Origin of the sequence: Dongia sp. (assembly GCF_041910485.1) — a bacterium.
Taxonomy (GTDB): domain Bacteria; phylum Pseudomonadota; class Alphaproteobacteria; order Dongiales; family Dongiaceae; genus Dongia.
This window is the reverse complement of sequence record NZ_JAYRQR010000003.1, coordinates 1-53,969: the sequence shown is the minus strand read 5'-3', so window position 1 is coordinate 53,969 and position 53,969 is coordinate 1. Positions and strand designations below refer to the sequence as shown.

The following is a 53,969-nucleotide window of genomic DNA, read 5'->3' as shown; positions in this document are numbered from 1 at the left end:
GCGCCATTTCCGTCTGGAAATCCTGGTGCGGGATACCGCGCTCAACAACAACGTCGCCTTGTGGACCAAGCAGGACGAGATGTTCGACAGCGTCGCGCCGCACCAGCACCAGCCGGTGCCGCGGGCCGATCGGCGTGGTTTCGAGAACTTGGAGCCGACGACGGCTGTTCGCCCGCACCATCCCGCCGAAGCCAAAGCGGCGCAGCACCCAGGCAAGGATGGCAATCAGGCCCAGCACCAGCAGCAGTGCCAGGATAAATCGGAGATAGGTGTCGAACTCCATCAGCGGATCCAGGTCGAATCGGTCATTGGGCGAAGGCGACGCACACTATTTCCTGTCCTTGGGTGTCGCGCCATAAGCCAGTTGCGCGCGAAGGCGCCGGTCGGCTTGCTGCAGATCCAGGGACAGGTCGACATTGCGTCGGCGCAGGGAATAGTCGAGATGGTCGAGTTCGCTCATCAGGGTCTGCAGCGCAGGCCGGAGTGGGCGGGACCGATCGAGCGGCAGGGACGCGATCGCATCGCATAGGACCGCGATACGCATGGCCAGAAGGTCGAGTTCCACCAACTGCCCGCCTTCTGCCATCACCTTGGTGTCGTTGATCATCGCTGCCAGTTCAGCAATCGATGTGGCGAGATCTTCCGGCTCGGGCATAGGGATGTTCATGGCGTTTCGTCCGTGGCACGGGCATTGGCGCGGTAGATGTAGCTGAGGATTTCAGCGACCGCCGCAATGGCATCGATCGGAATTTCGGCTTCCAATTCGACTGCTGCAAGAAGCTCGACGAGATCCGGGTCCTCGCGCACTGGGACACCCTTGGCGAAGGCGATCTCCAGAATCTGCTCAGCCACATTGCCACGACCGGTCGCCACGACGCGAGGTGCATTCCGGCCTTGGCTGGTCTGGGGCGCGCCGTCGGCACCGGTGCCCATACGCGGTTTGTGGTCGAGGGCTACGGCAATCGGGGTGCGCTCTTTGGGCTTTTGCCAGCGCGGGCGGCGTGGGCCGACTTCGTCCTCTTCATTGGCGCCCATAGCATGCTCCACAGGAGTCGAGTCCCAGGTTTTGGCGGCCCGGATCCGGACGAACACCTCCTTATACTATGCGGCGTCCACCTTAACGAGGTCTTAACGGTGTCACAATATGATGAAAAATCAAGGTGTTCTGTCCTGCTTACCATATGGTGTGTAAGTTGAGCCGAATTTGCCGAGATTTTTCATAGCATTTTATATAATTTAACGGGATCTTAAGGGCCGGGGATAAAACTGGCCCAATTGCGTAGTGGGGCCGAGGCCGTTTGGCGTCTGCCGGGAGCGAAGCGGATGGATTTCACCAACATCCCGTTGTTTGAACGGCTGACGGAGCGGATGAGCTGGCTGAGCGAACGCACGCGCGTGCTGTCGCAGAACATCGCCAATGCCGACACGCCGAGCTATCAGCCCAAGGATCTGAAGCCGATCGACTTCGAAGCCGAGATGCGCAAGTTGGAGCCCGTGGCCCCTTTGCGCACCGACAAGAAGCATATGACCGGCACCACGCCGCCGGCCGCCGATTTCGATGCGAAGAAGGTGAAGAAGACCTATGAAACCGCCCCGGTCGGGAATGCGGTCGTGGTCGAAGAGCAGATGATGAAGGTTTCCGAGACCCAGATGAACTACAACATGGTCGTGAACCTTTACCGCAAGCATATTGATCTCTTTAAAACCGCCATCGGCCGTGGCGGCGCCTGATCCGGATAAGGTAGGAGCGAAACATGGAGCTGTTCGATACGCTGTTCATTTCCGCCTCCGGCATGCGGGTGCAGGGCGAGCGGCTGCGCGTCATCGCAGAAAACCTTGCCAACGTGGATTCGACGGCGGAAACGCCCGGCGATGACCCTTACCGCCGCAAGACAATCACCTTCCGTAATGCGCTCAACCGAGAGATGGGCGTCGACATGGTGAAAGTCGCCAAGGTAGGCACGGACCCCAGTGATTTCCGCAAGAAGTATGATCCGGGCAACCCGGCGGCGGACAAGGACGGTTATGTCAGCCTGCCCAACGTCAACGCCCTGGTCGAAATGACCGACATGCGCGAGGCGCAGCGGTCATACGAAGCCAATCTCAAAGTGATCGAGGCGTCGCGCAGCATGCTGTCGCGCACGATCGACGTCCTCCGTTGAGCGTCGAGGGTTAAGTCATGGCTGATCCCATCATTTCGAATGCCGTCAATGCCTACAACGCCGCAAACAAGGCGCTGGGCAGCAACGGCATGGATGCGCGCGAGAATGCCGGTCCGAGCTTCAGCGAGCTGTTGCAGAACATCAAGGACGACGCCATCCAGACCGGCAAGGGTGACGAGAAGCAGACGATGCTGGCGGCGGCCGGCCAGGCGAATGTTACTGACGTCGTGACCGCGGTTTCCGCTGCGGAAGTGACCCTGCAGGCCGTTACCGCCGTTCGTGACCGCGTCATCTCCGCCTATCAGGAAATCATGCGCATGCCGATCTGAGCCCTGCAGGGGCGGGTCGATTGTGCTAGAATTCCCTGATGGATGAGGCAGCTCTTCTTGAGATCGCGCGCGACGCGGTCATCGTGACGCTGAAGGTCGGCGCCCCGATCATGTTGATTTCGCTGGCGGTTGGCCTGCTGATCTCCCTGTTCCAGGCACTGACGCAGATCCAGGAAGCGACCCTGACCTTCGTGCCGAAGGTGGTTATCGTCTTCATTTCTCTGCTGCTGCTGGGGCCGTTCATGCTCCATGCGCTCAATGACTTTTTCGAGCAGGTCATGTCCCGGGCCGCCGGTTGAAGCATGGATTGAGGCGTGGGACCCATGTCGATCGAAGCCTTCCTCACCACCTCCATCTTCCAGTTTCTGCTGATTTTCGCCCGCATCGGTGCGGCGATATCGCTGGTGCCGGGTTTCGGCGAAGTCTATGTGGCGCTGCGGTCGCGCCTCTCATTTGCGCTGCTTCTTTCCTTCGTGCTGTTGCCGATGGTCAAGGACATGATACCGGTCCTGCCACCGGAGCCGGCGGCCATGGCCTTGTTGGTGACGGGTGAGATCGTCATCGGCCTCTTCTTCGGGCTTATCTGCCGCATCATTCTGATGGCGACCCTGGAGGCCGGTATGGTGATCGCGCTGCAGATCGGTATCGCCAACGCCTTGTCCAGCGACCCGACCACCGCGCAGCAAGGTGCCGTCACCGGCAACTTCCTGGTCGCCGTCGCCATCGTGCTTATTTTTGCGACGGACCTTGATCATCTGACGCTGCGTGCCCTGGTGGGGACCTATGGTGTTTTTCCACCCGGCGAATTGCCGCCCTTGCAGGATGTCGCCAACACCATCGCGCGCGTGAGTGCCGATTCCTTCAATCTGGCTCTGCAGATGTCTGCGCCGTTTCTGGTCTATGGCGTCGTCCTGGTCGTTGGCATGGGCCTGCTGGCACGGCTGATGCCGACCCTGCAGGTCTTTTTCGTCGTCATGCCGCTGCAATTGCTGGTCGGGTTCGGTCTGATGGCTGTGACAATCTCGGCGGCGATGATCTGGTTTCTGGACGTCTATCGCGACCATCTGATCAGCTTCACGGAATAGCGGGGTCCTTCCGTGTCTGACGACAGCGATGACTCACAAAAAACGGAAGACCCAACTTCCAAGCGCCTTGAAGAGGCGCGCAATGAAGGTCGAGTTCCCCGGTCGCAGGAATTCAACCATCTTCTGATGATCCTGGCCTTCACCTTGGCGGTCTTGATGTTTGGCCGCTATCTCGCGCAGCAGATCAGTGCCATGGCTTTGCCTTTCTTCGAGGCGCCAGACCAGATTCCGACGGATCTCAATCATCTTATCGACATTGCTTGGCGCATGCTGGGGCAGTTGCTGCTGGCGGGTGCCGCACCTCTGGTGCTGGCGTTCATTGCCGCTTTCGGGGCGTCCTATCTGCAGTTCGGCCTGCTGTGGTCGGCCGAGAATCTGATGCCAAGCCTCGATAAGATTTCGCCGCTTTCCGGCTTCAAGCGCATCTTCTCGCTGCGCTCAGTAACCGAATTGCTGAAGGGCATGTTGAAGATCGCCGTTGTTGCCACCGTCGTCGGCGCCTTCGTATTACCCAGCGTCGGCGATATCCACCGGCTGATCGGCATGGATATGATCCAGCTTATGGCCGTGATCAACGACAAGGTTCACATCGTCCTCATTGGTGTTTTCGCCGTGATGGGCGTCATTGCCGTGGCGGATATTCTCTATCAGCGCTTCGAATATATGAAGGGACTGCGCATGTCGCGCCAGGAACTGCGCGACGAGTTCAAGCAGACGGAAGGCGATCCGCTGGTGAAGGGGCGCCTGCGGCAGCTGCGCATGGAGCGGGCCAGGCGGCGCATGATGGGCGAAGTTCCCAATGCCGACGTCGTCGTGACGAACCCAACCCACTATGCCGTGGCTTTGAAATACGACCAGTCCGCCATGTCTGCCCCAAAGGTCGTGGCGAAGGGAACGGACAAAGTTGCCGAGCGCATCCGCGAAGTCGCCAAGGATGCGGACGTTCCGATTGTCGAAAATCCGCCGCTGGCGCGTGGTCTCTATGCTGCCGTGGATATCGACCAGGAAATTCCGCCGGAATATTACAAGGCTGTCGCCGAGGTCATCTCCTATATCTTCAAGCTGAAAAAGCGGCGTCCCTAGCGCTGGATTTGCTTGCCGGATCGGCTAAACTTGGGCCGGTTCTAGGGCAGGGGGCGTCAAAAGTGCTGCGTTCGATCGACTTGGCTTGGGTCGTGGGGATGGTGCTGCTGGTACCCGGCCCAGCATTTGCTCAATCGGAGGCGGCGGCCGAACCGGTGTTGATTGGGGCCGCCCTCATCATCCTGCTCCTCGTCGTTGTGCTCGCAGCGATCTTGGTCCAGTGGCGCCGGGCCTCGGCGCGGCAGAATTTGCTGATGGGTAGTCTCAACGCCACGAGCCGGGCCCGCCAATTGCTGGATCCAAATGGCCGCGTGGTACTTGCCAACGATGCTTTCGCGCGGCTGTTCAACAATTCGGTTGCCGCCCTGCCGCAACTGCTCCTCGAACGGGTGGCGTCAGGTTCCGACGCTGCCCAAATCCTGCAGCAATTAATCCGGACAGTGGGCGAGGGCGGCCGCGGGCGGACGGAAATCGAGGTTCCGCTCGAGGACGGGCAAACGGACTGGTTCGACGTTTCCGGGCGCAATATTGCGGGTTTCCCTGGCTATGTCCTTTGGGGCGCCGAGAAAGTGACCGCCCAGCGCCAGATCGAAGATTTCATCCGTTCCGATCACGAGACTTTTGCCGATCTGATCGAGCATGCGCCCATCGGGTTCTATTCTGTCGATGAGAACGGCAAGTTCCTGTTCGTCAATTCGACCTTGGCGAGCTGGCTGGGCCTCTTGCCTGACAATGAAGGCGGCTACCGTCAGTCACTACATGATCTGGTTGCCGATCCGCTGCCAACCGATACGCCTCTCTACAGCCCGTTCCGTGATGCACAGGCTCGGAGCGGAGAAGTTGCCATGCGCGGTCCCAACCAGCGCGTTTTCCAGGCCTTTGTCAGGCACGATGTCGCCAATGTGCAATCGCCCAATGGAAAGGGAATGAAACTGCGCACACGCTCCGTCGTGCACGATCTCAGCCGTGAGCGTGAACTGGAAAGTGCGCTGCAGGTATCGGAGCAATATTTCCAGCGCTTCTTCGAAGAAGCGCCGGCCAGCATCGTTCTTCTCGATGGCGCGGGGCGTATAGAACAGGCCAATCCGGCGTTCCAGCACCTTCTGGTCGGCGCGGAATGGGTTCAAGCGAAGTTCATCGATTTGGTCCAAGCGGAAGAGCGCGCTGCTGCCGAGGTGCATCTGGGGCAGGTCATGGCCGAAGGCAAGTCGGGCGCGCCCTTGACCGTCCGGTTGATTGGCGACAAGCAGCGCTCGGTGACGATCTACGCTTCCCGGCGGGAAGACCGGGGGCGAGCGATCGGCCTCATCGTTCATCTCATCGACGCAACCGAGCAGAAGCGGCTTGAAGCACAGTTCGCGCAATCGCAGAAGATGCAGGCCGTGGGTCTGTTGGCCGGCGGCATTGCACATGATTTCAACAATCTGCTGACCGCGATGATCGGCTTTTGCGATCTCCTTCTGTTGCGGCATAAGGCCGGCGATCAGTCCTTTGCCGACATCATGCAGATCAAGCAGAACGCCAACCGTGCCGCCAATCTGGTACGCCAGCTGCTGGCCTTCTCGCGCCAGCAGACGTTGCAGCCCCGTGTTCTCGATATTACCGATGTGCTGGCCGAGCTCTCGCATCTGCTGCGCCGATTGATCGGCGAGAATATCGAGCTGATGATGGAACATGGCCGCGACCTGAAGTTTGTCCGTGTCGATGCGGGCCAGCTGGAGCAGGTGATCATCAATCTGGCGGTCAATGCACGTGACGCCATGCTGGAAGGCGGGCGCCTGCTGATCCGTACCCGCAATGTGACGACCACGGAACCGATCAGCCGGGGCGTCGAAGTCATGCCGCCGGGCGCCTATGTGCTCATTGAGATCGCCGACACCGGTTCGGGGATTCCGGCCGACATTCTCGACCGCATTTTCGAACCCTTCTTTTCGACCAAGGCGGTCGGATCCGGGACCGGTCTTGGCCTTTCCACCGTCTACGGTATCGTGCGGCAGACGGGTGGCTTCGTCTTCGTCGACAGTACGTTGGGGAAGGGGACGAATTTCCGCATCTACCTGCCGCAGCATGCCGCCGCCGGGGATGCTGCGACGCGTGCCGACAGCGCGGACGACCAGCCGCGCGATCTCACCGGCATCGGCACGGTCCTGTTGGTGGAGGATGAGGATGCAGTTCGCCTGTTCTCGGCGCGGGCTCTGCGCAACAAGGGCTACAAAGTGCTGGAGGCGCGCAGCGGCGAGGCCGCCCTTGAGCTGATCAACGAGCAGCTCAATGAGATCGATCTCATCATCAGCGATGTGGTGATGCCGCGCATGGACGGGCCGACCTTGATCAAGGAAGTGCGCCAGCGCCGGGCGGATGTGAAGGTGATTTTCATCTCGGGCTATGCCGAGGATGACTTCCGTCGCAAGATCGACGCCGGCGAGGAAGCGCACTTCCTGATGAAGCCGTTCACGCTGAAGCAGCTGGCGACCAAGGTGAAGGAAGTGCTGGACTGACAGGCGCGGGATGCCGCTATTCTCGCTCAAACGAGAACGCCGCGCCCCAAGGGGCGCGGCGTTGTCGCAAGCCTTTAGAAACTTGTCAGGAAACGATTAGATCGAGTCCTTCAATTCCTTGGCGGCGCGGAAAGCGACCTTCTTGCTCGCCTTGATCTTGATGGCTTCGCCGGTCGCCGGATTGCGGCCCATGCGCGCCGGGCGCTTGCGAACCTGCAGGATGCCGAGAGCCGGAATACGGATCTTGTCGCCCTTCTTCAGGTGCTTGCCGATCAGCGCCACGAGGTCAGTGAGAACTTCGTTGGTCTGCTTCTTCGACAATTCATGCTTCTCGGCCAGATCGGTGCCAAGCTGCTTCAAGGTGATGGTCTTCTGTGGTGCGGTTGCCATGGTAAGCCCCTCTGTCGCGGATGATTCCCAAGGGCGGAGAATAACGACGGCCCGAATGAGTCGCAAACAAAGAAAGCGGCCAGAAGGTGAGAGAAATACGCTTGACGCGGGGCTTTCTGCAGCGCAAAGCCCATGTGCGAGCCGCCCGAAAAGGACGCGAAACGGTGAATCCTGGCGATTCGCCGGGACTCAATCGGTCATCAAATCGCCCGTTGCAGTTTCCGTGGGCTTTGATAAAAGGGCTGGAAATGCTTGATTTTGCGGGATCGGGGTGTAGCTCAGCCTGGTAGAGTACCTGCTTTGGGAGCAGGGTGTCGGAGGTTCGAATCCTCTCACCCCGACCATCTCGCAAGATCCTGTTAACGAGATTTTTGCCGGCGGGCCGGCAAGCTGGCGACAATCGGGTTTCGTTCCGGATTGCAAGAAATGGCCGCCGAATCGGTCTCGGCGCATAGGAAGGAAAAGAAGAGGCACCATATGTCCGCGCGCATTTATCAGCCCGCCAAATCCGCGATGCAGTCGGGCCGGTCCGGCCGGTCCAGTGTCTGGATCCTCGAGTTTCCCCAGCAGACTCAGCGTCAGGCCGATCCGCTGATGGGCTGGACGTCAACCAACGATACGCGCCGTCAGGTACGCCTTACCTTCGCCACGCAGGAAGAGGCTGTCGCCTATGCCACGCGCGAAGGAATTGCTTTCGAGATCGAGCAGCCGAAGCAGCGCAGCGTCGCCGCCAAAGCCTATGCCGACAATTTCCGCTTCGATCGCGTCGGCCGTTGGACGCACTGACAAAGGATCGGACCCCATAGCTCAGTTGGATAGAGCAGCTGCCTTCTAAGCAGCAGGTCGCAAGTTCGAATCTTGCTGGGGTCGCCAGATTGAATGAAAAAGGGCGGCTGTGCGCTATGCACAGCCGCCCTTTGTTTGCGAACGCGTGATCTTAGGCGCGAGCTGCCTGCGGCGCCTTGCCGAAGACGCTTTCCAGCGCGAAGGCACCGTTGCCGAGCAGTGCGACGACGCCGGAGATGGCGATCAGGAACAGCGGGTATTCCCAGCCGCCATTGGCAGCGCTGAAGACCCAGCCATTGCCGCTGTGCACCCAGAAGGCGCCCAGGAGAACCGGGAGGAGAGCGATCGAGACAATGCGCGACTTGAAACCGAGGACGAGGGCGAGGCCGCCCAGCGCTTCGGCGGCAAAAGTCAGGTAGGCGAGGGCCGCCGGAAGACCCAGCGATTCGAAGAACTGGGCGGTGCCGGCGAGGGTGAAGGTCAGGTACTTCAGGATAATGGAATGAGCGAGGTACATAACGCCCAGCGACACGCGCAGGGCGAAGGCCGCAATCTGGGCATTCTTCTGGTCGATCATGATTTGGCTTCCTTTAGCTGGAGGGGGCGGTGTGAAACCAATATCGGATGTTGAATTATGGATATAAATTGCGAATAATTCGTTATCCTTGATTGCAAATTCGCACATACATGCAAACTAACACACTGGAATGGAACGATTATAGAGTTCTGTTGGCGATCCATCGGACCGGTGGATTGGCACCGGCGGCGCGCTCGCTCGGTGTCAATCACGCGACCGTCTTCCGACAGGTGAATGCGATGGAGGCCCGGCTAGGCGCCAGATTGTTCGACCGCCATCGCAGTGGCTATGGCCTGACGGCGATCGGCGAAGTGGCGCTCACGGCGGCCGAGGCGATGGAGACACAGGTGCTGGCGGCCGAGCGACGCATGGCCGGCGGCGATCTCAATCTGACCGGCACCATCCGCGTAACGGCTCCGGATGACATGGTGCAAAGACTGCTGCTGCCGATCTTCGCGGATTTCCGCGAGCGTTATCAGAAGATCGAGCTGGAGGTCATCGTCGAGAACCGCTTTCTGAACCTGTCACGGCGTGAGGCGGATGTCGCTTTGCGTCCGACGGTCGCGGCGCCCGAGGCGATGACCGGCATCAACATCGGCGATCTTGCCACGACACTTTATGCGGCACCTGCCCTGGCCGACCGTGTCGAGGCCGGCGAGGCCTTGGATGGATTGCCTTGGGTGGGGTGGGAGGAGGGGGCGGAAACGCTGAGATTTGGCGGCTTCTATCGCAATCGGAAGCTAAACCCGCGCTTTGCCTATCGCTCGAACTCGCTGCTGGCGCAGGTTGCTGCCGCGGAGGCCGGCTTCGGTATCGCCTTGCTGCCTTGCTTCACGGGCGATACGAGCCGCCAGTTGCGGCGCCTGGAGGCGCCGGATCCTGCCTATGCCACGCATCTGTGGATATTGACGCATCCCGATCTGAAGCGGGCGGCGCGTATCAAGGCTTTCATCGATTTCATGGCTGCCGCCTTACGACGCAAGCGCGCGCTCTTGGCTGGCGGCTAGACCTATCGCTCGCCGCAGCTGCCCAGCGCTTGGATCGGGCAATCCGGCCATTCCGGCGAATCGACCGGCGTACTGAGATAGATGATGAAAAGCGCGCAGGCAGCGAGCACCACCCCCAGCAGCCCCAGGCCGCCGCGGCTTTCTTCTTCCTCTAGCTTTGGCTCCGGCCGCAACAAGCCTTCGCTGGCCGCGTCCTTGGGTAAGTAATCCGTTTTCAAGTCTCTCATTCCGTCCAATGAGATTGATGATTCACTATATCTATGTTCGATCGGCTAAATTGAAGGCGACATTCGGTCGTACATCAGCGGTTGTAGTTTGGCTGATCAGACTCGTATTACGCCAGGCGGCGCATTTAGTTGCCATTCAGGGGCCGTTCGGGCAGTTTTCGTGCAACACAGAACATGCAGCCAGGGGGATGATTGCGATGGCCGGCTCCTTCGTCACAATTAACGCAAAAGATGGTGGCCAGTTCCGCGCCTATATGGCGGTCCCGAAGTCGGGAAAAGGGCCGGGTATTGTCCTCTGCCAAGAGATCTTCGGGGTAAACGCCTATGTGCGCGAAACCGCCGATTATTATGCTGAGGAAGGTTACGTCGTCCTTGCGCCCGACCTTTTCTGGCGCCTCGAGCCCAATGTCGACATGGGCTATTCGCCAGAAGAATGGCAGCGCGCCTTCGGCTATTTCCAGAATTTCAATGTGGACAAGGGCATCGACGACATTGCCGCCACCGTCAGCGCCCTGCGCGGGCGTGCCGAATGCACGGGAAAGGTCGGCGTCCTTGGCCATTGTCTGGGCGGCAAGCTCGCTTATCTCACCGCCTGCCGCGTCGATGTCGATGCGGCGGTCGGCTATTACGGCGTCGGCATTGAGGCGCACCTCAATGAGGGGGGCAAGATCAAATGCCCGACGGTTCTGCATTTTGCCGAACTCGATCAATATTGCGGCAAGGAAGCGCGCGATCAGATCATCGACACCTTCAAGGACCGGCCGGACGTCGAGACCTATGTCTATCCTGGTGTCGATCATGCATTTGCGCGCACGATGGGCGACCATTATGACAAGCCATCGAGCATCATGGCGCATTCGCGCTCGATCGCCGTCTTCCGCAAGGCGATGGGGCCGCGCTACGACCTGTCATCCCTGTGGGATGCGCATTGCTATCATGAGTTTGCGACGCGCGACGTTGCCGCGACAATGAAGACGATGGTGGACCAGCCTTACGTCAACCACATCCCGACAATGACTGGCGGCGTGGGACAGAAGGAACTGGCGCGTTTCTATCAACACCATTTCGTCAACAACAACCCGGCCGATACTAAGCTTATCCCGATCTCGCGCACCATCGGCGCTGACCGAGTCGTTGACGAGATGCTGTTTTGCTTCACGCATGATCGGGAGATCGATTGGATGCTGCCCGGCATCAAGCCGACCGGCAAATATGTCGAGATCCCGCTGGTGGCGATCGTGTGCTTCCGCGGCGACAAGCTCTACAACGAGCATATCTATTGGGATCAGGCATCTGTGCTGGTGCAGATCGGCCTGCTGAACCCGAAGGATCTGCCGACGGCGGGTGTCGAAACGGCAAAGAAGCTGCTCGATGAAAAACTTCCCTCGAACACGCTGATGAAGCGCTGGTCGGAAAGCGCTGGCAAGTAAATGACGAATCCTCTCAAAGACAAGCTCGCGGCAGGCGGCTGCATCACCTGCCACTGGGCTACGCTCGGCTCGCCGTCGGCTGCCGAACTGATGGCCGAATCCGGACCGGATTGCATTGTCTTCGACATGCAGCACGGTCTGTGGGACCGATTGAGCCTCGAATATGCGATCGGCCTGGTGCGTCACAAGACAATCCCAACGGTACGAAGCGTCGACGCCAGCGACCATGCCATCGGCATGGTCCTTGATGCCGGTGCTCGTGCGCTGATCGTTCCGATGGTGGACACGGCCGATCAAGCCCGCGCCGTCGTGAGGGCCGCGAAATATCCGCCGCTGGGTGGCCGGTCAGGCGGTGGGACGCGCCCGATGCTGGATTACAAATCCTATATGGCGAGCGCCAATGAGGACTTGGTCGTTGCCGTCATGATCGAGACGGCGACAGCCGTCGCCAATGCGGCGGAGATCGCCGCCGTGCCCGGGATCGATATGCTCTTCATCGGCCCGTTCGATCTGGCGATGTCGATTGGCACCTTCCCGGATTTCGGACCCAAGCATGAAGCCGCGGTACAGTCCGTGCTGGCGGCGGCCAAGGCCGCTGGCAAGAGCTGCGGCATCTTCACGCCATATGCGAGCTTTGCCGCAGATCGCCGCGCGCAGGGTTTCCAATGGGTGGTTCTGGCCTATGACCAAGCATTGATCCAGGAGCCGGCCAAGGGCGCTGTCCGGCATGCTCGGACCGGCACCGGCCCCGATCTCGTCAAGAACAGCGTTGCCCTGGTGACGGGGGCCAGCGGCGGCATCGGCGGCGAAATTACCCGCGCCTTGCTGCGCTCCGGTGCTACCAAGATTTATTGCGGTGCCCGCCAAATCGACAGCCTGCGTACTCTCACATCTGTAGCACCTGACCGTCTGCTACCCGTGCAGATTGACGTTACCGATCCCGACAGTATCGCCAAGGCGGCGAAGGCGTGTCCGGATGTCACCCTTCTGATCAACAATGCCGGTTGGAATTCCAACGAAGGGCTGTTCGCGGCCGGCGCGCTCGATAATGCGCGGCGTGAGATGGAGACAAACTATCTCGGGACGCTGGCGGTTTCGCGTGCATTCCAGCCGATCCTTGCCAAGAATGGCGGCGGAGCGCTGGTCAATCTGATCTCGGTTGTCGCACACAGCAACGTGCCATTGATGGCGACCTATGCTGCTTCGAAGGCGGCGCTTCTTTCGTTGACGCAAGCCTTGCGCGCTGAATTGCGCCAGCAGGGAACCCATGTCATGGGCGTCCTGCCTGGCGCCGTGGATACGCCAATGACTCCAGGTTTCGAAGGAATGAAGATGCGGCCGCAGCAAGTGGCAGAAGCGCTCATCCAGGGACTCCATATGCGGATGGAAGACATCTATCCCGGTGGGATGGCTTCTGGCGTATTCAGCGGCATTGCGCTTGATGCAAAGGCGATCGAGCACGATTTTGCCAACTATCTGCCTTCCGATTCCGCAGTTCGTCGCAATGGGTGAGGCCAGCCAGCCACGTCTATGATCGTCGTCGACAATCTTGTGAAGCGGTTTGGTGGCGTTCGCGCTGTTGACGGCTGCTCGCTGAGAGTTGCCAAAGGTTCGATTACAGGCCTGATCGGTCCCAACGGCGCTGGAAAATCCACCTTGTTCAATATCATCGCCGGTGCATTAGCACCGGATGCGGGAACGATAACGCTCGGCAACGTTGATGTGACCGGCTGGCCCGCGCACAAGCTCTTTGCCGAAGGGCTGGCACGAACCTTCCAAATTGCGCATGAGTTCGCGCGCATGACCGTTCTGGAAAATCTGATGGTCGTGCCGGCCGGGCAGAGCGGCGAGCGGCTACTGCAATCTTGGCTGCGTGGCGCGAATGTGCGCCAAGACGAAGCCCGGATAAGAACCCGGGCTGAGGAAGTACTCAATCAACTGCATCTTGATCATGTGAAGCACGAGCTTGCTGGCAACCTGTCCGGTGGGCAGAAGAAGCTGGTCGAACTGGCGCGGACGATGATGTGGCAGCCCAAGATCGTCCTGCTCGACGAGATTGGGGCGGGCGTCAATCGCACTCTTTTGGGCGAGATCGCGGGTGAAATCGAACGGCTGAACCGGGATCACGGGTATACGTTTTTTGTGATCGAGCACGATATGGACCTGATAGCGCGGCTTTGTTCGCCCGTCATCGTCATGGCCGAGGGCAGGGTGCTGACGCAGGGGTCTATGGAAGAAATCCGGAACAATACCGACGTCATCGACGCCTATCTCGGCGGCCGGGGAGCGCGCGCGCATGCCCCTTCTTGAAGCACGCGGCATGGTTGGCGGCTATGGCGGGATGGATATCCTGAATGGCGTCGACATTGCCGTGGAAACGCACGAGATCGTCGTCATGATCGGTGCCAATGGTGCTGGTAAATCGACGGCGATGAAGGCCTTGTTCGGACTGGTTCATCTTCGGTCAGGTTCAGTCCAGCTTGAAGGTGTGGATATCATCAATGCCGCCCCCAACCACTTGGTCGAAGCCGGTATGGGGTTTGTGCCGCAGGAACGGAACGTTTTTCGCACCATGACGGTGCGCGAGAATCTGGAAATGGGGGCTTTCCTGAAGCCGGGTTCCCAGACGCGTGTCATGGAGATGGTGTTCGATTTGTTTCCGGTTCTGAAGGAGAAGGCTAATCAGCCGGCCGGCGAACTGTCGGGCGGCCAGCGACAGATGGTGGCGGTAGGGCGCGCCCTGATGACGGAACCAAAGTTGCTGCTTCTGGATGAACCCACTGCTGGGTTGTCACCGCTGGTCATGGAACAGATCTTTGAGCGTATTGTCGCCGTCAATCAGGCAGGGATCGGTGTACTGCTGGTCGAGCAGAATGCGCGGCAGGCCCTGGCGATCGCGCATCGTGGCTATGTTTTGGCGACCGGGCGCAACAGATTTACGGGGACCGCAAAGTCGTTGCTCGACAATCCCGAAATCGGCCAGACCTTTTTGGGTGGTTGAGATGGGTGCTTTCGCCGATTTCATGAATCTCTATTTTCTGCCCGGCGTTGCTGTGGGGTGCATCTATGCGCTGGGGGCGGTCGGGATATCGTTGATCTTCGCCATCCTGCGTTTTGCTCATTTCGCCCACGGCGATGTCATGACGCTTGGTGCCTATATCGCCTACAGCCTGGTGGCGGGCCTTGGCTGGTCCGTTTATCTGGCCCTGCCAATCGCCATCCTGGGTGCAGCCTTGGCCAGCGTCGCCATCGATCGTTTGGCCTATCGTCCCTTCCGCCAATCGCCGGGGATCATCGTCGTCATCGCGTCGTTCGGGGTGATGCTGGTGGTCCGCTCGCTCATCCAGCTGTTCTGGGGTGTCGACGTCCTTAACTATGAGACCGGCATCCGCAAGCCGATTGAACTCTTCGCGGGCGTCCGTATGGCGCAGAAACATATCATCATCATTGTCGTCTCGATCGGCATCGCGGCGGCATTGCATTGGTTCCTGAGCCGCAGCCGGATGGGTAAGGCGATGCGCGCGATGAGCGATGATGCGGCGCTTGCCCGTGTTTCTGGCATCGATACCGAACGCGTCGTGCGCTGGACTTGGCTCATCGGTGGTGGATTGGCGGCTGCTGCCGGTGTCTTTGCAGGGATCAATTCCAAGCTTCATCCAAGTGTGGGCTGGGACTTGTTGCTGCCTTTGTTCGCGGCTGCGATCCTTGGTGGCATCGGAAAGCCCTACGGTGCCATCTTGGGTGGGTTGGCCATAGGTGTGGCCCAAGAAGTGGCAACCTACCCCTGGCTTTCTGATCTGCCGTTGGTACCCCCCGCATATAAGAATGCGGTCGCCTTTTTCGTCATGGTCTGCATGCTGATCTGGCGCCCGACCGGCTTGTTCAAGGGGCGGGTGCTGTAATGAATGCGTCGCTCTTCGGCCTGCTGATGTATGCCGTGTCGCTGGCAACGATGTTCGGAATATATGGCGTCCTGTGCATCGGGCTTAACGTCCAATGGGGGTTCGCCGGTCTCTTCAACGCAGGTATCGCCGGCTTCTTTGCTGTCGGGGCATATGCCACGGCCATTCTTACGTCACCGGAGAGCGCCGACTATCTGGGCGGCTTCGGGTGGCCGCCGGTCCTGGCGCTACCTGTCGCAATGCTGTTTTCCGGGCTCATTGCCTGGCCCGTCGGGCGCATCTGTCTGCGGTTGCAAGGTGATTACCTCGCCATGGCCACGATCGGCATTTCAGAGATCATCCGCCTGGTGCTGAAGAACGAGGATTGGCTCGCCAACGGCACGATGGGAATTTCAACAGTACCGCGGCCCTTCGAAAGCCTAGGCCAGCCCTATGGTAATCTCCTTTTCCTGGCCTTTGTTCTTGGTGTGCTTGTGCTTCTTTATGTTGCGGCCGAGCGGGCCTGGTTGTCGCCGTGGGGCCGCGTGCTGCGCGCGATCCGCGACAATGAAATGGCGGCGGCGGCGATCGGTAAAGATGTCGTTTCCTTTCGCCTGCAGGCCTTTGTGCTCGGTGCGATGGTGATGGGGCTCGGCGGCGCCCTGTCCGGCATGTACTTCAAGTTTATCGGTTCGAGCGCCACGGAGCCATTGCTGACGACATTCCTCGTCTGGGTGATGCTCATCATCGGGGGGAGCGGCAACAATCGCGGTGCACTCCTTGGTGCCGCGATTGTGTGGTTCATCTGGTCGGCGACGGAGCTCCTGACCAATCGGCTGCCTGCAGAGTGGATCACCCGTTCATCCTATCTTCGGGCGTTGCTGATCGGGGTCTTGCTTATTATCGTCCTGCAGCGTTTTGCCCGAGGTATTCTGCCGGAAAGGCCGCCACGAGATCGTGCTTGATCAAAGCTGGCCCGATAGTTCTCCGAGCGACGAGATGATCGTGGCCTGGGTCGCCAGATCGTACTCGATCGGACCATTTTGACGGCGCAGCCAGAAGACGCGAAAGCCGAAGCTGGCGGCGCCCATTGCGTCCCAGGCATTTGATGAGACGAATCCGATCTGGGCTGGCGGCAGGTCAAGATGCTTGGCGGCCATCGCATAGACTTGCGGATCGGGCTTGTAGATGCGCAATGAGTCGACCGAAAGCAGCGGGTTCAGCAAATCGTCGAGTTCATGCTTGGCAAAGGCGGCATTCAGCATATCGCTGGTACCGTTGGAAAGCACGCCGAGCCGTAGACCGCGCCGGCTGAGTTGATCGAGCGCTGCTCCGACGTCGGCAAAAGGCGACAGGTGCCTGTACGCCCCGAGGAGGTCGCGACGCAGATCCTTATCCTCGATGCGGAATTGCCCCAAGGCATAGTCGAGGGCCGCCGCCGTCAACTGGTCGAAAGGGCGGTAGCGCCGCGCCAGCGTCCCGGTCCAGGTATATTCGAGCTGCTTCTGGCGCCAGAGTGCCGAGATTGCGGCCACATGGCCACCCAGGCGAGATTCATGGCGGGCAATCGCGGAGTGGATATCAAGCAAAGTTCCATAGGCGTCAAAGAGAATGGCTTTGATGCTCATGATGCGTCCTCAAAACGAAAGAGCCCGCCGATTGACGACAATCGACAGGCTCCATTCACGATAGGCGACAAGCGTCAGGGATTGACGAGGCCGACCTGCTTGTAGCCGTTGCCATCGACAACAAAGTGACCGATCACACCGGGAATGTCACCGTTGGCATCGAACTCCATTTCACCCGTGGCACCGGAATAGTCGACGTCCTTGCCGGCATCGATCAGTTCCTTGGCCTTCTTCCACTCACCGGGGAGGATCTTTTCGCCCGGCGCGTTGGCAACTTCGCGCAGTGCATCGCGCACCTTGGCGCGGTCGGTCGAGCCGGCCTTTTCGACCGCCATCGCCGCCAGCATGACGGAGTCATAGGTTTGGCCGATGAAGATCTTATCCTTCGTGCTCTGATAGGCGGCGGTATAGAGCTCGTCGAATTTCTTCGCCGCATCGCTGTCAGGCGCTGACGGCGAGGTGAAGAACGAGGTCTTCAGATTGTCCGCGCCAATCGTTTCGATCAACTTGTTGTCACGCAGACCGTCGGTGCCGATGAAGCGGTTGAAGAGCCCGTTCTCCAATGCTTCCTTGACGATCGTGGTGCCGGAATCGCCAGCATAGGCGATCACGACCAACGCTTCCGGCTTGTCCTTGGCGAGGGTGCCGAGCTCGGCTGCATAGCTTTGCTGCTTTTCTTCATGCTTCACCTCTGCAGCGATCGTTCCACCGCCCTTCTTGTAGGCGTCGGCAAAGCCGGTCGCCAAGGGGGTCGCATAGTCATTGTTTGCATAGGTAAGGGCCACGGTCTTGATACCCTGATCGAGCACCAGCCTCGCCAGGACAACGCCTTGATAGGCGTCGGACGGGACGATGCGGAAGACGTAATCATTGTCTTTCAGCGATGTGAAGTCCGGCGACGTCGCGGTCGGTGAAATTTGGAGGACGCCGGTGGGGATCGTCACGGCATTGGCCGCGGCCAACGTCGTGCCTGACATCAAGGCGCCGACAACCACCGGGACGTTCTCAACGTTGACGAGCTTGGTGGCTGCGTCGACGGCGCCCTGCGTGGAGCCGGTCGTGTCGCCAATGACTGTGACCATTTTGCCGTTCAGCAATCCACCGCCATCGTTGATCTCCTTCTCGGCCAACTTCACCGAATCCATCATGGGCGGAATGAAGTTGGCGATGGGGCCGGTCACGTCGAAGAGGATGCCGACCTTGGTGTCACCGGCAGGCGCGGGCGCCGGGGTCGCGGCGGCCTGTTCCGTCGTCGCCTGGTTACCGGCTGCGGCTTGATCTTCCTTCTTCTCTTCGCCGCAAGCGGTCAGGATGAGGCCCGACGCCAGAATGGCGGCAATACTTGTCCGCCTCATGAGTGAGATCTTGATGGACATCTATCTTCCCTGACTTTCTTGGATCTAGGTGAATGCGTTGAACGTGATGATGGTGAGTGTGTCTTTCACATGCGGCAAAGTCTGCAGTTCCGACGTCACAAAACGACCGACATCCACGTCGGTCGGCAGATAGCATTTGACGAGCAAGTCGTACTGCCCCGAGATCGAATAGAGTTCGGCGATCTGCTCCACCGAATCGAGCGCCTTTTCCGCAACTTCATAGGATTTGCCCGGCTCACATTTGACCATGACGAAAATGGGCCGCATGAGGTTTACACTCCCTCGGATTGAATAAATCGGTTGGCATGTTGCCTCGTCGCGTGGGCAAAATCCAGCCCCGCACCGCCGAATTCAGGTGACCGCCGCCCGTCGGCTATAGGCCGGGTTCCGCCATTCTTCGTTTGTAAGTACCTGCCGCAAGATGGCGACGGCGTCCCATATGTCTTGGTAACGGACGTAAAGGGGGGTGAAGCCGAAGCGCATCAGATCCGGGGCCCGAAAATCGCCAATGACCCCATGCGCAATAAGGGCCTGCATCACGGCATAGCCGGAGGGGTGGGCGTAACTGACTTGGCTGCCGCGACCCGCGCCGTTGCTCGGGCTGGCAAGGGCCAAGCCGAAGTCGGGGCATTCCTGTTCGACCAGCCGGATCATCAGGTCGCCGAGGGCCAGGGACTTTTCCCGCACCTGCCGCATGTCGACGCCGTCGAACGTATCCAGGCCACAGCCAAGGGCGGCCAAGCTGAGGACCGGTGGCGTGCCGACCAGGAACCGCTCGATCCCCGTCTTGGGTCGGTACCCGGTCTCAAAGGCGAAGGGCGTCATGTGGCCGAACCAGCCGTAAAGCGGCTGCTGGGTGGCGTCCAGCCAACGCTTGGCGACGAACAGAAAAGCCGGCGCTCCGGGGCCACCGTTGAGGTATTTGTAGCCGCAGCCGACAGCGAAATCGACGCCGCATCCATTGAGGTCGACCGGCATTGCACCAGCCGAATGGGCCAGGTCCCAGATGGTGAGGGCACCCGCTGCCTTTGCCTTGGCCGAGATCGCGGCCATGTCGTGGCGGCGGCCCGAGCGATAGTCGACCTCGGTCAGCATGACTGCGGCGATATCGTCGCGGATGCGGTTGGAGACTTCCTCCGGGGCCACGATTTCCAATCGATGATCGCGCCCCAGCAATTGGGCAAGGCCCTGCGCCATGTAGAGATCGGTCGGAAAATTGCCGCTGTCCGAAAGAATGATGCGACGTTCCGGTCGCAGGGCGATGGCGGCACTCAGCACCTTGAAGACATTAAGCGATGTGGAATCGCAGACGACAACTTCATCAGTATCGGCACCGATGAGGCGCGCGATCCTTGCGCCGAGGTGAAGGGGGAGGTTGACCCAGCCATGCTTGTTCCAGCCCGTGATGAGCGATTGTCCCCATTCCTCTCGGATCAGATTTTCCAGGCGCGCTCCGGTCGCGCGCGGCAGGACGCCCAGCGAATTGCCATCAAGATAGATGATGCCGTCTGGCAAGGCGAAGCGTTCGCGAAGTGACGCCAACTGATCGTCCTGATCAAAGGCCACGCAATCGGCGCGAGTCAGTTCGGTCATTCCTAAAGGCTCCGCAAGATTGCGCGAACAGGGCTCGAATCCGCCCCTTCTATCCTAAGCGGCAGGGCTATCAGTTCATAGATACCGAATGGTACCGTGTCGAGAACGAGCCCCTCCAGAATGGCAAGGTCGTGTTTTGCGACGGCGCGATGGGCATCCATCGATTTCGAATTCTCGGGGTCGAGGGATGGCGTGTCGATGCCGATGAGGCGCACACCGCGCGCCGCCAGCGCGTCGATCAGCGCCGGATCAACCGCCCTGAAGTCGGAGTCCCATACCGCACTGGGGTGCCTGTCATAGGTGCGAATGAGGACCCTGGTCGTTCCGGCAGCAAGCTGCGGCAGGATGATATCGGAACCAACGGGTCCCTCGAAGCCCCGGGCGTCCACGACCTGTGCCGGCCCCAAATAAGTGCTGAGGTCGACAAGATCGATGGTCTTGCCTTCCGCATCGTAATGGAAGGGCGCATCGGCGTGGGCGCCGCTGTGCGTGGATAAGGTGAGGGCCGAGACGTTGACTGGAACGCCTGCATCCATGGACCAAGTCCGGTCGACGCGGAAGGCGGTGTCCCCGGGCCAAACCGGCAGACCGTTTCGCAATGTTTGGGAGATGTCGTAGATCATGATTGGCCCGGCATGGAAAAGTCCGCCGGAGCCTAGGGGAGAGCTGCGCTAGCAGCAAGAGTCGCTATTTGGGTGCAAGGAGGAAGAAATAGGCCGCCGCCAGCCCACCGCCAACCAGCACCAAAACCCAAAGGAGGATGCCAACGAGTTCTAGGCCGCCGAGGCCGCCTTTGGCAGGCTTGGCTTCGGGAGCAGCATCTCCACGACCGGCAACGATATCGAGGGCACGTTGCTCGTCTTTCTCCCGACTGCTCATCAAGTCCTCGTGCGCAGATTCAAACCCCCGTTTCGTCTACGGCCAGAAGGGTTAACAAGGTGTTCACAACGGATCGTCAAAGTCATTTTTGATAGAGTTTTTCTGGCGAAATCAGCACGTCGGCGATGATCTTGGGACTATCGTCCCGCAGCGCGGTATAAAAGCATGAGCGCCGACCAGTGTGGCAAGCCGGTCCGATCTGGTCGACCAAAAGCAAGAGGCAGTCCTGATCGCAATCGGCGCGGAGTTCGACAAGCCTCTGGATCTGGCCGGAACTGTCGCCCTTGCGCCAGAGCGATTGGCGGGAGCGGGACCAATAGACGACCCGGCCACCTTCCAGTGTCGCTTGGATACTGGCGCGATTCATCCACGCCATCATCAAGACTTCGCCAGTGTCATGTTGCTGCGCGATGGCCGGTATCAGTCCATTTTCGTCATAGCGAAGACCGTCGATGAAGGTGGCTGTTGCTGACATGGGGCGGTTCCTCACCAGATGGAAAGGGGCTGTTTGACGTCGCCTTCGGCAAACCGGCTCAAGCGGAAGGCGCGAAGGTTGAAGCCGGTCTCCTTGCCTTGCGCAAGAGCGTGCATGGTCTTGCCGATGACCGGGCCCAAGGCGAAGCCGTGACCGCAAAATCCTGTGGCGACCAGCAATCCGGGAAGGTTGCTTGGCGCATCGATGACGGGGATGCCGTCGGGCAGCGTGTCGATGTTGCCGGCCCATTGTTCGGCAAGGCCGATGCGCCCTGCGGTCGGAAAGGCGCGCTCCAACAACTTGACTGCGTCACGCAGGCGCTGCTGCGCCGGCAGGATGTCCGGTTCGCGATCGCCGATGGCGGGAAACTGCGCCCCATCCTGCCAGGGAAGGCGCTTGGCAAAATCGCGCAGCAGAGGACCGCCGACATGAAGTGTGAGACCCTTCGCGCTGTCGCGATAGGCGCTCCAATACCAACGCGTGAGGCGGATATGGTCCAACGTCACATCGACATCGCCATGCATGCTGGAGGCGATGTTGAGCGACCCGTCGCTCCGCCGGCGGAAGGCAATGCCATCGCCGACGAAGGCAGCATCGGTGATGGGCGGCAGAATGTTCGTGCGGGCGACGGAGGCCCTGACGAACGATTGCGGCAACAGGATGCCAAGAGGCTGAAGCAGGCGCCAGGAGGTGGCGCCGGCACACAGCAGGACCAAGCCCGTTTTGACATCGCCCCATTCGGTCACGACATGGCTGATCCGGCCCGCAGTTCGTTCAATCGATAAGGCACCACAGCCTTCCAGGATCGTCGCACCGAGATCGCGGGCCCGGGCAGCGAATGCTGGTGCTGCCTTGCGCGGCTCGGCATGTCCGTCACTCTTGGTATAGAGCCCGCCGACTATCGGGCTGGCGAGATTTGGAAGCAGCGATTTCACCTCGGCAACGCTGAGGAGGCGCGTATCGAGATCAAAGCTCTTTGCGCTCTCGAACCATTTCTCCCGGTATGCCGCGATACTCTGGGAGCCACTGGCATAGAGCGCCCCACCTTCGTTCCATTCGAGGTCGGCATTGAGTTCTGCCTCAAGCCCACGCCAAATCCTCTTGCCTTCTTCCATCAGCGGAATTTCATCGGGATCGCGCATCTGCACACGGACGAAGCCCCAGGCCCTGGAACTCTGCTGGCCCGCGACCCGCGACTTGTCCAGCAGCACGACCTTCATGCCTGCCTTGGCCATGTAGTAGGCGCTGGCGCAGCCTTGGATACCGGCACCGATAATGACGATATCCGCTTGTGCGGGTAGGGCGTTGGGCAAAGTCAAGATTGGTATCCTCATTGCAGCATTTGAGCGCGACTGTCCTGCCTCAGCGGCGCCCTGTCAATCTGGCGGGATGACGCTGGCGGGTATGATGGTGAAGCATCGTCGTCATGCAGGCGGGGATGATTGACGGCCCGTTCTCCAATCTGGGAGAGTGCCGCCGCCCTGATTGGGCCGCAAAAGGGGATTCGGGGCATGGTGGGGCGTTGGGCTGGCGTTGGAGGATTGCTTCTCGCGGCTCTTTTTTGGGGCGGTATGATCCCGCTCACCAAATATCAGCTGATCCGGTGGGATCCCTATTTTCTCGTAGCCGCCCGATCATTTGGGGCCGTGCCACTGCTGTGGCTCCTGATGGTGATTGTCGAACGTGGTAGGCCGAAGGGAAAAGCCGTACCCGCCTGGAAACAATGGACCTTCGGTGTATTGGGGAACGGCGGATTTGCCGTCTTCTACACGGTCGGCGTGCAGTTCAGCGACCCGGTTCTGGCGGCAATCGTCGTCGCGACCGGGCCGGCTGTCGCCGCCCTGACGGACCGCTTCTTTTTCGGTCTGCCGTTCAACCGGTTGATGGTGCCGGGTTTGATCGCCAGTGCGGTCGGCTGCGCCTTGGCCTCGATTGATCCGGACTCCGGCAGCGGGGGCATATCTTTCGGTGGTGGCGAGGCGCTCATTCTGCTGTCGGTTATTTGCTGGGCTTGGTATTCGACCGTCGTGCAGCGGTGGTGCTCCGATTGGTCCCAGGCGCGGATAACCTTTGTGACGATGGCGACATCCGGCCTCGCCGCGACGATGCTTTACTTCATCCTTTCCGCTCTTGGCGTCGCCGTTTTCCCTCCGGCATTGCCACAAGCGCCGATCGAGGCATTCAGCCTAATCTGGTACATCGTGACCGTGATGGTGCTGGGCGTGGTCCTATGGAATGCCGGCGTGCGTGCCGTCGGGTTGGTAACGGCTTCGCTCTACAATAACCTCACGCCGCTGGTGACAATCGTCATCCTGGTCATTCTGCAGGGGATCGTCCCGACGCCGATGCAGCTTGCGGGTGGTGCACTCGTGCTGCTTGGCATTGTCTATTCGGAATGGCGCATCCTGCGGGCGGGACAGCCCGCAGGATGCGCCGGTATCCTAAGTTAAGCTTTTCCGTTGGCCTTGCGCTGCGCAAAGAGGCAGATCAGGTCGCAGGCGATATGCGCCGCTGCCAACGCCGTGATCTGGCTTTGATCGTAGGCTGGCGCTACTTCGACAACATCCATCCCAACCAGGTTGAGCTCGGTAAAGCCGCGCACGATCGCCAAGCCTTGCGCGGCCGACAACCCGCCTGAAACGGGCGTTCCCGTGCCGGGCGCGAAAGCCGGGTCAAGGCAGTCGATGTCGAAGGTGAAGTAGGCCGGGCGGTCGCCGACGATGCGGTTCACTTCAGCGACAACGGCGTCGGTGCCATGCCGATGGACCCAAGGTGCATCCAGAATATTGATTCCCATGAAATCGTCATTCCAGGTTCGAATGCCGATCTGGACCGAATGGGCGGGGTCGATCAGCCCGTCCTTGACCGCCTTGTAGAACATCGATCCATGATTTAGCGATTTCGGTTCGTCATCTGCCCAGGTATCGCAATGGGCATCGAAATGGATGAGCGAAAGCGGCTTGCCGAATTTCTCGACATGCGCCTGCAGCAGCGGGTAGGTGACATAGTGATCGCCGCCGAAGGTCAGCATGCGCGCGCCGGATTTCAAGATGTGGCGGGCGTGATCGACGATCGCATCGTGGATTGTCATCGGGTTGTGCACGTCCAGATAACAGTCGCCGTAGTCGATCACCGCCAGCTTTTCGAAGGGATCGAAGCCCCAGGGATAGGGCTTCAGGCTGGCGACTTCCGCAGATGCGAGCCGGATCGCTTGCGGCCCCAGGCGAGCGCCGGGGCGATGGGTGACGGCGAGATCCAGCGGCACACCGCTGATGACGAGATCGGCGCCTTTCAGGTTCTTGCTGTAGTTGCGGCGCATGAAAGAAAGCACGCCGGCAAAAGTGGGTTCGAGGGCAAGGCCATAGGGGCTCTTGCGGGAAATAGCGCCATCGATCTTGATGTTGGCGTCGTGATCAGCATCGTCTTCATGCATGGAAATGACTCTTCCTGGGTTTCTTCACTTAGGGGTCTCCCCTAATGGTCACCTGGGATCGATTGCAGGCTCGATTTCAGATTGCCTCAATTTCGATTTTCTGGGGGTCTCCCCCAGTGGTCGCGCCACTTGCGCTGCCGTCGTTCCGGGTCACAAGCGTGACGACCTTAAGCAAGCTTTGACAGAGTGTCGAGGCATCATTTTGATAGCGCTTTCCGCCAACGACTCGGGTTAGTACCAAATCATGGCCAAATGGATCGGCTATTTCGGCCTCCTGCTGCTGGCTCTTCTCTGGGGCACGATGGTGCCCACCGTCGCCCATCTCCTGCAGCGCTGGGATCCTTATTTCCTGGCGGCGTTTCGGTACATCGGCGCTTTGCCGGTCATGTGGGCAGCACTTGCGTTGTTGGAGAGTCAGCGCCAGGCCGCACCACCGAGCGGTCCGGGCGGAGATTGGCGAATTTGGCCTCTCGGCATCATCGGTATTGGCTGCTACGCCGCCCTCTATACGACCGGCGTCTATCATTGCAATCCCATTACGGCTGCCATTCTCAGTGCCACGTCGCCGGCCATCGCGGCCATCGTTGATCGCATCGTCTTCAAGGTGCCGGTGGATCGTCGCATGCTGCCGGCCATCGCCCTGGCCATTGTCGGCAGCGCATTCGCAACGGTGCATTTTGATGGCGGCGACATGTTCGATTTCCGGGGCGGCGAGATTCTGATGGTGATCGCTTTTGCCTGCTGGTCTTGGTACTCGACCGCGGCGCAGAAATGGTGCCGTGGCTGGTCTCAGCTGCGCATCACGACTGTTACGATGACGACTGGGGGCGTGGGGCTTGCCGTGATCTTCGCCGCCGCGGTCCTGTTGGGGGCTGCACAATTTCCACCCGCCATGCCAGACAATGGCGTCGACTGGCTGGTCTTCGGGTGGATGACGATCGTGCTGGTTGCTATTGGCGTCTATCTTTGGAATTTCGGCGTCAAACGCACTGGCGTCGTGGTGGCCAGTCTCTATCTCAATCTTGTTCCGGTCGTATCCATCAGCATATTTGCCCTTTCGGGAACGAAGCCGACGGTCATGCAGATTATCGGCGGCGTCCTGGTGATTGCCGGCATTCTGATGTCGGAGTTGCAGATGCTGAAGGCAAAGAAGGCCGATCCCGCGCTAGAATCCGCGCATCTCAGTTGAATGGAGGCATAGATGGCTGACGTAAAACACTACAAGCGCTCGGATATGAAGTTTGAGACGTACGGGGGGCCGCCGGGTACGGCGGAGATCAGCCGTCTTGTCGGCCCGGACATGTCCAGCACGATGGGCGTGGGGATCGCGAAATTCGACGGCTGCTCGATCGATTGGACTGTGCTCTATGACGAGATGATCATCGTCATTGAAGGTTGGTTCCGCCTGAAGCACCCGGGTGGCGTCATTGAGGCCGGCCCGGGCGACGTTATTTGGCTGCCCGACAAAACTCCGATCACCTATGAAGGTGAAAAGGCGATTGTCTGCTATGCGCTCTATCCGGTCGACTGGCGCAAGAAGCACAATCTCTAATCGAGATCCCTAGGAAGATACCCGGGCAGTGAGGCGTTCGAGGAACGCCTCACATTGCGCGATTTGCTCGATCATCACCCATTCATTCGGCTTATGCGCCTGCTCGATCGAGCCCGGCCCGCAGATCACGGTCGGAATATCGATCTGCTGAATAAGGCCGCCCTCAGTGCCGAAGGCGATCTTGATCGTATCGTTAGCCTTGGTAAGGGCCTTGGCGATGACGGTAATCTCGGCGTCCTCGGCCGTATCGAGGCCGGGGAAGGCTGAGATCGGCTCCCATGAGAAGCCGGTTTCGCCATTGATGGCGCGCATTTCCGCCGCCAGTTCTCCCTCGGCGAAGCGTTTCACTTCGGCGACGAGCTCGTCCGGATTTTGCACCGGCAGATAGCGAAACTCGAAATCGAAGCTGCAATCCTTCGGCACGATGTTGAGGGCGGTGCCGCCACGGACGACACCTGTATGGACGGTGGTGTGCGGCACGTCGTAATCGTGATCGTAAGGACCCTGGGCGGCAAAGCGGCGGCCCATGCGCTTCAAGTAACCGATGACTTCGGCGGCATACTCCACCGCGTTGACACCTTTGGGTGCCAGCGAAGAATGGCATTCGAGGCCGTGCACATGGCAACGAAGGCTCTTTTTGCCTTTGTGCGCGATGGCGACTTTCATCGAAGTCGGTTCGCCGATGACGCACCCCTTCGGTTTCACGGGCAGGTCCTTGATGACTTCGAGGGCGCGGCGCACCCCAAGGCAGCCGACTTCCTCATCATAGGAGAAGAGGAGGTGAACCGGCGTGGTCAGCTTGCGCTTGGTCAATTCAGGTACTGCGTTGAGGACGACACCCAGGAAGCCCTTCATGTCGCTGGTCCCACGGCCGAAAAGCTTGTCGTCGGCTTCCTTGACCGTCCACGGATCGCTCGACCAATCCTGGCCGTCGACCGGCACCACGTCGGTGTGGCCCGACAGCGCATAACCGGCCCGGTCGTCGGGCCCGATCGTGGCGTAAAGATTGGCCTTCTTGCCGGTCACATCGTGGATAAGCTCGCTCTTGATACCGAAGCCGTCCAAATAGTTGCGTAGGAAGTCGATCAATTCCAGGTTGGAATTGCGGCTGGTGGTGTCGAAGCTGATCAGACGTCGAATGAGATCGAGGCTTTGCGGGCGTGGCGCCAAGATGAAACTCCGTTAGCAAACGCATACTATTGACGGGCTATTCGGGAAAGCATACCGGGGTGCGGAGGAATGGCAAGGTTGACGAATGGCAGGGTAGAGGAATGGCTGAAGCGGCCCGCATGCAGCGCAAGACCTATCTACCGGGCGTTTTGGTCCATTACGAGCCGGCGCCGGATGTTGGCCTGGTGCCAGTGGTCTTCGATTCACCCCACAGTGGCTATGAGTATCCGGGGGATTTCGACCATGTCGTTCCGCGGGATATGTTGCGGCGCGCCGAGGACGCCTTCGTCGACGACCTCTATGCCGATGCGCCCGCCGCCGGTGCGGCCTTCCTGAAAGCTCTGTTCCCGCGCGCCTATATCGACCCCAACCGGCATGAGGATGAGGTCGATCTGGAGATGCTTTCCGAGCCTTGGCCGCGTCCTGTCCGCGCCAGCGAAAAGGCGGAAATGGGGCTGGGACTCATCCGCCGGCTCATCAAGGGGCGGGTGCAGATCTATGATCGACCGCTGACGGTAAGCGAGATCATGGCCCGGATCGAAAGCTATCATCGTCCGTACCATGACGCGCTTGCGGCAATGATCGAAGAGCGTCTGGCATCGTTCGGTGCGGTCTGGCACGTCAACTGCCATTCCATGCGCACGACCGGCCGTCACCAGGGCAAGGCGATCCCACGCGAGGATTTCGTGCTGGGTGATCGCGAGGGCGAAAGTTGCGATCCGGCCTTTACGGAGTTCGTCGCGGAACGCCTGCGCGCCATGGGCTATTCCGTGCAGATCAACCACCCCTTCAAGGGAGCGGAACTGGTGGCGCGCTTCGGTCGCCCCTTGGCCGGTTGCCATTCGCTCCAGATCGAGGTCAATCGCGGCCTCTACATGGACGAAGACCGTATCGAAAAGCACGCTGGCTTCGGCGCGCTGAAAGGCAATGTCGATAGGCTGATCGCCGACATCTGCCTATTCGCGCAGCAGCAGCTCAACAGCCACTAGGCCTGGAACTGTTCCTGCAGGATGCGCTCTTCCAGATGATGTTCCGGATCGAAGAGGAGCGTCAGGGCGGTGCTTTGGTCCTGGCAGACGGTGACCTCGGTGACTTCCCGGATTTCATTGAAATCTGCCGTGGCGCTGACCGGTCGCCTCTCCGGCTCGCGGATGATGAAGCGCAGCTTGGCGCGCTGGGGCAGAATGGCGCCACGCCAGCGACGGGGACGAAAGGCACTGATCGGTGTCAGGGCAAGTACACCCGACGCCAGCGGCAAAATCGGTCCATGCGCTGAAAGGTTATAGGCGGTACTGCCGGCAGGTGTTGCCACCAACACCCCATCGCAGACCAGTTCGTTCATCCGTTCGCGACCATCGATCTCGATGCTGATCTTTGCCGCCTGGGCCGTTTCGCGCAGCAGCGAGATCTCGTTGATGGCAACCAGGCGGTGCTCCTGGCCGTCGCCGGTAAGGGCCGTCAGTTGCAGTGGATGCAGGATCACCTGCTCGGCACGCCGGATCCGCTCAAGGAGGCCGGCCGGATCATAGCGATTCATGAGGAAGCCGACCGTGCCGCAATTCATACCGAAGATGCGGGCTTTGCGGTTCATGGTCTGGTGCAAGGCGCGCAGCATCGTTCCGTCGCCCCCGAGGACGACGACAACATCCGCACCAGCAAGATTGCCGTTGCCGTATCGCGCGGAGAGTTCCGTAAAGGCGGCTCTGGCGTCTGGCGATTCGGCAGCGAAAAAGGCGACGTTGGGGGCGTGGGCGGGATTGTTCAAGTTGCTCGGGCTCCGATTGGCGGGCGGCTGCAGTATAGCGTTGCCGTGGCCGCTTGCCAAAGGCGGTCGACCCATAGCAGTGTAGCCGGGAAATTGACGCGGGGAGCGGGGAACGGAAATGGGGAAGCGGTTGGCCGATCTGGCCTTGGCGGCGAGCGTGCTTTTGGCCGGCATTCCGGGCTTGGCGGTACCGATGGCTTTCGCCCAGGACAATGTTGCGCTGGAAATTGCCGGGGAAGACGAGGTCGGGGACCATCACGAGGGCTATTATTATCCGACCCCGCAGACAGTTGAGCATTATAGCAGCCGCGTGGTGACACTGCCCGACAGTGACAAGATCCGGCGCCAGGGCTTTGTCATCGGCATGGCGAGGCAGCTCGTTTCGGCGCAATACGCCCCGGACTATGCCATTTTCGCCAAGGGCGACGATGGTCAGAAGCTGATTATCACGGGCCTGCGCGACGGCGCCCTCGATACCGTCTTCCGCGCGCGCGCTCTGTTCGCGAGCCTAACCCTGATTGCCAGGTCGACGCCGTTCTTCCAGAAGAACACGCAGCCGGAAGAGGCCACTTTCTTCGATCTCTTGAAGCTTCTTGGCTTCACCCAGGTGACGATCTCCGACGGCAAGCAATTCTGCCATCAGGTCATCATCGACTGATTTTCAGCCGCCGGTAACGCTCATATGGCGTTCGACGGCCGGACCGCTATGGTCCCGGTCGATGATGAAATCGTGCCCCTTGGGCTTGCGGCGAATGGCTTCGCGAATGGCTGCAACCAGGGTTTCATCCGATTCACTCTGCCGCAAGGGCGCGCGCAGGTCCGCCGCATCATCCTGGCCCAGGCACATGTAGAGCGTGCCGGTGCAGGTCAGGCGCACGCGGTTACAGGCTTCGCAGAAGTTATGGGTGAGCGGCGTGATGAAGCCGACCCGCTGGCCCGTTTCGGCCAGCGTCACATAGCGGGCCGGTCCGCCACTGTAATGGTTGTTTTCAACCAAGGACCAGCGTTTGGCGAGATGCGTGCGCAGCAGGGAAATCGGATAGAATTGATCGACCCGGTTCTCGCCGCCGATATCGCCCATCGGCATCACTTCGATGAAGGTGAGGTCATGGCCGTTGTCGCCGCACCATTCGACCAGCCGATAGAATTCGTCGTCGTTGACGCCCTTCAGCGCGACCGTGTTCAGCTTCACCCGGATGCCGGCCGCCTTCGCCGCGGCGATGCCATCGAGCACCGGCTCAAGCTTGCCCCACCGGGTGATGCGGGTGAATTTGTCGGGGTCAAGCGAGTCCACGGAAACATTGACCCGCTTGACACCGCAATCGGCCAACTCCTGGGCATATTTGCCGAGCTGGCTACCGTTGGTGGTCAGGGTCAGCTCATCGAGCGCGCCGGTCTTGAGGTGCCGGGACAAATTCCGGATCAACTGCATGATGCCCTTGCGCACCAGGGGCTCGCCCCCGGTGAGGCGCAGTTTCTTCACCCCCAGGGTGACGAAGGCACTGCACAGCCGGTCGAGCTCCTCAAGGCTGAGGATCTCGGCCTTGGGCAGGAAGGTCATGTCCTCCGCCATGCAATAGACGCAGCGGAAATCACAACGGTCCGTGACCGAGACGCGCAAATAGCTGATGCGGCGGCCGAACGGGTCGACCATCGGCTGGCCGGGTGCCGGATGCGCAGTGGCTGGCGAAGGTGCATTCATGATGGTGGAATATAGGCAACGGAGCAGGAGATTTCCTCCATAAAACCGACGCGGTTTTCCCCGGCCGGGCCGGGGCTAGGCCGGGGCCAGGATGTTGTCATGGCTACCATGCGGAGCGGAACTGCGCAGAAGGTGGGGCAGGGGCCGTCAAATGCCTTGTTTCCCTTGGAAAAACTCTAAATAATCAAGTTTCGCGCCGCAAAAACGGCCATTTGGACCAGTTTTCGAGTTTCGGACCCTTAAGATGCAGACCGCCAACGACATTCGCCGTGTATTCCTCGACTATTTCCGCCGGGAAGGGCACGAAATCGTCGCGTCCTCCCCCCTGGTGCCGCGGAACGATCCCACCCTGATGTTCACGAACTCGGGCATGGTCCAGTTCAAGAACGTCTTCACGGGCCAGGAAAAACGCGACTATGTCCGAGCCTCGACGGCGCAGAAATGTGTCCGTGCCGGCGGTAAACACAACGATCTGGAAAATGTCGGCTACACGGCGCGGCACCATACTTTCTTTGAAATGCTGGGGAATTTCAGCTTCGGCGACTATTTCAAGGAACGCGCGATCGAGCTGGCCTGGAACCTGATCACCAAGGAATACGGTCTGCCGAAGGACAAGCTGTCCGTCACCGTCTATATCGACGATGACGAGGCCTTCAACCTGTGGAAGAAGATTGCGGGCCTTTCCGACGAGAAGATCATCCGCATTCCGACCTCCGACAATTTCTGGGCGATGGGCGATACCGGTCCCTGCGGTCCCTGCTCGGAAATCTTCTATGATCATGGTGAGGGCATTCCGGGCGGCCCTCCGGGCTCACCGGACGCGGACGGCGACCGCTTCATCGAAATCTGGAACCTCGTCTTCATGCAGTTCGAGCAGGTGACGAAGAGCGAGCGCGTGAACCTGCCGCGCCCGTCGATCGACACTGGCATGGGGCTTGAACGCCTGGCGGCGGTGCTGCAGGGCAAGCATGACAATTACGATATCGATCTGATGCGGACATTGATCGAGGCTTCGGCGCATGCCTCGAATACGGAGCCCGACGGATCGCACAATGTCAGCCACCGCGTCATTGCCGACCATCTGCGCTCCAGTGCCTTTCTCATCGCTGATGGCGTCATGCCATCCAACGAGGGGCGCGGCTACGTTCTGCGCCGCATCATGCGCCGCGCGATGCGGCATGCGCACCTGTTGGGTTGCAAGGATCCGCTGATCTTCAAACTGGTCCCGGCCCTGGTGGGCGAGATGGGCCAAGCCTATCCGGAACTGGGTCGGGCCGAGGCCGCCATTACCGAGACCTTGAAGCTCGAGGAAACGCGCTTCAAGCAGACGCTCGATACGGGTCTCAAGGAGCTCGAACAGGCGATCAGTTCAAAGAGCGGCCTGACCGGCGACGGCAAACTGTCCGGATCAGTTGCCTTCGCACTCTCTGACAGTCGTGGTTTCCCCCTCGATCTCACCCAGTCCATCCTGCGCGATCGCGGCATTGAGGTCGATGTCGACGGGTTCAATAGCGAGCTGGAAAAGCAGCGCGAGCGCAGCCGTGCTGCTTGGGCCGGTTCGGGTGAGGCGGCGACCGAGAAGATCTGGTTCGAGATCCGTCAACGCTTGGGCGCCACCGACTTCCTCGGCTACAGCACCGAAAAAGCCGAAGGTCAGGTCCTGACCATGGTCAAGGGTGGCCAGGAAGTGGGCGAAGCGAAGGTGGGCGACGAAATCCAATTGGTCGCAAACCAAACCCCCTTCTACGGCGAGTCTGGCGGCCAGATGGGCGATGGCGGCATTCTCACGACGGCCAACGGGGCCGAAGTGCAGGTGCTCGACACACAGAAAAAGCTCGGTGACCTGCATGTCCATGTCGGCAAGGTGACCAAGGGCACGGTGAAAGCGGGCGATGCGATCGAGATGAAGGTCGACCACGCGCGCCGTTCGGGCCTGCGCGCGCACCATTCAGCAACCCATCTGCTGCACGAAGCGCTGCGTCGCCGCCTCGGCATGCATGTGACGCAGAAGGGATCGCTGGTGGCGCCGGATCGGCTGCGCTTTGATTTCTCGCATACCAAATCTATGTCGGCCGAAGACATCGCCTGGGTCGAGCATGAGGTGAACCGCCGTATTCGTGCCAATGCCGATGTGGCGACGCGCCTCATGACGCCGGACGCTGCCATTGCAGCTGGTGCGATGGCTCTCTTTGGCGAAAAGTACGGTGAAGAAGTCCGCGTCGTCTCGATGGGTGGCCATGACGAACATGAGTCGAAAGAATTCTCGACCGAGCTGTGCGGCGGCACCCATGTTTACCGCACCGGTGACATCGGCTTCCTGAAGATCGTGTCGGAAGGCGCCGTTGGTGCTGGTTTGCGTCGCATCGAAGCCGTGACCGGCGCTGCAGCGGAGAAGTTCGTGGCCGAGCAGCAGCGGCAACTCGCAGAAGCTTCCGCCGCTATCAAGGCTCTGCCGCAGGAACTGCCGTCGCGCATCGTCAGCCTCCTGGAGGAGCGCCGCAAGCTGGAGCGCGAGCTGGCGGATGCCCGCAAGGCCATTGCGACCGGTGGCGCCGGCGGTGCTGCGGAAGTGACGGACGTGGGCGGCGTGAAGTTCTCGGCGCGCGTGCTTGACGGTGTTCCCGCCAAGGAACTGAAGAGTATGGCCGACGAGTTCAAGAAGAAGCTCGGCTCGGGTGTCGTAGCCCTGGTGGCGACGGCCGATGGGAAAGCGTCTATCGTCGTCGCCGTGACGGACGATTTGACCAGCCGCTTCAGTGCCGTGGAGTTGGTGAAGGCGGCGTCGGGTGCAATCGGCGGGCAGGGCGGCGGTGGCCGCCCGGATATGGCCCAGGCGGGTGGCCCCGATGGTGCCCGGGCGCCGGAGGCCCTAACCGCTATCGAGGCCTTGCTGCGCGACCGCGTCAAAGCGGCCTGAAGCAACGCAAGCTGGGCAAAGGCGGCGCAAATCAAATGGTAAACACCATCGCCGCCATTGCCATCGTTCTCGCGATCACGGCGGGCTGGGTGTTTGTCGTCCAGCGCCTATTGCCGGTTCGCATCAAGTGGCGCGTGGTGGGGCTTGCCTTGATTCTGGGGGCCCTATCGCCGGTCCCCTTGCTGCTGCTGTTTCACCTCAAGGAAAGATTGGCGTTGCCCCAGGACCCCGGTCTTGCTGATGCCTTTATGATCAGTTTCACCATGGCCGGATTTCCGGAAGAGTTGGTGAAGTGGGTTGCGGTGCTCGCTGCCATCTTCACCTTGCGCCACTTCTCGGTGTTCCATCAGCAGGTGGATCGCGCCACAGCCTTCCGCCTACCGGTTCTCTGCGGGCTTGCCTTCGCCGCAGTGGAGAATATCGGCTACAGCGTTAATTCTGCCGTGACCACGATGGTCAATTCGGAGATCGGCAATCCCCTCGTCGTGCCGTTGGTAAGGTCGCTTGCAGCCAGCTTCCTGCATGCCTCGCTCGGATGTTTGATGGGCATCTTCTTCGCCCGCGTGGCGACTACACCACGGTTCAATTGGCTGGCGGCTATCGGTGGATTTTTCGTTGCGGTCATAGGCCATACGGCCGTTGATTGGGGTCTCATCGTGCCGGTACTCACCATGCTGGATCGCGGTCAGGACCTCGAGCCCGCGGACATTGAGCAAATGGTGCCGCACTTCGTGCTGGCGGCGGTTGCGATCCCGATGGTTATCCTCGCGGCGATCGCCTGTGTGTTTGCCGTGCGTCGTCAGGTCAAGGCGGCCACTTAAAGCCGACGACGATCAGCAAGGTCCCGCTGTTTGCTGAGCAAGTGGCTCGTGTTGAGCAGATGGGTTTCCTTAACGGGAGCCAAGACAATAGTGGTTGCCGTGCGCGTGACGCCCGCGTACCCCTTCAACACCTTTGATATGAAGTGCTCGAGATGCGCCGTGGTTTGCACGCGGACCTTCAGCAGATAGTTCCAGTCACCGGCCAGATGATGGCACTCCATGACCTCGCCTTGCTTCTCCACACCGTCGAGAAACGCCCGAATATGCTCAGTCCTGTCGATCAGGACATAGACGAAGGCAAGCAGATTGAGGTCTAGAGCGGCCGGCGACGCCAACGCCGACCAGCCGACGATAACGCCATTGGCCACAAGGCGGCGGACGCGCTCGTGAACTGCTGAAACGGACAAGCCGACATGGCGACCGATTTCGGCGTGCGACCAATCTCCGTTGCGTTGGACGGCATCGATGATGGCGATGTCCTTGTCATTGAGCGGCGCTTTCATTCAATTCCTTTCGCGAAACGAAGAGTGGTTGCTCTCTGTCGCTTTGAAGGTCGGGCAGGTTTCACCCCTGACTGCAAAAATGCAGAAAAACCGATGCGGAAAGTGACTTACGGTTTGCATCTTTGATCCGCGCAGCATGCCTCGACCAGATAGCCGACCAACGCATGCATGGCCGGATAATTGGCTTGGCAGAATAACGTTGTTCCTTGGCGTTCCTGACGGATCAGGCCGGCTTCCATCAGGTGTTTGATATGGTGAGACAAAGTGGAAGCAGCTATATCGAGCTTTTCCTGAAGAACACCGCAGGGCAATCCGTCTCTGCCGGCGCGAACGAGTGCGCGGTAGAGCTTTAGCCGTATCGGATTGCCGAGAGATGCCAGCTGATGTGACGCTATTTCGATTTTCATCGAAATAGAATGCAAGTGATTGGTCAAGGCGGTCAATGCATATTTCACAAATTCTCGAAATAACATTTCATGCAGTTGACGATTCACGGCCGCATCCTCTGATAGCAAAGCCCGCCATTGCGACGATATGCGATTTATCGAGGAGTTGTGAGTCGTTCGCATAAAGTGCGCTGCCTTGAAACCGGCACCGGAAATTCATCGGAGTTCGACCAGCCAAACTCGGCCATCCAGGAAAAATTCCTGCACAATAATTTCCTGCGTCGGTTTTCATATTTTTGGAATTTACCCTCTATTTCGGCTGGTTAATTGATCTCCCCAACGTGCGGCGGGGACGGCTGCAGGAATATTGTCCAGTCGATCAGCTTCGCAATCGGGCGCGCCCGGTGCGGGCCAAGCTTGGGGGAGTGCAATGAATTCTTGGTCCGGAACTGCAAAAATACATCTATTAGGGGTTTTTCTAATCATATGCCTTTGGGCGCCAAATCAGGCACTTGCCGACTGCGTCGCGCAGAACGGCAGCGCCCTCAACAATTTGGCGACCAGTGAGAGTGTCAACTGCACGGGTTCAGCGACAACCCCGTTGGCGAATGCAGCTGCCGCTACGGACATTGTAGTCAAACTTGTGCCCGGTTCGGCTCTGACGACGACGGTTGATACGATCAGCCTTGGCGATGACAGCGTCGTGTCCATCGATGGCGCGACGTTGGGCTCGACGGGTGCCACATCGAAGGCACTCAGTCTCGGAAACCAAGGCTATGCCATCATCCTAAATTCCTCGCTGTCAGTTGCTGGCAACGCAGAGGTATTGAACTTCCTCGACGACAATATCGTCTTCATATCTGAATCGACTCTGCAGGGTTTGAGCCAGAACATCACCGGCGGCGATGGCAATACCCTAAGCATTGCCGGTTCGAAGATTATCACGACCCTGGCCGGTGCAGAGGCGATCCAGCTCGGCAACAATTCGTTCCTGAGCCTAAGTGACAGTTCAATCAGTCAACAGGGGAATGCGAGTGTTGCGATAAGTGTCGATGACAACACTTCTGTTGGGCTTCATAACACGGCAATCGAGATACAGGGCAACGGTGCGATCGGCATTAAGGCCGGGGCAGGCTATGTCCAATTGTTTGACTCGACGATCACGTTGGATGGTACCGGTGGAACCGGGATTCAGATCGGCAACAACGGCATTGTCAGTACCAATAACTCCAGCATAACGGCGGAGAGTGGGATTGTCGGCAACACTGGCGTCAATCAGGTGTCTATCGAGAAAACCAGTATCATTGCCACTGGGAAAAGCCTCTATTTGGACGCCGGAAATGACATTCTGTATCTTGCCGATGGGAGCAATCTCGCCAGTACATCCGGCGCGGATGCAGGCGCGGGCAATGATTGGCTGCGGCTGTTCGGATCGAATGCCGAAGACGAAGTTTTTATGAACTTCGAAAGCCTGACGATGGAGGGTGTGGACTGGGCTCTCTCCGGCGAGTCCGTCTTTCAGGACGGCGAAGTACAGAAGGGCCGGCTGCGCATCAACGGCAAGATCGAGGTGACGAACGGCTTGAATGTGGAGCCGAGCGGCATCATTGGTGGCAACGGTAATCTGACGGCTTCGACATTGTCTGTTTCCGGCGGCACAGCGCCCGGCAACAGCGTGGGAACGCTGATCGTCACCGGCAATTACCTACAGAATGGCGGCTTCTTCGAGGCCGAGTATGACCAGACAGGACTTGACCTGCTGGCTGTCACGGGAACGGCAACGCTGACTGGGAGCCCGACGCTGGTGGTGAAGCCGCTCTCCGGCGTCGGTGGTGCTGCGGGCACATTCCTGCTCGCCAATGGCGGCCTGACCGGGACGTTCGGCGAAATCGATTTCCAGGGGAACGGTGGCGCCACCGTTATCTACGATGCCAACAGCGCCAAGCTGATCGCGGCGCAACCCACCGGGCTGGTGGCTGAAGATGCGATGGTGCTGGGGCAGGGCGAGCGAGTCCTTTCCATGCTGGGCAGCGAACAACTGGCGCATCTCGGCAATCCGAAGCGGCAGCTCTGGGGCACGGGGCTCGGCCAGTTCGGTGAGCGGCAAGCGCAGAATGGGAATGCGGGTTACGACTATGAAACGAGCGGCGCGATGGTCGGCAGCGATCTCTATGCCGACGAGACGTGGCATCTGGGTCTCGGCGCCGGCTACAACGATACGTCGATCGATATCGAGAAACTGGCGGGTGACAGCGATCTCACAGGCGCAATCGGCCTCGCCTATGGCAGCTATGAGCATGGCCGCCTCTTTGTCCTCGGTCGCGTGATGGGTGGCTGGCAGGATATCGACGCGACACGCAGCATTGCCTCCGGAGGGCCGGTAACTCTGATCACGCTGCCGACCGTTCCGGCGACGATTGCGGCGAACGGTGCCAGCATCGACGAGGCGCAAGGTGACAGCGGGGCGTGGCTCTTCGGTTCGGGCCTCAGCTTCGGCGCCAACGTTCCCCTGAATGATGGCTGGAGCATCCAGCCGCGGGTCAATCTGGACTATGTGCGCCAGTGGCATGATGGCGTGCGGGAAAGCGGCGGGGGCGATGGTGGTATCGATGTCGATGGCTTCAGCACCGCGGCACTCACCGCTTCGGGCCAATTCCGCATCGGCCGCAACATGGATTTCGACGCGGTGATGTTCAAACCCTATGTCGATCTCGGGGTGGCGCAACGGATCGCCCTGGGGGACAGGCATGCCGACGCCGAGTTTCAGGAGACGGGCGACGATTTCGACGTCGCGCTCGACAACGAAGACCGCACGATGGCGCTCATCAATGTCGGTGCCATCGTCGACTTCAAGAACGGTGTCACAGCGGAACTTGGCTATGGCGGCCAGCTGACCGGCGACGGCGATCAGCACGGTGTCATGGCAACCATTCGCGCCAGCTGGTAGCCCCCGTCCCGGGCGTCGCAACTGGCACGAAAAAGGGCGCCGCGTCCCCAAGCGCGGCGCCCTTCCTCTGTCCGGATATCAGGTTACTGCGCGTCGGCGGCGACCTGAACCTTGGTGATGTGATCCGGCAGCAGGACCAAGCCGTTGTCGGCTTCGTCGCCCGGCTTGATGCGATCGACGAACTGCATGCCGTCAATCACGCGGCCCCAGATCGTGTACTTGCCGTCAAGGAACGGTGCCGGCGCAAAGCAGATGAAGAACTGGCTATCGGCGCTGTTGAGGGATTCCGCACGCGCCATCGAGACCGTTCCGCGCTCGTGCCGCAGGTTGCTGAACTCCGCCGGAATATTCGTGCCGGAGCCGCCAGTGCCGGTGCCGGTCGGATCGCCCATCTGCGCCATGAAGCCCGGAATGACACGGTGGATCGGCGTGCCGTCGAAGAAACCCTTGCGCGCGAGTTCCTTCATATGTGCCACGGTCTTGGGGGCGATTTGCGGCAGCATCTCGATAACCACGCGACCGTCCTTGAGGTCGATGTAGAGCGTGTTTTCAGGATCGAGTGCCAGAGCCGGGGCGCTGGCGCCCACGATGAACGCCAGAACCAGCAGGATACGCTTCAACATTTCGGTCAGCCCATCTTCTTCTTGAGGTTTTCATCAAGCTTGTCGAGGAACTGGGTCGTCGACAGCCACTTTTGATCCGGGCTGATGAGGAGGGCGAGATCCTTCGTCATGAAGCCACTTTCGACTGTGTCGACGCAGACCTTTTCCAGATCCTCGGCGAACTTCTGCACCTCGGGCGTACCGTCGAATTTGCCGCGGTACCAGAGGCCGCGGGTCCAGGCGTAAATCGATGCGATCGGGTTGGTCGAGGTTTCCTTGCCCTTCTGGTGCTCGCGGTAGTGGCGCGTCACCGTGCCGTGGGCGGCTTCCGCTTCGACCGTCTTGCCGTCGGGCGAGAGGAGGACTGAGGTCATGAGGCCGAGTGAGCCGAAGCCTTGCGCCACAGTGTCGGACTGCACGTCGCCGTCATAGTTCTTGCAGGCCCAGACGAAGGCACCCGACCATTTGAGGGCCGAGGCGACCATGTCGTCGATCAGGCGGTGATCGTAAGTGATGCCGGCCTTCGCGAACTGGTCCTTGAACTCCGCGTCGAAGACTTCCTGGAAAATGTCCTTGAAGCGGCCGTCATAGGCCTTGAGGATCGTGTTCTTGGTCGAGAGGTAAACCGGCCATTTCAGCGTCAGGCCATAGTTGAAGCAGGCGCGCGCAAAGCCGCGGATCGATTCATCGAGATTGTACATCGCCATGGCGACGCCACCGCCGGGAAACTGGAAGACTTCCTTCTCGATCGCCTTGCCGCCATCTTCCGGTTCGAACTTGATGGTGAGCTTGCCTTTGCCGGGCACGACGAAGTCGGTCGCGCGATATTGATCGCCGAAAGCGTGACGGCCGACGACGATCGGTTGCGTCCAGCCGGGCACCAGGCGCGGCACGTTCTTGCAGATGATCGGCTGGCGAAAGACCGTGCCGTCGAGAATGTTGCGGATGGTGCCGTTGGGCGACTTCCACATCTGCTTCAGGTTGAATTCTTTGACGCGCGCCTCGTCCGGCGTAATGGTCGCGCACTTGACGCCGACGCCGTGCTGCTTGATCGCCTTGGCGGCGTCGATGGTGATCTGGTCTTCGGTCTTGTCGCGCATCTCGACGCCGAGGTCATAGTATTTCAGGTCGATATCGAGATAGGGCAGGATCAGCTTGTTCTTGATGAACGACCAGATGATGCGGGTCATCTCGTCGCCATCAAGCTCGACGACCGGATTCTTGACCTTGATCTTGGGCATGAGGGCTTCGTCCTTCTGAAACGGGCGCCGCGTGGCGCCGGATGCGAAATCGCGCGCAGTCTAGTGGCTGGGTGGGGCGATTTGAAGAAATTTGGCGTCTCGACTTTAGTCGGGACGGGTTAAATTCCCAGAGTCCTTGTGTAAATAGCCGGGTCCGCTGTCAGATCCGGTCCGGAAAATCCGGTTCCTGGGTTTCGGCCGGTGCGGCGAGGAGGTCGAACAGCCGTCCGATTGAGTTCACCACAGAGAAATATTGCCGAACCGAGGGCTGTGCGAATCCGTCATCGACGATGCGGTCGATCATACCGACCAGATTATCCCAATAGCCGCCGGCATTGAGTACGATGATCGGCTTGTCGTGCATGCCGAGCTGCCGCCAGGTCACGACTTCAAAGAATTCCTCAAGCGTGCCGAGACCACCGGGCAGCACACAGAACGCATCGGAATGATCGAACATCATGCGCTTGCGGGTGTGCATGTTGTCGACGACCTTGAGCTCGGAAATCCCGCTGTGGCCGACCTCACGGTCCTGCAGATGCTGCGGAATGACGCCGAAAACGCGGCCGCCATGCGCCATGACGCCATCGGCGCAGGCACCCATGAGGCCGACGCGCCCGCCGCCATAGACCAAGCGGATGTTTCGGGTCGCAAGTTCGCGGCCCAGTTCGCGGGCGAGCGGGATGAAATCGGGATTAACGCCGCGGGACGAGCCGCAATAGACGCAAAGAGAAGTGATCGGACTCATGCCGATGGGGTGCTCCATTTGGTGGGAAAATGCATGCAGACGTTGCCGATGTCGCTGGCGGCAGGGCCGGAACGGCGGTCTGGAACGATAAAACAGCCCGGAAATTGGGCAGAGAAAAACCATATCATTGAAGCGAATTATGAACCCAGGACCGCGACAGTTCAATGACCGGATATCGATCGGCCTCAGGCATGACGATTGCGGGCGCTGAAACATGGGGTTAGCTTGGTACCAAGGGCCTGAGCAGCGGGCCAAGAAAGTGCAAACGGGGAAGTTCTATGTCGAGATTGGCCTTGATCGGGGTCACCGGGGCCGCTGTGGTTGTCGTTGCCGCGGGTCTGATTTACGCCATCGCCCAGCAGGAGGGCGACGATTCCGATGCGCCCGAGCCGGCACCGGTTGGCCAGCCGTCTGCGACGACCAGCCCAGGAGAAGGGACCGCCGGGGAGACGAGCGGACCGGTTGCGTCGACCGGCACCGCGGCCGAAGCCGGGAACACGGCGGCCGTTGCCCCGCCACCCACGCAGCCCAGCTTCGACGTCGTCCGGGTCAATCCCAATGGTGATGCGGTGATCGCCGGTCGGGCGGCACCAGGTGCCGCCATAACCTTGCTCGATGACGGTCAGACGATCGGTACCGCCAAGGCGGATGATCGCGGTGATTGGGTACTCCTCCCCAACAGTGCCGTGGCCCCTGGCGAGCATAAATTCACGCTGCAGGCACAGGTCGGAGGCGGTGCCATGCAATCCTCCGAACGGATGGTGATTGTCGTGGTGCCGGCGCCGGCCAAGGATATCGCCGGGAATGCCGTTTCAGCGCCGGCCGGCGCGCTTGCTGTTTCCGTTCCGCAGAAGGGTGACGGCCCCAGCGAGATACTCAATATGCCGAGTACTGGCGGCACGGCTGCAGCGCCGACCGGTCCAGTCAGCGAACCGACGCTCGATATTGTCGATTTCGAAAAAGACGGCCGCATGAGCCTGGCGGGCCGCGCGCCAGCCAACAGCAAGGTCCTGCTTTACCTCGACGACAAGCTCATCGGCAGCGCCGTTGTTGACGCCCAGGGGCGCTGGAGCTTCATCCCGCCAGACAAACTGAGCGTTGGCCGGCATGAGTTGCGCGTCGATCAAGTCGATGAGAGCGGCAAGGTCGTCGCGCGCATAGCGCAACCTCTGGAACAGCCCGATTTCGCCCAATTGACGCCCGACGGCACGCAAATCGTCGTTCAGCCCGGTAACTCGCTGTGGCGCCTGGCGCGGCGCACTTATGGCGACGGATTGCGCTTTTCCGTGATCTACGAAGCAAACAAGGAACGGGTACGTGATCCGGATCTCATTTATCCGGGCCAAGTGCTGACGCTGCCGAAATAGCAGAAGAACTCAGGCCTGTTCTTTGGGCTTGGGCCAAGTCGGCAGTATTTCCGCAAGGATCTGCAGGAAGGGTTTCACTTCCAAGATGACGCTGGTGGCTGCGGCGATGAGTTCCGCCGGGGTCGCTGGAATCGTGAAGGGGGCCTTGCCGACGCAGAGGATCGTTTTCTGCTTGCTGATGGCAAGTCGCGAATAGGCCAATTCCTGGCTTGCGGCGATGATAGCGACGACCGAGCGGCGCACCACAATGCCCTCAGCGGTATAGGGGAGGGGGGCAATCTCGCCCGAAATCTGGATAATCGGACCAGTCTGCACCTGCCGCGTCGACGCGGTGAAGGGCACGTCCATGAAGCTGAAGCCGAACTCGATCAGCTCGCCGCCACTGCCCAGTCGGACACGGCCATCTGCTTCGATGTGCATATGATCCACACCCGGCGGCAGCGTGCTGTTGGCCAGCATAGGTAGGATCTGAATGCTCACTCTGACGAATCCCTGTATTGCACTGCCGGTGATGCTAGGTCTTCTCGCTTAACGATCTGTAAAGGCCGCTGGGATTTGGTCAGAAAATTTGCCGGGCATGCGGCGGAAATGCCTCGTGACGCGGTGGACGATCTGTGGCAAATCAGCGTATTAGCCGAAACGGAGCCTTGGCACCTACTTCGGTCACGCGCCTTCAGAGGGACTGAATTGACCCCCAAATTCTTTAACCCAATCCACCGTGCCGGTTGGCCGTTTTTGGCGATTTTTGCTGCGGCCACGCTGCTGTTGTGGTGGCTATGGCAACCGCTTGGTTTTATTGGCGTTCTGCTCACGCTATGGTGTGCGTATTTCTTTCGCGACCCCGACAGGGTGACGCCGACCCGGGCCGGTCTCATCATCAGCCCCGCCGACGGTGTGGTGCAGATGATCCAGCCGGCCGTGCCGCCGGCCGAACTAGGGCTCGATCAACGTCCGCGGCTGCGCATCAGTGTCTTTATGGATGTGCTCAGCGTTCACATCAACCGCGCCCCGATCGACGCGGAAGTTGTCGCGGTCGCCTACCGCCCCGGCAAGTTCTTGAACGCGGCCCTCGACAAGGCATCCGACGAGAACGAGCGCAGTTCAATGCACTTGCGGACAGCCGATGGGCACGACATATGCGTAGTACAGATAGCCGGCCTCGTGGCGCGGCGTATTCTGTCCTGGACGCAGGCCGGTCAGCGGCTGCGCGCCGGTGAGCGTTACGGTATGATCCGCTTCGGCAGTCGTGTGGACGTATATCTGCCGGACGGGGTGCAGCCGATGGTGGCCGTTGGGCAGTTAGCGGTTGCTGGCGAGACGGTCCTCGCCGACTTCCGCTCGGAAGAGGCGGCTCGCCTCGGCGAGATGCGCTGATATCGCAATTGGCAAGGAGATTGTCATGATCAGACACCGTCGCCTGCGCGATCATTCGATCAATCGTCTGATCCCAAACATGCTGACGATCTTTGCATTGTGTTCTGGTCTCACGGGCATTCGCTTCGCGCTCGCAGAGCGGTGGGAGCTTGCGGTCCTCGCCATTCTGATCGCCGCAATTTTCGATGCGCTCGATGGGCGGATTGCCCGGCTCCTTGATTCTTCCAGCAAGTTCGGGGCGGAGCTGGATTCGCTCAGCGACTTTGTCAGCTTCGGCGTCGCGCCGGCGATGATCATGTTCCTGTGGAGCACGCAGGAGGTGAAGGGGCTCGGCTGGGCCTTGACGTTGGCTTTCAGCGCCTGCATGGCGCTGCGCTTGGCCCGTTTCAATACAAAGCTCGACAATGCCGACCTCCCCGCCTGGACCAGCCGCTTCTTCACCGGCGTGCCGGCACCAGCGGGTGCTGGCCTCGTTCTGATGCCGCTTATTGCTTGGCTCGAATTCAACGCGGACTTTCTGCGCGCGCCGACCTTCGTCGGGATTTTTCTTGTGATTGTCGCTGGGCTTCTGGTCAGCCGCCTGCCGACCTTCTCCTTCAAGCGCGTGCGTGTGACCCAGGCTTGGGTCTTGCCGACGATGATTGGGGTTGTCGCCTATGCTTCGCTCATCGTGAGCGTGCCTTGGGCGACACTGTTCTTCACGCTGCTCCTCTACCTTTGCACCTTGCCATTCGCCTTTCGCACACACCGTCGCCTGCAAATGCAGCGTCCGGCATCTGAACCCGTCGGGGCTGGCGTGGACGCGGATCACGACTGATGTTCGATCGCGCCCTGCGTCGGCGCATCGACCCTTTCCTGGAACTGATAGCAGCCCGCGCCCAGCGGATGGGGCTCGCAGCCGATCATGTTACCTGGGGCGGATTTATCGTCGGTCTAGGGGCCATGCTGGCCGTTGCGCTCGACATGCGAAATGCCGCGCTGTTGCTGCTCTTCGCCAATCGGCTTTGCGACGGAATTGACGGGGCGTTGGCGCGGCGATCATCGCCGACGGCGCGTGGTGCCTATCTCGATATCGTGCTCGATTTTCTCTTCTATGCCGGCTTTGTCTTTGTGTTCGCGGTGGCACAACCCACCAATGCCTTGGCCGCCGCCTTTCTGATCTTCAGTTTTGTCGGGACCGGGACCAGTTTTCTGGCATTCGCCATCGTCGCTGCGCAAAAGCAGTTGCCGGCAGAAGATGCGAAGAAGGGCTTCGCCCATCTGGGCGGTCTCACCGAGGGGGCAGAGACGATATTGCTCTTTAGTGCGATGCTGGTCTGGCCGCAGGCCTTTGCCACGCTCGCCTGGACGTTCGGGATTTTGTGCTGGTTGACGACAGCACAGCGCATTTCTTCAACGCTGCGGGTGTTGCGCTGACCCTATTTGTGGGCGTGATGTGCCTGCAGGGTCTGGACAAGTTCTTCGAGTTTGGCCTTGTCCATCAGATAGAGATTGCGCCCTTTGCGCTTCAGCAAGCCGCTGGGATAGAGCTGACTCACGGCCCGGTTCACGGTTTCGCGTGTCGTGCTGGTGATCCCGGCAATCTCGTGCATTGGCGGCAGCGGTCGAACGACCCAAAGGCCCGGTACGGCCGGTTCCGGCTGGGCCATGCGCAACAGTTCGGCATAGACGCGCTGGGCGGCCTGAAGCGTTGACAGTTCCATGATGCGCAAACCGCTCTGGCGCACCAATCGCGCCATGCGCTGCAGCAGACGGAACGAAACCATCGCGTTGCTCCTGACCAGGTCCATGAAGACCTCAGGCGGCATGATGCAAAGCTCGGACTTCTCGATCGCCGTCACGCTGGCCGAACGTGGCTGGTCGTCGATAGCGGCCAGTTCACCAAAGGATTCGCCGGGCTTGATGGTCGCGAGGGTGACTTCCTTGCCCGACGGGGAGAAGGTCACGACGGCGACCGACCCCTTCAGGACGAAGAACACGTCCTTGGACGTAGCACCCTTGTCCAGAATCGTCTGGCCTTTGTCGCAACTGCGCCAACGGCAACGGCTTTCCAGGTTCTTCAGGTCCGCTTCCGGGGTCCCTTCGAACAAGGCAAAGGCGCGCAGCGTTCTTTCGGTGGATTGTGTCTGAGTCGTTCCCATGCGGCGCAGCATAGTCGAAAGGTTCGGCGGCGCCAACCCGGCGAAAGGCTGGAACCCAACGGGAACGGGAGGTGGGCTGCCCTACCAGCGCAAAATCTGTCGACCGGCGACCGCGCCAACCGTCGTGACGATGGCAATCGCACCGACGTACCAGATGGCGACATAGAAGGGCGAATCATTGTTGCAATGGAAGCAGTAGACGAAAGCGCCAAGGCCACCTGCGGCGAATCCGGCAACAGCTCCGGCCAAAGCCGGATTTTGTGGCGCGCCCCGGCGCAGAACCAACAGCAGCGCAACCAAAGGCGCAGTGGAAATGAGCGGAACCAAGCCGAGGCAGTAAAGGGCCTTTTCGCCAACCGCATATCTCCACCATTCGTCCCTCGGCAGAGTGGAAACCTCAGCCAGCAAGGCGATGAAAAGAGGTGCCAAGGCAAAGAGCAGCCACAATGGCGCCTGCCGGGTCGAGATCTCCGGGCGGGCAATGCGCAGCAAGAAAGTCAGGCCGACGAGCGCAATAACCGCAGAGAAAGTCAGTTTGGAGAAATAGTGCCACTCCTTGATCGCTGCGGGGAAGTCCGGCCTGACATCAAGGGCGTACGTGAAAATGATGATTGCGGCGACAAGGCCAATCGGCAGGATAGCCAGCAAGGCACGCTGCGGTGGCTGCTGCGGTTGCGACTGATCGGCAACCAGGCTGGCGATGAGATCCTCGGTCTTCACAGCGCGCCCTTTCTAGCCGCCTTTGCCAATGCCGTAAGCCCGCGATGAAGTGCGACACGGACGGCACCTTCACTCAACATCAATTGCCTGGCGGCTTCAGAAGGTGAAAGCCCTTCGATCGAGATAGCCCGAACAACCCGGGACTGGCCGGGAGGCAAGGTTGCCAAATGCCGGTCAATCGCATCGGTCGAAAGGTTGTCCTCTTGCTCCGGCGCGGCCAAGGTTTCAATGACGTCCTCAACCGGCACCATGATACGCCGGCCGCGCCGACGCAGATTGTCGATCAGCTTGTGCCGTGTGACGGCCCGCAACCAAGGGAGGATGGGGCGTCCGGGATCCCAACTCGCTCTCTTCAGGTGAATGGCCAACAAAGTTTCCTGCACAATATCCTCGGCATCGGCGGTGCCATAACCTTGGCGCGTAAGTTCGTGGCGTACCCAACGGCGCAATAGGTCAGCCAGCATCGACAGCAGGCGATGGTATGCCGCTGCGTCCTCGGCCGAAGCCGCCCGCATCAGACTGGCTAATTCCTCTTCCAACTTCACGCCACCTACGTTCCGTTTACGCGCCACAGCCTAGGTTGTTACATCCCCTAAACTGAAGAAATTTCTGTTTGTACTGCGTAACACCAAATCAGGCCGCCCCGAAATGCTCAATGTCGGGTCATTTCGGCCCGCCAACGCAGCATCGGGCCGATCCGGCTCGTCAATCAAGGAGGAATTGCAAATGGATCGTCGTACAGCCGGACTCGCGATTGCGGGCTCTCTCCTCACCGCGCTTGCCCTGGCCAATGTGCCGGCGCAGGCAGACGACGCCAAGGAAAAGTGCTTTGGCATTTCCATGGCCGGGCAAAACGACTGTGCCTCAACGGGGAACAATTCCTGCGCCGGTCAATCCAAGATGGATTATGACAAAGGCGCCTGGAAGCTCGTGCCGAAGGGCAGTTGCGAAACGACCATGATCAAGCTGCCGGACGGCTCGGATCGGGCCGGTTCGCTGATGCCGATCAAGTCCTAACGACGCCCGGGTGACTCCCATCCGTCATACGCGGTTCCCGATCCCGGCTTCGGCCGGGGTCGGTTGGCGCGCGGCGCATTATGAGGCGCTGCTGGCCGCCGAAAATGCACCGGCGTGGATCGAGGTGCATCCCGAGAATTTCATGGGGGCGGGCGGTCCTTCCCATCGGTTTCTAGAGGCAGCGCGAGCTCGGTGTCCCATCTCCTTCCACGGCGTCGGCCTCTCATTGGGGGGCGTTGACCGACCGAGCGCGACACACCTCCAGCGTTTGAAGGAATTGGCTGACCGATACGAACCCGCTTCTTTTTCCGAGCATCTCGCTTGGTCAAATCATGAGGGCCACTATCTCAATGATCTACTGCCGGTTCCCTACACAACTGAATCACTGATTCGATTTGCAGGCCATGTGAGCGAAGTTCAGGACGTTTTGAAACGGCGCATTCTGATAGAAAATCCGTCCCTCTATCTTGGCTTTACAAACTCTCAGCTGACGGAACCTCAGTTTCTATCTGAGCTTGTTGCGCGAACGGGTTGCGGGTTGCTGCTCGACGTCAATAACGTCCATGTCTCTGCGCACAATTGCGGCTATGACGCGTCCGCTTATCTTGAAGCCTTTCCGCTTGGGCAAATCGGCGAAATCCATCTCGCCGGACATGCATGCGAACTGGACGAAATGGGCGCCCCGGTCCTTATCGATACCCACGGTAGCCACGTCACTGCCGACGTTTGGCAACTGTTTGCCTCTGTTATTGAAAGGACGGGGCCGGTCCCAACCCTCATCGAGTGGGATCAGGATATCCCCTCGTTGGCGGAACTTGTGGCCGAGGCGGCGAGAGCCCAAGACATTATCAATAGAAGTGTCGCCCATGCCGCAGCCGAATGACATGCATCACGCTTTTGCCGCAGCATTGTGGGGCCGATCTGCGCCGCCGCCTGCGATCAATCCGCAGCACCGATTGTCGATCTATCGCAACAATGTTCATGCCAGTCTGATTGGTGTCCTGCGAGCCAGGTTTCCGGTCGTCCTGCGGTTGGTTGGGGACGAATGTTTCTCTGCTTGTGCGCAGCGTTTCATCGTTGCCAATCCTCCCATGTCGCCGGTCTTGCTGGAGTATGGCGGAGCCTTCCCGGATTTTCTGGGGGTGCAGGACGAACTGCAGTCGCTTTTCTATCTGCGGGACGTCGCCCGCCTGGAGTGGGCGATGCACAATGCGCTCTATGCTGCAGATGCTGACTATCTCAATCCAGCTGCGCTTGCGGCTTTGCCGCCGGATGAGTTGCCGGGTGTCATCTTGGCGCCTCATCCCAGTCTGTGCCTCGTAAGGTCCCCGTATCCGGTAGACACTATCTGGCGGACCAATCGATTCGACGCGGAAACTCAATTTGTCGCGGCCGATTCATCTGGCGAAAGCGTGCTGATTGTACGCTCTGGCATGTCGGTTACAGCGACCATTATTCCGCCCGACCAAATCGAATGCGTATGGGCGATTTTGAGTGGCCGATCATTGGGTGAGGCGGCTGAGACCGGCGCTGACCTTTCCGCGGTACTAGCCGTTCTCTTTCGCGCCGGCGCGCTGTCGTCCTTTCACCGCAATCCCAATTGAGGCCCGGATATGAGGCTATTGGTTGAGAAGCTGAATGCTCAGTTGGGGCTCATTCCCGGCGACCTCATAGCCTTGCTGGCGCGGATCGGGATTGGTGTCATTTTTCTGCGCTCCGGCTTGCTGAAGCTCGAAGGCTGGGACAATGGCATCACGCTGGCGCTGTTTCAGTACGAATACCAACTGCCGCTGATTCCACCGGCACTTGCCGCTCTCCTTGCCATGTCGATGGAATTGTCACTGCCGTTCTTGTTGTTTGCCGGCCTTGCCACACGGGCAGCAGCTCTGGCCCTGCTTGGTATGACGACGGTCATCGAAATCTTCGTCTACCCGGCGGCATTCGACACCCATGCCGTATGGGCCGTGTCCTTGCTCTTCTTGCTCAAGAACGGTGCGGGGATATGGTCGGTCGACTATCTGATAACGCGGCGCCGGGCTCAGCGCTTCGCGTAAGTTCCGGCCGCGTACCAGGTGAAGGCGACGATCTGCAGGACGAGAAGGCTGCCCAGTGCCAGCGCATAGGCTTCACCCATAGGCATTCCTTGCAGGCGGACGAGGTGATCGAGCATCCAGCCGATCGAGGATTGAAAGAGTGCCGAGGCGAGGAAGAGCAGCAGATTGGCAGCCGATTGCGCGCGTCCCGCCAGTCGCCGGCCGAAATGGGCGCCGAGGGTAGCGTATCCCAGATTGGCTGCCTGGCCGGTGAAGCCGTAGAGGATCCAGATCATCGGCAGCGGTAGCGGCAAGGCGAAGATCATCGCGATCTGGGCGAGCGCGTAGAGAAGAAAGGCCGCACCGACGATCACCTTCAGTCCGATGCCGCGCCGCTGGGCCCGGTCGGCGATGAAGCCGGTCGAGAGCGAACCGATGGCGAAAGCAAGACCCAGGATCATGAGCTGCTGTCCGGCTGCATGCCGGTCGAGGCCGGCTACATCGTTCATCCAGCGCGTCGCCCAGAGCGTCTGCACGGCGATGAAGGTTCCGGAAATCGCCGCAACCATGGGCGCCACGCGCCAAAAAGTGTGGTCACGGAAGATGTCGGCATAGCCGCTGATCTGCGTCTTCAGCGCGATGCGGTGATGATCGTCGTCGCGGCGCGGAACCAGCAGATAGATCGCAACCGCAATCGCCAGCGTGAACAGGACAAGGCCGCCGAACAAGGCGCGCCAACCCACCAGATCGGCGGCGATGTTGGCAGGGTAAGTACCGGCGAGGAAGCCGAGCCCCCCGAACGTCACCACGGCCGAGTTGCCGAGCGCCAGGCGCTCCGGCGCCAGCCACATGGCATTGGCTTTGAAGGCGGACATGAGGCAGCCGCTGAGGCCGAGCCCGATCAGCAATCTGGCGCCGGCAAGGCTTGCGGCATCGGTGCCAAGTGCAAAGAGGCCGGCGCCAATGGCCGCCACCATCAGGAGCCCAGTCTGCACCAGGCGTGGTCCGAAGCGGTCGAGCAACAGGCCCAGCGGCAATTGGAAGAGCACGAAGCCATAGAGGTACATCGACGTCATCAGGCCGAGATCGGTGTTGCTCAGCGACAATTCGGCAATGAGGTCGTCGGAGATGGCGGCGTTCACGACCCGGAAGAGGTAGGAGGTGAAATAGCCGGCCGCGAACGGCGCCAGCGCACGCAGGACGAGTTTGCCGGTCATATCGGTCTTCACGCGACGTTGAGCGGCTGGCGCTGCGCGCGGCGCTGGTCGTAGAGCGTGTTGGCGGCAACGGCACCGACTACCAGGACGCCGCCATAGAGGGCGTAGATGCCAGGATTCTCGTCGAGGAAGATATAGACCCAGAGCGCGCCGAGCACGGTTTCGACGAGCGAGATCAGCGCTGCTTCAGCCGCCGGGATGAGCCGCGCGCCGGTGGTGAAGAAGATGAGGCCGATCGCGAGCTGCACCGCGCCGAAAAGGAAGAGGTAGAAGAAATCGCTGCCGCTGATGCTGAAGCTGCTGCTGCCGGCCAGGGCAAAGCCGATGACACCCATGATCGCTGTGCCGAGGCAGGTGGCGGGCGTCATGCGGACATGGGCATAGCGCCGCGTCAACACCGTCGCCACGGCAAAGCTCACCGCGATGACAGCAGAGAGCGACATGCCGATCCAATCGGCATGGCCTTCGGCCTTCGCGACCATCAGCAGGATGCCGCCCAGGGCGACCAGCATCGCAGCAATGCGCGGCAGGCCCAGCTTCTCGCGCATCCAGATCCAGGCAAGAAGCCCGGCGATCAGCGGGGCGGTCGATTGCACCACCAGGATCAGCGCCACCGTGGCGTGCTGCAGGGCGATGACGAAGGAGATCGAGGCGGCGGCGAAGCAGATGCCGACGCCGATCCCACCCGGTCCCATGTTGCGGAAATGCGCCCAGGCCCCGCGCCCGTCGCGGATGAGCAGGAAGATCAGCAGCGCCACCGCGGCGATGGCGCCGCGCCAGCCGACCGTGACCCAGGCATCGAGGTGGATCTGGCGCGCGATGAGCCCGCCGAGGCTCCAGCAGATGGCCGCGGCTGCGACCAGCAGCGTGCCCTTGGTGTGCTGGCTAGCAGCGTGCTCGGTCATGGTCTTCGTTTCCCCCGGATTTTGCCGCAGAATAGTGGCCGCGTGCGCCGGGGCAAGGGCCGGCCGCCTCATGGCTGTTATGCGCTAGCGATCGCGGGCAGCGCTGCTCCGCGCTTCGCCGAGCAGCCAGTCGCGGAAGGCGGCGAACGGGGCGTCCCGCGCCACCTCGGCACGGTAGATGAGGTGCCAGGCGCGGCCCGGATCCGACAAGGCGAGATCGAACAGGCGCACCAGGCGGCCGGCGGCGAGATCGTCCTCGACATAAGGTGCCCGCACCAGGGCGACACCGAGCCCGTCGAGCGCCGCCTGGATCGCAAAAGTCGAATAATCGAACGAGAGGCGACGGCGGAAACGCGCCGGGTCGAGGCCGCTCATCCCCAGCCAGCGCGGCCATTCGTTGGGCGAATGCGCCACTTCAAGCAAGGTCTGGTGCTGCAGGTCGGAAAGTTTGCGGATCGTCTGGGCGAGGCCAGGCGCCGCCACGGGGAAGAGGGCGGCGCTGAAGAGCGGTTCGGCGAGAAGGCCGGGAAGGGGTGCGGAACTCAGGCGGATGGTGGCGTCCCAATCGGGTCGCAGGGTCACCGTATCGTCGATCGCGGTAACGAGCCGCACCTCGATCCCCGGATGCTGGCGCTGGAAATGCTGCAATCGTGGGATGAGCCAGCGCATGGCAAAGGTTGGGCCGACGGCGACCGAGAGGCCGGGGAGGGTGGTCCGGCGCACACTGTCCACCGCCGCTTCCAAACGCCGGAAGGCATCGTCCAGCAGGGGAGCGAGGCTGCGGCCGGCCGGTGTCGGCACCAGCGAATTGGCGTGCCGTTCGAACAGAACCTGCCCGATCTGTCCCTCGACCAGTTTCACCAGCCGGCTGATTGCCGTCTGGGTGACATTGAGTTCCTCTGCCGCCGCCACGAAACTGCCCAAGCGCAAGGCAGCCTCGACGGCCTTCAAGCCTTTGAGGGAGGGGGTCATCGCATACATAGCCCAATATAAAGTTGGCCTAGTCTGGCATATCCGATCTGGCGCGGAAAGTGCGCCGGCGTCATAGAAAACGGCGGAAGGGGTCCCGATGAGCTTTGCCGTCACCTTGCTCGCCACCGTGCTCGCCGTGCTCGGAACGTCGTTCCTGTCCGGCATTTTCGGCATGCTGGGCGGGCTCATCCTGCTGGGGCTGCTGCTGCTCGTCCTGCCGGTTCCGGCGGCGATGAGCCTTCACGCCGTGACGCAGATGACCTCGAATGGCTGGCGGGCCCTGCTGTGGCACCGGCTCATCCTCTGGCGCGTCATGCCGGGCTATATCCTGGGCTCGTCGGCGGCCTTTGCGATCTTCACCTGGGTCAGCTTTCAGCCGCCGACGGCCTGGGTCTATATCGGCATGGGGCTGGTGCCGATGATTGCGGTCCTGGTGCCGGCCCATGTCGCCCCCGACATCCGCCGACCCTATGCTTCGACCATCCTCGGCTTCCTGGTGATGAGCATCCAGCTTGTCTCCGGCGTCGCCGGCGTGCTGGTCGACATCTTCTTCTTCCGCACCGATCTCGACCGTCGCCAGATCGTCGCCACCAAGGCCTTCTCGCAACTGATCGGGCATATCTTCCGGCTGGGCTATTTCACGCTGATTGCGACCCACGCCGAAATCGATGCCGAGGTACCCCTTTGGGTCTTCGGCGTTTCCATCGTCACGGCGATCGCGGGGGCGAGCCTAGCGCGCCTCGTTCTCGACCGGCTCACCAACCGCGCCTTCCTGATGTGGACGCGTGGGCTCGGTGTCCTGGTTGGTGCGATCTACCTGGTGCGCGGCCTGTACCTGCTCATCTGAATTTCACCTAAGTTGCGGTGACATTTTGACAATTGCCCCTTATCCTCGACCCCACTGATTCGACTGTCGCGTAGGTGTGATCATGGTGCGGGCTAACGAGCGGATGCGGTCCTCGTGGCGGGGCGGGCGGGCGATTTCCGCGGCCATGCTCACAGCCTATCTCGCCGGCTGCGCCGCGCCGACCGC

At 60.4% G+C, this 53,969-nt stretch carries 62 protein-coding genes and 2 tRNA genes (1 of these 64 running past the window's edge); 34 read left to right on the top strand and 30 right to left on the bottom strand.

Annotation, left to right across the window (positions count from 1 at the left end; all coding sequences use genetic code 11):
• The 3 genes in view from ACE3PP_RS00390 to ACE3PP_RS00380 are tightly spaced (at most 45 nt apart) and all read right to left on the bottom strand, a layout consistent with a single transcriptional unit that may run on beyond the window.
• Positions 1-283, bottom strand: the 5' portion of a protein-coding gene (locus ACE3PP_RS00390) for a flagellar biosynthetic protein FliO (protein ID WP_374377189.1). Its footprint begins 101 nt before the window's first position; 283 of the gene's 384 nt are visible here — the first part of the coding sequence; it begins with the start codon at positions 281-283; its stop codon lies off the left edge, out of view.
• Positions 284-328: 45 nt separating this feature from the next.
• Positions 329-667: a hypothetical protein gene (locus ACE3PP_RS00385; protein WP_374377188.1), complete on the bottom strand. Its 339-nt coding sequence runs from the start codon at positions 665-667 to the stop codon at positions 329-331.
• Positions 664-1,035 carry an EscU/YscU/HrcU family type III secretion system export apparatus switch protein gene (locus ACE3PP_RS00380; RefSeq protein WP_374377187.1) on the bottom strand — a complete coding sequence of 124 codons (372 nt, stop codon included), beginning with the start codon at positions 1,033-1,035 and terminating at the stop codon, positions 664-666. Before ACE3PP_RS00380 ends, ACE3PP_RS00385 begins: the two co-directional genes overlap by 4 nt.
• A gap of 288 nt (positions 1,036-1,323) precedes the next feature.
• Between ACE3PP_RS00380 and flgB the strand changes: the two genes are divergently transcribed.
• The 7 genes from flgB (at position 1,324) to ACE3PP_RS00345 (ending at position 7,157) form a co-directional block, all read left to right on the top strand.
• Entirely contained in the window at positions 1,324-1,731 is a 408-nt protein-coding gene (gene flgB, locus ACE3PP_RS00375; RefSeq protein WP_374377186.1) for a flagellar basal body rod protein FlgB, read from the top strand.
• Positions 1,732-1,754: 23 nt separating this feature from the next.
• Complete coding sequence (gene flgC / locus ACE3PP_RS00370; protein ID WP_374377185.1) at positions 1,755-2,162, top strand: flagellar basal body rod protein FlgC; 408 nt, start codon at positions 1,755-1,757, stop codon at positions 2,160-2,162.
• A 17-nt stretch (positions 2,163-2,179) separates the two neighbouring features.
• Positions 2,180-2,491, top strand: a complete 312-nt coding sequence (gene fliE / locus ACE3PP_RS00365; protein ID WP_374377184.1) for a flagellar hook-basal body complex protein FliE — start codon at positions 2,180-2,182, stop codon at positions 2,489-2,491.
• A 38-nt stretch (positions 2,492-2,529) separates the two neighbouring features.
• A complete protein-coding gene (gene fliQ, locus ACE3PP_RS00360) occupies positions 2,530-2,790 on the top strand; it encodes a flagellar biosynthesis protein FliQ (RefSeq protein ID WP_374377183.1) in 261 nt (86 codons plus the stop codon).
• A 24-nt stretch (positions 2,791-2,814) separates the two neighbouring features.
• On the top strand, positions 2,815-3,576 hold the full coding sequence (locus tag ACE3PP_RS00355; RefSeq protein ID WP_374377182.1) for a flagellar biosynthetic protein FliR: 762 nt from the start codon (positions 2,815-2,817) through the stop codon (positions 3,574-3,576).
• A gap of 12 nt (positions 3,577-3,588) precedes the next feature.
• Positions 3,589-4,659, top strand: coding sequence for a flagellar biosynthesis protein FlhB (gene flhB / locus ACE3PP_RS00350; protein WP_374377181.1), 1,071 nt, complete (start codon positions 3,589-3,591; stop codon positions 4,657-4,659).
• 62 nt (positions 4,660-4,721) lie between these two features.
• A complete protein-coding gene (locus tag ACE3PP_RS00345; protein WP_374377180.1) occupies positions 4,722-7,157 on the top strand; it encodes a response regulator in 2,436 nt (811 codons plus the stop codon).
• Between the two features lie 96 nt (positions 7,158-7,253).
• Here ACE3PP_RS00345 and ACE3PP_RS00340 read toward each other — a convergent pair whose 3' ends face one another.
• Positions 7,254-7,613 carry an HU family DNA-binding protein gene (locus ACE3PP_RS00340; RefSeq protein WP_374377179.1) on the bottom strand — a complete coding sequence of 120 codons (360 nt, stop codon included), beginning with the start codon at positions 7,611-7,613 and terminating at the stop codon, positions 7,254-7,256.
• A gap of 201 nt (positions 7,614-7,814) precedes the next feature.
• Between ACE3PP_RS00340 and ACE3PP_RS00335 the strand changes: the two genes are divergently transcribed.
• From ACE3PP_RS00335 to ACE3PP_RS00325, 3 genes are all read left to right on the top strand, one after another.
• Positions 7,815-7,891: transfer RNA gene (locus tag ACE3PP_RS00335), tRNA-Pro, on the top strand.
• A 133-nt stretch (positions 7,892-8,024) separates the two neighbouring features.
• Positions 8,025-8,333, top strand: a complete 309-nt coding sequence (locus ACE3PP_RS00330; RefSeq protein ID WP_374377178.1) for an ETC complex I subunit — start codon at positions 8,025-8,027, stop codon at positions 8,331-8,333.
• A gap of 10 nt (positions 8,334-8,343) precedes the next feature.
• Positions 8,344-8,420: transfer RNA gene (locus tag ACE3PP_RS00325), tRNA-Arg, on the top strand.
• 64 nt (positions 8,421-8,484) lie between these two features.
• Here the strand turns inward: ACE3PP_RS00325 and ACE3PP_RS00320 are convergent.
• Complete coding sequence (locus ACE3PP_RS00320) at positions 8,485-8,910, bottom strand: DoxX family protein (RefSeq protein WP_374377177.1); 426 nt, start codon at positions 8,908-8,910, stop codon at positions 8,485-8,487.
• 110 nt (positions 8,911-9,020) lie between these two features.
• Between ACE3PP_RS00320 and ACE3PP_RS00315 the strand changes: the two genes are divergently transcribed.
• The gene (locus ACE3PP_RS00315; RefSeq protein WP_374377176.1) at positions 9,021-9,917 is read left to right on the top strand and encodes a LysR family transcriptional regulator; all 897 of its coding nucleotides are present in this window, start codon (positions 9,021-9,023) and stop codon (positions 9,915-9,917) included.
• 2 nt (positions 9,918-9,919) lie between these two features.
• Here the strand turns inward: ACE3PP_RS00315 and ACE3PP_RS00310 are convergent, their stop codons facing one another.
• Entirely contained in the window at positions 9,920-10,135 is a 216-nt protein-coding gene (locus ACE3PP_RS00310; RefSeq protein WP_374377175.1) for a hypothetical protein, read from the bottom strand.
• Positions 10,136-10,341: 206 nt separating this feature from the next.
• On the opposite strand from ACE3PP_RS00310, the gene ACE3PP_RS00305 reads away from it, so the two are divergent.
• The 6 genes from ACE3PP_RS00305 to ACE3PP_RS00280 are packed head-to-tail and all read left to right on the top strand — an operon-like array spanning position 10,342 to position 16,420.
• The gene (locus ACE3PP_RS00305; RefSeq protein ID WP_374377174.1) at positions 10,342-11,574 is read left to right on the top strand and encodes a dienelactone hydrolase family protein; all 1,233 of its coding nucleotides are present in this window, start codon (positions 10,342-10,344) and stop codon (positions 11,572-11,574) included.
• Entirely contained in the window at positions 11,575-13,086 is a 1,512-nt protein-coding gene (locus ACE3PP_RS00300; RefSeq protein ID WP_374377173.1) for an SDR family oxidoreductase, read from the top strand. It begins immediately after the preceding gene.
• Between the two features lie 18 nt (positions 13,087-13,104).
• On the top strand, positions 13,105-13,884 hold the full coding sequence (locus tag ACE3PP_RS00295) for an ABC transporter ATP-binding protein (protein ID WP_374377172.1): 780 nt from the start codon (positions 13,105-13,107) through the stop codon (positions 13,882-13,884).
• Between the two features lie 10 nt (positions 13,885-13,894).
• Positions 13,895-14,575, top strand: a complete 681-nt coding sequence (locus tag ACE3PP_RS00290) for an ABC transporter ATP-binding protein (protein WP_374377171.1) — start codon at positions 13,895-13,897, stop codon at positions 14,573-14,575.
• A 1-nt stretch (position 14,576) separates the two neighbouring features.
• A complete protein-coding gene (locus tag ACE3PP_RS00285) occupies positions 14,577-15,476 on the top strand; it encodes a branched-chain amino acid ABC transporter permease (RefSeq protein ID WP_374377170.1) in 900 nt (299 codons plus the stop codon).
• The gene (locus ACE3PP_RS00280; RefSeq protein ID WP_374377169.1) at positions 15,476-16,420 is read left to right on the top strand and encodes a branched-chain amino acid ABC transporter permease; all 945 of its coding nucleotides are present in this window, start codon (positions 15,476-15,478) and stop codon (positions 16,418-16,420) included. The genes ACE3PP_RS00285 and ACE3PP_RS00280 overlap by 1 nt, the downstream gene beginning before the upstream one ends.
• Here ACE3PP_RS00280 and ACE3PP_RS00275 read toward each other — a convergent pair whose 3' ends face one another.
• The 8 genes from ACE3PP_RS00275 to ACE3PP_RS00240 form a co-directional block, all read right to left on the bottom strand.
• Complete coding sequence (locus ACE3PP_RS00275; RefSeq protein WP_374377168.1) at positions 16,421-17,083, bottom strand: haloacid dehalogenase type II; 663 nt, start codon at positions 17,081-17,083, stop codon at positions 16,421-16,423.
• Between the two features lie 74 nt (positions 17,084-17,157).
• A complete protein-coding gene (locus tag ACE3PP_RS00270) occupies positions 17,158-18,438 on the bottom strand; it encodes an ABC transporter substrate-binding protein (protein ID WP_374377167.1) in 1,281 nt (426 codons plus the stop codon).
• Positions 18,439-18,483: 45 nt separating this feature from the next.
• Positions 18,484-18,726 (bottom strand): Lrp/AsnC ligand binding domain-containing protein, encoded by a 243-nt coding sequence (locus tag ACE3PP_RS00265; protein ID WP_374377166.1) that lies wholly within the window; start codon positions 18,724-18,726, stop codon positions 18,484-18,486.
• A gap of 84 nt (positions 18,727-18,810) precedes the next feature.
• A complete protein-coding gene (gene kynU, locus ACE3PP_RS00260) occupies positions 18,811-20,052 on the bottom strand; it encodes a kynureninase (RefSeq protein ID WP_374377165.1) in 1,242 nt (413 codons plus the stop codon).
• A 2-nt stretch (positions 20,053-20,054) separates the two neighbouring features.
• Positions 20,055-20,675 carry an arylformamidase gene (gene kynB, locus ACE3PP_RS00255; protein WP_374377164.1) on the bottom strand — a complete coding sequence of 207 codons (621 nt, stop codon included), beginning with the start codon at positions 20,673-20,675 and terminating at the stop codon, positions 20,055-20,057.
• 64 nt (positions 20,676-20,739) lie between these two features.
• Positions 20,740-20,931: a hypothetical protein gene (locus tag ACE3PP_RS00250; RefSeq protein ID WP_374377163.1), complete on the bottom strand. Its 192-nt coding sequence runs from the start codon at positions 20,929-20,931 to the stop codon at positions 20,740-20,742.
• An 82-nt stretch (positions 20,932-21,013) separates the two neighbouring features.
• Entirely contained in the window at positions 21,014-21,406 is a 393-nt protein-coding gene (gene hisI / locus ACE3PP_RS00245) for a phosphoribosyl-AMP cyclohydrolase (protein ID WP_374377162.1), read from the bottom strand.
• A gap of 11 nt (positions 21,407-21,417) precedes the next feature.
• Positions 21,418-22,725, bottom strand: coding sequence for an NAD(P)/FAD-dependent oxidoreductase (locus ACE3PP_RS00240; RefSeq protein ID WP_374377161.1), 1,308 nt, complete (start codon positions 22,723-22,725; stop codon positions 21,418-21,420).
• Positions 22,726-22,917: 192 nt separating this feature from the next.
• Here ACE3PP_RS00240 and ACE3PP_RS00235 point away from each other — a divergent pair, with 192 nt between their 5' ends.
• Entirely contained in the window at positions 22,918-23,856 is a 939-nt protein-coding gene (locus ACE3PP_RS00235; protein WP_374377160.1) for a DMT family transporter, read from the top strand.
• Here ACE3PP_RS00235 and speB read toward each other — a convergent pair.
• Positions 23,853-24,839, bottom strand: coding sequence for an agmatinase (gene speB, locus ACE3PP_RS00230; protein WP_374377159.1), 987 nt, complete (start codon positions 24,837-24,839; stop codon positions 23,853-23,855). The two genes, ACE3PP_RS00235 and speB, sit on opposite strands and share 4 nt — an antisense overlap.
• Positions 24,840-25,083: 244 nt before the next feature.
• Here speB and ACE3PP_RS00225 point away from each other — a divergent pair, with 244 nt between their 5' ends.
• Positions 25,084-26,028, top strand: a complete 945-nt coding sequence (locus ACE3PP_RS00225; protein ID WP_374377158.1) for a DMT family transporter — start codon at positions 25,084-25,086, stop codon at positions 26,026-26,028.
• A gap of 12 nt (positions 26,029-26,040) precedes the next feature.
• Positions 26,041-26,391, top strand: coding sequence for a hypothetical protein (locus ACE3PP_RS00220; protein ID WP_374377157.1), 351 nt, complete (start codon positions 26,041-26,043; stop codon positions 26,389-26,391).
• Between the two features lie 9 nt (positions 26,392-26,400).
• On the opposite strand, the gene argE is transcribed toward ACE3PP_RS00220, so the two are convergent.
• Positions 26,401-27,561, bottom strand: coding sequence for an acetylornithine deacetylase (gene argE / locus ACE3PP_RS00215; protein WP_374377156.1), 1,161 nt, complete (start codon positions 27,559-27,561; stop codon positions 26,401-26,403).
• Between the two features lie 101 nt (positions 27,562-27,662).
• Here argE and ACE3PP_RS00210 point away from each other — a divergent pair, with 101 nt between their 5' ends.
• Complete coding sequence (locus tag ACE3PP_RS00210; protein WP_374377155.1) at positions 27,663-28,550, top strand: N-formylglutamate amidohydrolase; 888 nt, start codon at positions 27,663-27,665, stop codon at positions 28,548-28,550.
• On the opposite strand, the gene ACE3PP_RS00205 is transcribed toward ACE3PP_RS00210, so the two are convergent.
• The gene (locus ACE3PP_RS00205) at positions 28,547-29,326 is read right to left on the bottom strand and encodes an NAD kinase (protein WP_374377154.1); all 780 of its coding nucleotides are present in this window, start codon (positions 29,324-29,326) and stop codon (positions 28,547-28,549) included. The two genes, ACE3PP_RS00210 and ACE3PP_RS00205, sit on opposite strands and share 4 nt — an antisense overlap.
• Before the next feature lie 118 nt (positions 29,327-29,444).
• On the opposite strand from ACE3PP_RS00205, the gene ACE3PP_RS00200 reads away from it, so the two are divergent.
• Positions 29,445-29,984: a molybdopterin-guanine dinucleotide biosynthesis protein A gene (locus ACE3PP_RS00200; RefSeq protein WP_374377153.1), complete on the top strand. Its 540-nt coding sequence runs from the start codon at positions 29,445-29,447 to the stop codon at positions 29,982-29,984.
• Positions 29,985-29,987: 3 nt separating this feature from the next.
• Here ACE3PP_RS00200 and moaA read toward each other — a convergent pair whose 3' ends face one another.
• Positions 29,988-30,980 carry a GTP 3',8-cyclase MoaA gene (gene moaA / locus ACE3PP_RS00195; RefSeq protein ID WP_374377345.1) on the bottom strand — a complete coding sequence of 331 codons (993 nt, stop codon included), beginning with the start codon at positions 30,978-30,980 and terminating at the stop codon, positions 29,988-29,990.
• Positions 30,981-31,272: 292 nt separating this feature from the next.
• Between moaA and alaS the strand changes: the two genes are divergently transcribed.
• Complete coding sequence (gene alaS / locus ACE3PP_RS00190) at positions 31,273-33,945, top strand: alanine--tRNA ligase (protein WP_374377152.1); 2,673 nt, start codon at positions 31,273-31,275, stop codon at positions 33,943-33,945.
• 35 nt (positions 33,946-33,980) lie between these two features.
• Positions 33,981-34,766, top strand: a complete 786-nt coding sequence (locus ACE3PP_RS00185) for a PrsW family glutamic-type intramembrane protease (RefSeq protein ID WP_374377151.1) — start codon at positions 33,981-33,983, stop codon at positions 34,764-34,766.
• Here the strand turns inward: ACE3PP_RS00185 and ACE3PP_RS00180 are convergent.
• Positions 34,763-35,269: an Lrp/AsnC family transcriptional regulator gene (locus ACE3PP_RS00180; protein WP_374377150.1), complete on the bottom strand. Its 507-nt coding sequence runs from the start codon at positions 35,267-35,269 to the stop codon at positions 34,763-34,765. The two genes, ACE3PP_RS00185 and ACE3PP_RS00180, sit on opposite strands and share 4 nt — an antisense overlap.
• 107 nt (positions 35,270-35,376) lie before the next feature.
• A complete protein-coding gene (locus ACE3PP_RS00175; RefSeq protein ID WP_374377149.1) occupies positions 35,377-35,763 on the bottom strand; it encodes an ArsR/SmtB family transcription factor in 387 nt (128 codons plus the stop codon).
• A 535-nt stretch (positions 35,764-36,298) separates the two neighbouring features.
• Here ACE3PP_RS00175 and ACE3PP_RS00170 point away from each other — a divergent pair.
• Positions 36,299-38,602, top strand: coding sequence for an autotransporter domain-containing protein (locus ACE3PP_RS00170; protein WP_374377148.1), 2,304 nt, complete (start codon positions 36,299-36,301; stop codon positions 38,600-38,602).
• An 83-nt stretch (positions 38,603-38,685) separates the two neighbouring features.
• On the opposite strand, the gene ACE3PP_RS00165 is transcribed toward ACE3PP_RS00170, so the two are convergent.
• From ACE3PP_RS00165 to ACE3PP_RS00155, 3 genes are all read right to left on the bottom strand, one after another.
• On the bottom strand, positions 38,686-39,225 hold the full coding sequence (locus ACE3PP_RS00165; RefSeq protein WP_374377147.1) for a peptidylprolyl isomerase: 540 nt from the start codon (positions 39,223-39,225) through the stop codon (positions 38,686-38,688).
• Positions 39,226-39,230: 5 nt separating this feature from the next.
• A complete protein-coding gene (locus tag ACE3PP_RS00160) occupies positions 39,231-40,445 on the bottom strand; it encodes an NADP-dependent isocitrate dehydrogenase (RefSeq protein WP_374377146.1) in 1,215 nt (404 codons plus the stop codon).
• 160 nt (positions 40,446-40,605) lie between these two features.
• Positions 40,606-41,190, bottom strand: a complete 585-nt coding sequence (locus tag ACE3PP_RS00155; protein ID WP_374377145.1) for a TIGR00730 family Rossman fold protein — start codon at positions 41,188-41,190, stop codon at positions 40,606-40,608.
• A gap of 278 nt (positions 41,191-41,468) precedes the next feature.
• Here ACE3PP_RS00155 and ACE3PP_RS00150 point away from each other — a divergent pair, with 278 nt between their 5' ends.
• Positions 41,469-42,557 (top strand): LysM peptidoglycan-binding domain-containing protein, encoded by a 1,089-nt coding sequence (locus tag ACE3PP_RS00150; protein ID WP_374377144.1) that lies wholly within the window; start codon positions 41,469-41,471, stop codon positions 42,555-42,557.
• Positions 42,558-42,566: 9 nt separating this feature from the next.
• Here the strand turns inward: ACE3PP_RS00150 and ACE3PP_RS00145 are convergent, their stop codons facing one another.
• Positions 42,567-43,037 carry a hypothetical protein gene (locus tag ACE3PP_RS00145; RefSeq protein WP_374377143.1) on the bottom strand — a complete coding sequence of 157 codons (471 nt, stop codon included), beginning with the start codon at positions 43,035-43,037 and terminating at the stop codon, positions 42,567-42,569.
• Positions 43,038-43,244: 207 nt separating this feature from the next.
• On the opposite strand from ACE3PP_RS00145, the gene ACE3PP_RS00140 reads away from it, so the two are divergent.
• From ACE3PP_RS00140 to ACE3PP_RS00130, 3 genes are read left to right on the top strand one after another with little or no spacing between them, the layout of a single operon-like run.
• Positions 43,245-43,931, top strand: coding sequence for a phosphatidylserine decarboxylase (locus ACE3PP_RS00140; protein WP_374377142.1), 687 nt, complete (start codon positions 43,245-43,247; stop codon positions 43,929-43,931).
• A gap of 25 nt (positions 43,932-43,956) precedes the next feature.
• The gene (pssA, locus tag ACE3PP_RS00135) at positions 43,957-44,748 is read left to right on the top strand and encodes a CDP-diacylglycerol--serine O-phosphatidyltransferase (protein WP_374377141.1); all 792 of its coding nucleotides are present in this window, start codon (positions 43,957-43,959) and stop codon (positions 44,746-44,748) included.
• A complete protein-coding gene (locus ACE3PP_RS00130; RefSeq protein WP_374377140.1) occupies positions 44,748-45,347 on the top strand; it encodes a CDP-alcohol phosphatidyltransferase family protein in 600 nt (199 codons plus the stop codon). The genes pssA and ACE3PP_RS00130 overlap by 1 nt, the downstream gene beginning before the upstream one ends.
• Before the next feature lie 2 nt (positions 45,348-45,349).
• Here ACE3PP_RS00130 and ACE3PP_RS00125 read toward each other — a convergent pair whose 3' ends face one another.
• The 3 genes from ACE3PP_RS00125 to ACE3PP_RS00115 all read right to left on the bottom strand — a co-directional run bounded on the left by ACE3PP_RS00125 (position 45,350) and on the right by ACE3PP_RS00115 (position 47,337).
• A complete protein-coding gene (locus ACE3PP_RS00125) occupies positions 45,350-46,072 on the bottom strand; it encodes a Crp/Fnr family transcriptional regulator (RefSeq protein WP_374377139.1) in 723 nt (240 codons plus the stop codon).
• A gap of 81 nt (positions 46,073-46,153) precedes the next feature.
• A complete protein-coding gene (locus tag ACE3PP_RS00120) occupies positions 46,154-46,792 on the bottom strand; it encodes an NrsF family protein (RefSeq protein WP_374377138.1) in 639 nt (212 codons plus the stop codon).
• Complete coding sequence (locus ACE3PP_RS00115; protein WP_374377137.1) at positions 46,789-47,337, bottom strand: sigma-70 family RNA polymerase sigma factor; 549 nt, start codon at positions 47,335-47,337, stop codon at positions 46,789-46,791. The genes ACE3PP_RS00120 and ACE3PP_RS00115 overlap by 4 nt, the downstream gene beginning before the upstream one ends.
• A 103-nt stretch (positions 47,338-47,440) precedes the next feature.
• Here ACE3PP_RS00115 and ACE3PP_RS00110 point away from each other — a divergent pair, with 103 nt between their 5' ends.
• Genes ACE3PP_RS00110 through ACE3PP_RS00095 form a run of 4 tightly spaced genes read left to right on the top strand, consistent with a single transcriptional unit; the run spans position 47,441 to position 49,863 of the window.
• A complete protein-coding gene (locus ACE3PP_RS00110) occupies positions 47,441-47,809 on the top strand; it encodes a DUF2282 domain-containing protein (protein WP_374377136.1) in 369 nt (122 codons plus the stop codon).
• A gap of 10 nt (positions 47,810-47,819) precedes the next feature.
• On the top strand, positions 47,820-48,692 hold the full coding sequence (locus ACE3PP_RS00105) for a DUF692 domain-containing protein (protein WP_374377135.1): 873 nt from the start codon (positions 47,820-47,822) through the stop codon (positions 48,690-48,692).
• A complete protein-coding gene (locus ACE3PP_RS00100) occupies positions 48,676-49,413 on the top strand; it encodes a putative DNA-binding domain-containing protein (RefSeq protein WP_374377134.1) in 738 nt (245 codons plus the stop codon). Before ACE3PP_RS00105 ends, ACE3PP_RS00100 begins: the two co-directional genes overlap by 17 nt.
• Before the next feature lie 9 nt (positions 49,414-49,422).
• Positions 49,423-49,863: a DoxX family protein gene (locus ACE3PP_RS00095; protein WP_374377133.1), complete on the top strand. Its 441-nt coding sequence runs from the start codon at positions 49,423-49,425 to the stop codon at positions 49,861-49,863.
• Here the strand turns inward: ACE3PP_RS00095 and ACE3PP_RS00090 are convergent.
• From ACE3PP_RS00090 to ACE3PP_RS00080, 3 genes are all read right to left on the bottom strand, one after another.
• Positions 49,848-51,059: a nitrate/nitrite transporter gene (locus tag ACE3PP_RS00090; protein ID WP_374377132.1), complete on the bottom strand. Its 1,212-nt coding sequence runs from the start codon at positions 51,057-51,059 to the stop codon at positions 49,848-49,850. The two genes, ACE3PP_RS00095 and ACE3PP_RS00090, sit on opposite strands and share 16 nt — an antisense overlap.
• Before the next feature lie 8 nt (positions 51,060-51,067).
• Complete coding sequence (locus ACE3PP_RS00085; protein WP_374377131.1) at positions 51,068-51,964, bottom strand: DMT family transporter; 897 nt, start codon at positions 51,962-51,964, stop codon at positions 51,068-51,070.
• 84 nt (positions 51,965-52,048) lie between these two features.
• Positions 52,049-52,936 carry a LysR substrate-binding domain-containing protein gene (locus tag ACE3PP_RS00080; protein ID WP_374377130.1) on the bottom strand — a complete coding sequence of 296 codons (888 nt, stop codon included), beginning with the start codon at positions 52,934-52,936 and terminating at the stop codon, positions 52,049-52,051.
• A 97-nt stretch (positions 52,937-53,033) separates the two neighbouring features.
• Here ACE3PP_RS00080 and ACE3PP_RS00075 point away from each other — a divergent pair, with 97 nt between their 5' ends.
• On the top strand, positions 53,034-53,783 hold the full coding sequence (locus ACE3PP_RS00075) for a TSUP family transporter (RefSeq protein ID WP_374377129.1): 750 nt from the start codon (positions 53,034-53,036) through the stop codon (positions 53,781-53,783).
• Positions 53,784-53,969 lie beyond the last annotated feature (186 nt).

What these genes read in the sequence shown, in the direction of transcription:
- ACE3PP_RS00165 (WP_374377147.1), bottom strand. Translation starts at nt 39,225, where the DNA reads ATGTTGAAGCGTATCCTGCTGGTTCTGGCGTTCATCGTGGGCGCCAGC.
- ACE3PP_RS00130 (WP_374377140.1), top strand. Translation starts at nt 44,748, where the DNA reads ATGTTCGATCGCGCCCTGCGTCGGCGCATCGACCCTTTCCTGGAACTG.
- ACE3PP_RS00235 (WP_374377160.1), top strand. Translation starts at nt 22,918, where the DNA reads ATGGTGGGGCGTTGGGCTGGCGTTGGAGGATTGCTTCTCGCGGCTCTT.
- ACE3PP_RS00185 (WP_374377151.1), top strand. Translation starts at nt 33,981, where the DNA reads ATGGTAAACACCATCGCCGCCATTGCCATCGTTCTCGCGATCACGGCG.
- hisI (WP_374377162.1), bottom strand. Translation starts at nt 21,406, where the DNA reads ATGTCAGCAACAGCCACCTTCATCGACGGTCTTCGCTATGACGAAAAT.
- ACE3PP_RS00275 (WP_374377168.1), bottom strand. Translation starts at nt 17,083, where the DNA reads ATGAGCATCAAAGCCATTCTCTTTGACGCCTATGGAACTTTGCTTGAT.
- ACE3PP_RS00090 (WP_374377132.1), bottom strand. Translation starts at nt 51,059, where the DNA reads ATGACCGGCAAACTCGTCCTGCGTGCGCTGGCGCCGTTCGCGGCCGGC.
- ACE3PP_RS00225 (WP_374377158.1), top strand. Translation starts at nt 25,084, where the DNA reads ATGGCCAAATGGATCGGCTATTTCGGCCTCCTGCTGCTGGCTCTTCTC.
- ACE3PP_RS00220 (WP_374377157.1), top strand. Translation starts at nt 26,041, where the DNA reads ATGGCTGACGTAAAACACTACAAGCGCTCGGATATGAAGTTTGAGACG.
- ACE3PP_RS00315 (WP_374377176.1), top strand. Translation starts at nt 9,021, where the DNA reads ATGCAAACTAACACACTGGAATGGAACGATTATAGAGTTCTGTTGGCG.
- ACE3PP_RS00085 (WP_374377131.1), bottom strand. Translation starts at nt 51,964, where the DNA reads ATGACCGAGCACGCTGCTAGCCAGCACACCAAGGGCACGCTGCTGGTC.
- ACE3PP_RS00295 (WP_374377172.1), top strand. Translation starts at nt 13,105, where the DNA reads ATGATCGTCGTCGACAATCTTGTGAAGCGGTTTGGTGGCGTTCGCGCT.
- ACE3PP_RS00180 (WP_374377150.1), bottom strand. Translation starts at nt 35,269, where the DNA reads ATGAAAGCGCCGCTCAATGACAAGGACATCGCCATCATCGATGCCGTC.
- ACE3PP_RS00160 (WP_374377146.1), bottom strand. Translation starts at nt 40,445, where the DNA reads ATGCCCAAGATCAAGGTCAAGAATCCGGTCGTCGAGCTTGATGGCGAC.
- moaA (WP_374377345.1), bottom strand. Translation starts at nt 30,980, where the DNA reads ATGGTCGACCCGTTCGGCCGCCGCATCAGCTATTTGCGCGTCTCGGTC.
- ACE3PP_RS00100 (WP_374377134.1), top strand. Translation starts at nt 48,676, where the DNA reads ATGCCGCAGCCGAATGACATGCATCACGCTTTTGCCGCAGCATTGTGG.
- fliE (WP_374377184.1), top strand. Translation starts at nt 2,180, where the DNA reads ATGGCTGATCCCATCATTTCGAATGCCGTCAATGCCTACAACGCCGCA.
- ACE3PP_RS00200 (WP_374377153.1), top strand. Translation starts at nt 29,445, where the DNA reads ATGGGGAAGCGGTTGGCCGATCTGGCCTTGGCGGCGAGCGTGCTTTTG.
- flgB (WP_374377186.1), top strand. Translation starts at nt 1,324, where the DNA reads ATGGATTTCACCAACATCCCGTTGTTTGAACGGCTGACGGAGCGGATG.
- ACE3PP_RS00075 (WP_374377129.1), top strand. Translation starts at nt 53,034, where the DNA reads ATGAGCTTTGCCGTCACCTTGCTCGCCACCGTGCTCGCCGTGCTCGGA.
- flgC (WP_374377185.1), top strand. Translation starts at nt 1,755, where the DNA reads ATGGAGCTGTTCGATACGCTGTTCATTTCCGCCTCCGGCATGCGGGTG.
- ACE3PP_RS00155 (WP_374377145.1), bottom strand. Translation starts at nt 41,190, where the DNA reads ATGAGTCCGATCACTTCTCTTTGCGTCTATTGCGGCTCGTCCCGCGGC.
- ACE3PP_RS00330 (WP_374377178.1), top strand. Translation starts at nt 8,025, where the DNA reads ATGTCCGCGCGCATTTATCAGCCCGCCAAATCCGCGATGCAGTCGGGC.
- pssA (WP_374377141.1), top strand. Translation starts at nt 43,957, where the DNA reads ATGATCAGACACCGTCGCCTGCGCGATCATTCGATCAATCGTCTGATC.
- ACE3PP_RS00280 (WP_374377169.1), top strand. Translation starts at nt 15,476, where the DNA reads ATGAATGCGTCGCTCTTCGGCCTGCTGATGTATGCCGTGTCGCTGGCA.
- ACE3PP_RS00355 (WP_374377182.1), top strand. Translation starts at nt 2,815, where the DNA reads ATGTCGATCGAAGCCTTCCTCACCACCTCCATCTTCCAGTTTCTGCTG.
- kynB (WP_374377164.1), bottom strand. Translation starts at nt 20,675, where the DNA reads ATGATCTACGACATCTCCCAAACATTGCGAAACGGTCTGCCGGTTTGG.
- fliQ (WP_374377183.1), top strand. Translation starts at nt 2,530, where the DNA reads ATGGATGAGGCAGCTCTTCTTGAGATCGCGCGCGACGCGGTCATCGTG.
- ACE3PP_RS00080 (WP_374377130.1), bottom strand. Translation starts at nt 52,936, where the DNA reads ATGACCCCCTCCCTCAAAGGCTTGAAGGCCGTCGAGGCTGCCTTGCGC.
- ACE3PP_RS00095 (WP_374377133.1), top strand. Translation starts at nt 49,423, where the DNA reads ATGAGGCTATTGGTTGAGAAGCTGAATGCTCAGTTGGGGCTCATTCCC.
- ACE3PP_RS00150 (WP_374377144.1), top strand. Translation starts at nt 41,469, where the DNA reads ATGTCGAGATTGGCCTTGATCGGGGTCACCGGGGCCGCTGTGGTTGTC.
- ACE3PP_RS00320 (WP_374377177.1), bottom strand. Translation starts at nt 8,910, where the DNA reads ATGATCGACCAGAAGAATGCCCAGATTGCGGCCTTCGCCCTGCGCGTG.
- ACE3PP_RS00265 (WP_374377166.1), bottom strand. Translation starts at nt 18,726, where the DNA reads ATGCGGCCCATTTTCGTCATGGTCAAATGTGAGCCGGGCAAATCCTAT.
- ACE3PP_RS00285 (WP_374377170.1), top strand. Translation starts at nt 14,577, where the DNA reads ATGGGTGCTTTCGCCGATTTCATGAATCTCTATTTTCTGCCCGGCGTT.
- ACE3PP_RS00250 (WP_374377163.1), bottom strand. Translation starts at nt 20,931, where the DNA reads ATGAGCAGTCGGGAGAAAGACGAGCAACGTGCCCTCGATATCGTTGCC.
- ACE3PP_RS00210 (WP_374377155.1), top strand. Translation starts at nt 27,663, where the DNA reads ATGGCTGAAGCGGCCCGCATGCAGCGCAAGACCTATCTACCGGGCGTT.
- alaS (WP_374377152.1), top strand. Translation starts at nt 31,273, where the DNA reads ATGCAGACCGCCAACGACATTCGCCGTGTATTCCTCGACTATTTCCGC.
- ACE3PP_RS00380 (WP_374377187.1), bottom strand. Translation starts at nt 1,035, where the DNA reads ATGGGCGCCAATGAAGAGGACGAAGTCGGCCCACGCCGCCCGCGCTGG.
- ACE3PP_RS00270 (WP_374377167.1), bottom strand. Translation starts at nt 18,438, where the DNA reads ATGAGGCGGACAAGTATTGCCGCCATTCTGGCGTCGGGCCTCATCCTG.
- ACE3PP_RS00110 (WP_374377136.1), top strand. Translation starts at nt 47,441, where the DNA reads ATGCTCAATGTCGGGTCATTTCGGCCCGCCAACGCAGCATCGGGCCGA.
- ACE3PP_RS00305 (WP_374377174.1), top strand. Translation starts at nt 10,342, where the DNA reads ATGGCCGGCTCCTTCGTCACAATTAACGCAAAAGATGGTGGCCAGTTC.
- kynU (WP_374377165.1), bottom strand. Translation starts at nt 20,052, where the DNA reads ATGACCGAACTGACTCGCGCCGATTGCGTGGCCTTTGATCAGGACGAT.
- ACE3PP_RS00300 (WP_374377173.1), top strand. Translation starts at nt 11,575, where the DNA reads ATGACGAATCCTCTCAAAGACAAGCTCGCGGCAGGCGGCTGCATCACC.
- speB (WP_374377159.1), bottom strand. Translation starts at nt 24,839, where the DNA reads ATGCATGAAGACGATGCTGATCACGACGCCAACATCAAGATCGATGGC.
- ACE3PP_RS00385 (WP_374377188.1), bottom strand. Translation starts at nt 667, where the DNA reads ATGAACATCCCTATGCCCGAGCCGGAAGATCTCGCCACATCGATTGCT.
- ACE3PP_RS00290 (WP_374377171.1), top strand. Translation starts at nt 13,895, where the DNA reads ATGGTTGGCGGCTATGGCGGGATGGATATCCTGAATGGCGTCGACATT.
- ACE3PP_RS00125 (WP_374377139.1), bottom strand. Translation starts at nt 46,072, where the DNA reads ATGGGAACGACTCAGACACAATCCACCGAAAGAACGCTGCGCGCCTTT.